At 74.1% G+C, this 57372-nt stretch carries 51 protein-coding genes (1 of these 51 only partly in view); 28 read left to right on the forward strand and 23 right to left on the reverse strand.

The annotated features are described in order from the left end of the window. Together M8330_RS07915 and M8330_RS07920 are read left to right on the forward strand one after the other, a co-directional pair. A partial coding sequence (locus M8330_RS07915; protein WP_250826894.1) for a PadR family transcriptional regulator occupies positions 1-673 on the forward strand: 673 nt, incomplete at its 5' end. Positions 674-725: 52 nt separating this feature from the next. Next, a complete protein-coding gene (locus M8330_RS07920) occupies positions 726-1337 on the forward strand; it encodes a hypothetical protein (protein ID WP_250826895.1) in 612 nt (203 codons plus the stop codon). Between the two features lie 4 nt (positions 1338-1341). Here M8330_RS07920 and M8330_RS07925 read toward each other — a convergent pair whose 3' ends face one another. Further along, positions 1342-2367: a GNAT family N-acetyltransferase gene (locus tag M8330_RS07925; protein ID WP_250826896.1), complete on the reverse strand. Its 1026-nt coding sequence runs from the start codon at positions 2365-2367 to the stop codon at positions 1342-1344. Between the two features lie 257 nt (positions 2368-2624). Between M8330_RS07925 and M8330_RS07930 the strand changes: the two genes are divergently transcribed. Beyond that, positions 2625-4271 carry a DUF1800 domain-containing protein gene (locus M8330_RS07930; protein ID WP_250826897.1) on the forward strand — a complete coding sequence of 549 codons (1647 nt, stop codon included), beginning with the start codon at positions 2625-2627 and terminating at the stop codon, positions 4269-4271. 56 nt (positions 4272-4327) lie between these two features. Next, entirely contained in the window at positions 4328-5722 is a 1395-nt protein-coding gene (locus M8330_RS07935) for a DUF1501 domain-containing protein (RefSeq protein WP_250826898.1), read from the forward strand. Positions 5723-5867: 145 nt separating this feature from the next. On the opposite strand, the gene M8330_RS07940 is transcribed toward M8330_RS07935, so the two are convergent. Next, positions 5868-6470, reverse strand: coding sequence for a YceI family protein (locus M8330_RS07940; protein ID WP_250055745.1), 603 nt, complete (start codon positions 6468-6470; stop codon positions 5868-5870). A 328-nt stretch (positions 6471-6798) separates the two neighbouring features. Then, entirely contained in the window at positions 6799-6924 is a 126-nt protein-coding gene (locus M8330_RS21920; RefSeq protein ID WP_272495299.1) for a hypothetical protein, read from the reverse strand. 313 nt (positions 6925-7237) lie between these two features. On the opposite strand from M8330_RS21920, the gene M8330_RS07945 reads away from it, so the two are divergent. Further along, positions 7238-9079, forward strand: a complete 1842-nt coding sequence (locus M8330_RS07945) for a DEAD/DEAH box helicase (protein ID WP_250055743.1) — start codon at positions 7238-7240, stop codon at positions 9077-9079. Between the two features lie 79 nt (positions 9080-9158). Next, positions 9159-11141, forward strand: coding sequence for a penicillin-binding transpeptidase domain-containing protein (locus M8330_RS07950; protein ID WP_250826899.1), 1983 nt, complete (start codon positions 9159-9161; stop codon positions 11139-11141). A 278-nt stretch (positions 11142-11419) separates the two neighbouring features. Here the strand turns inward: M8330_RS07950 and M8330_RS07955 are convergent, their stop codons facing one another. The 6 genes from M8330_RS07955 to M8330_RS07980 form a co-directional block, all read right to left on the reverse strand. Further along, positions 11420-12925 (reverse strand): flotillin family protein, encoded by a 1506-nt coding sequence (locus M8330_RS07955; RefSeq protein ID WP_250826900.1) that lies wholly within the window; start codon positions 12923-12925, stop codon positions 11420-11422. A gap of 48 nt (positions 12926-12973) precedes the next feature. Beyond that, positions 12974-13513, reverse strand: a complete 540-nt coding sequence (locus tag M8330_RS07960; RefSeq protein ID WP_250826901.1) for an NfeD C-terminal domain-containing protein — start codon at positions 13511-13513, stop codon at positions 12974-12976. A 151-nt stretch (positions 13514-13664) separates the two neighbouring features. After that, positions 13665-14771: a hypothetical protein gene (locus tag M8330_RS07965; protein ID WP_250826902.1), complete on the reverse strand. Its 1107-nt coding sequence runs from the start codon at positions 14769-14771 to the stop codon at positions 13665-13667. 84 nt (positions 14772-14855) lie between these two features. After that, positions 14856-15851, reverse strand: a complete 996-nt coding sequence (locus tag M8330_RS07970; protein WP_250826903.1) for a helix-turn-helix transcriptional regulator — start codon at positions 15849-15851, stop codon at positions 14856-14858. Positions 15852-15980: 129 nt separating this feature from the next. Further along, positions 15981-17549 carry a glycerol-3-phosphate dehydrogenase/oxidase gene (locus M8330_RS07975; RefSeq protein ID WP_250826904.1) on the reverse strand — a complete coding sequence of 523 codons (1569 nt, stop codon included), beginning with the start codon at positions 17547-17549 and terminating at the stop codon, positions 15981-15983. Position 17550: 1 nt separating this feature from the next. After that, positions 17551-18180: a TetR/AcrR family transcriptional regulator gene (locus tag M8330_RS07980; protein WP_250826905.1), complete on the reverse strand. Its 630-nt coding sequence runs from the start codon at positions 18178-18180 to the stop codon at positions 17551-17553. 17 nt (positions 18181-18197) lie between these two features. Here M8330_RS07980 and M8330_RS07985 point away from each other — a divergent pair, with 17 nt between their 5' ends. Then, positions 18198-19799, forward strand: a complete 1602-nt coding sequence (locus M8330_RS07985; protein WP_250826907.1) for an FAD-binding oxidoreductase — start codon at positions 18198-18200, stop codon at positions 19797-19799. A gap of 31 nt (positions 19800-19830) precedes the next feature. Here M8330_RS07985 and M8330_RS07990 read toward each other — a convergent pair whose 3' ends face one another. Next, positions 19831-20529, reverse strand: a complete 699-nt coding sequence (locus M8330_RS07990) for a pirin family protein (protein ID WP_250826908.1) — start codon at positions 20527-20529, stop codon at positions 19831-19833. A gap of 15 nt (positions 20530-20544) precedes the next feature. Between M8330_RS07990 and M8330_RS07995 the strand changes: the two genes are divergently transcribed. Continuing rightward, positions 20545-21909 (forward strand): GH1 family beta-glucosidase, encoded by a 1365-nt coding sequence (locus M8330_RS07995; protein ID WP_250826909.1) that lies wholly within the window; start codon positions 20545-20547, stop codon positions 21907-21909. A 34-nt stretch (positions 21910-21943) separates the two neighbouring features. Here the strand turns inward: M8330_RS07995 and M8330_RS08000 are convergent, their stop codons facing one another. After that, on the reverse strand, positions 21944-23089 hold the full coding sequence (locus tag M8330_RS08000) for a MalY/PatB family protein (RefSeq protein WP_250826910.1): 1146 nt from the start codon (positions 23087-23089) through the stop codon (positions 21944-21946). A 55-nt stretch (positions 23090-23144) separates the two neighbouring features. Then, positions 23145-23585, reverse strand: coding sequence for an HIT family protein (locus M8330_RS08005; protein WP_250826911.1), 441 nt, complete (start codon positions 23583-23585; stop codon positions 23145-23147). 73 nt (positions 23586-23658) lie between these two features. Here M8330_RS08005 and M8330_RS08010 point away from each other — a divergent pair, with 73 nt between their 5' ends. From M8330_RS08010 to M8330_RS08055, 10 genes are all read left to right on the forward strand, one after another. Further along, positions 23659-24162, forward strand: a complete 504-nt coding sequence (locus M8330_RS08010; protein WP_250826912.1) for a DUF4396 domain-containing protein — start codon at positions 23659-23661, stop codon at positions 24160-24162. A gap of 49 nt (positions 24163-24211) precedes the next feature. Next, positions 24212-25114, forward strand: coding sequence for an ABC transporter substrate-binding protein (locus M8330_RS08015; protein WP_250826913.1), 903 nt, complete (start codon positions 24212-24214; stop codon positions 25112-25114). A gap of 138 nt (positions 25115-25252) precedes the next feature. Beyond that, entirely contained in the window at positions 25253-26011 is a 759-nt protein-coding gene (locus M8330_RS08020) for an amino acid ABC transporter permease (RefSeq protein ID WP_250051405.1), read from the forward strand. Next, a complete protein-coding gene (locus M8330_RS08025; protein ID WP_250826914.1) occupies positions 26008-26739 on the forward strand; it encodes an amino acid ABC transporter ATP-binding protein in 732 nt (243 codons plus the stop codon). The genes M8330_RS08020 and M8330_RS08025 overlap by 4 nt, the downstream gene beginning before the upstream one ends. Positions 26740-26822: 83 nt before the next feature. Further along, positions 26823-27995 carry a CaiB/BaiF CoA transferase family protein gene (locus M8330_RS08030; RefSeq protein WP_250826915.1) on the forward strand — a complete coding sequence of 391 codons (1173 nt, stop codon included), beginning with the start codon at positions 26823-26825 and terminating at the stop codon, positions 27993-27995. Positions 27996-28081: 86 nt separating this feature from the next. Next, the gene (locus M8330_RS08035) at positions 28082-29551 is read left to right on the forward strand and encodes a flavin-containing monooxygenase (RefSeq protein ID WP_250826916.1); all 1470 of its coding nucleotides are present in this window, start codon (positions 28082-28084) and stop codon (positions 29549-29551) included. A gap of 100 nt (positions 29552-29651) precedes the next feature. After that, positions 29652-29846, forward strand: coding sequence for a CsbD family protein (locus tag M8330_RS08040; RefSeq protein ID WP_250051399.1), 195 nt, complete (start codon positions 29652-29654; stop codon positions 29844-29846). A 231-nt stretch (positions 29847-30077) separates the two neighbouring features. After that, positions 30078-30773 (forward strand): CPBP family glutamic-type intramembrane protease, encoded by a 696-nt coding sequence (locus tag M8330_RS08045; protein ID WP_250826917.1) that lies wholly within the window; start codon positions 30078-30080, stop codon positions 30771-30773. A gap of 158 nt (positions 30774-30931) precedes the next feature. Then, positions 30932-32416 (forward strand): cytochrome ubiquinol oxidase subunit I, encoded by a 1485-nt coding sequence (locus M8330_RS08050; protein WP_250827031.1) that lies wholly within the window; start codon positions 30932-30934, stop codon positions 32414-32416. Then, positions 32413-33417, forward strand: coding sequence for a cytochrome d ubiquinol oxidase subunit II (locus M8330_RS08055; protein WP_250826918.1), 1005 nt, complete (start codon positions 32413-32415; stop codon positions 33415-33417). Before M8330_RS08050 ends, M8330_RS08055 begins: the two co-directional genes overlap by 4 nt. Positions 33418-33421: 4 nt before the next feature. On the opposite strand, the gene M8330_RS08060 is transcribed toward M8330_RS08055, so the two are convergent. Next, a complete protein-coding gene (locus M8330_RS08060) occupies positions 33422-34324 on the reverse strand; it encodes an NAD(P)H-binding protein (RefSeq protein WP_250051393.1) in 903 nt (300 codons plus the stop codon). Between the two features lie 96 nt (positions 34325-34420). Here M8330_RS08060 and M8330_RS08065 point away from each other — a divergent pair, with 96 nt between their 5' ends. Continuing rightward, positions 34421-35068: an alpha/beta hydrolase gene (locus tag M8330_RS08065; RefSeq protein WP_250826919.1), complete on the forward strand. Its 648-nt coding sequence runs from the start codon at positions 34421-34423 to the stop codon at positions 35066-35068. Between the two features lie 10 nt (positions 35069-35078). Here the strand turns inward: M8330_RS08065 and M8330_RS08070 are convergent, their stop codons facing one another. Genes M8330_RS08070 through M8330_RS08085 form a run of 4 tightly spaced genes read right to left on the reverse strand, consistent with a single transcriptional unit; the run spans position 35079 to position 37152 of the window. Continuing rightward, entirely contained in the window at positions 35079-35669 is a 591-nt protein-coding gene (locus tag M8330_RS08070; RefSeq protein ID WP_250826920.1) for a hypothetical protein, read from the reverse strand. Positions 35670-35709: 40 nt separating this feature from the next. After that, a complete protein-coding gene (locus M8330_RS08075; RefSeq protein WP_250826921.1) occupies positions 35710-36033 on the reverse strand; it encodes a hypothetical protein in 324 nt (107 codons plus the stop codon). Between the two features lie 4 nt (positions 36034-36037). Further along, positions 36038-36394, reverse strand: a complete 357-nt coding sequence (locus tag M8330_RS08080; RefSeq protein WP_250826922.1) for a hypothetical protein — start codon at positions 36392-36394, stop codon at positions 36038-36040. 14 nt (positions 36395-36408) lie between these two features. Further along, the gene (locus tag M8330_RS08085; RefSeq protein WP_250826923.1) at positions 36409-37152 is read right to left on the reverse strand and encodes a helix-turn-helix domain-containing protein; all 744 of its coding nucleotides are present in this window, start codon (positions 37150-37152) and stop codon (positions 36409-36411) included. 120 nt (positions 37153-37272) lie between these two features. Between M8330_RS08085 and M8330_RS08090 the strand changes: the two genes are divergently transcribed. Together M8330_RS08090 and M8330_RS08095 are read left to right on the forward strand one after the other, a co-directional pair. Beyond that, entirely contained in the window at positions 37273-38490 is a 1218-nt protein-coding gene (locus M8330_RS08090; protein WP_250826924.1) for an acetyl-CoA C-acetyltransferase, read from the forward strand. 5 nt (positions 38491-38495) lie between these two features. Then, positions 38496-40706 carry a 3-hydroxyacyl-CoA dehydrogenase NAD-binding domain-containing protein gene (locus M8330_RS08095; protein ID WP_250826925.1) on the forward strand — a complete coding sequence of 737 codons (2211 nt, stop codon included), beginning with the start codon at positions 38496-38498 and terminating at the stop codon, positions 40704-40706. A gap of 15 nt (positions 40707-40721) precedes the next feature. Here M8330_RS08095 and M8330_RS08100 read toward each other — a convergent pair whose 3' ends face one another. Continuing rightward, complete coding sequence (locus tag M8330_RS08100) at positions 40722-41477, reverse strand: SDR family oxidoreductase (RefSeq protein ID WP_250826926.1); 756 nt, start codon at positions 41475-41477, stop codon at positions 40722-40724. 302 nt (positions 41478-41779) lie between these two features. Here M8330_RS08100 and M8330_RS08105 point away from each other — a divergent pair, with 302 nt between their 5' ends. From M8330_RS08105 to M8330_RS08135, 7 genes are all read left to right on the forward strand, one after another. Beyond that, positions 41780-44779 (forward strand): S8 family serine peptidase, encoded by a 3000-nt coding sequence (locus M8330_RS08105; RefSeq protein ID WP_250826927.1) that lies wholly within the window; start codon positions 41780-41782, stop codon positions 44777-44779. A 220-nt stretch (positions 44780-44999) separates the two neighbouring features. Then, positions 45000-45620 carry a PadR family transcriptional regulator gene (locus M8330_RS08110; RefSeq protein WP_250051373.1) on the forward strand — a complete coding sequence of 207 codons (621 nt, stop codon included), beginning with the start codon at positions 45000-45002 and terminating at the stop codon, positions 45618-45620. Next, positions 45617-45790 (forward strand): hypothetical protein, encoded by a 174-nt coding sequence (locus tag M8330_RS08115; RefSeq protein ID WP_250826928.1) that lies wholly within the window; start codon positions 45617-45619, stop codon positions 45788-45790. The genes M8330_RS08110 and M8330_RS08115 overlap by 4 nt, the downstream gene beginning before the upstream one ends. After that, complete coding sequence (locus M8330_RS08120; protein ID WP_250826929.1) at positions 45787-46509, forward strand: ABC transporter ATP-binding protein; 723 nt, start codon at positions 45787-45789, stop codon at positions 46507-46509. Before M8330_RS08115 ends, M8330_RS08120 begins: the two co-directional genes overlap by 4 nt. Next, the gene (locus tag M8330_RS08125; protein ID WP_250826930.1) at positions 46506-49160 is read left to right on the forward strand and encodes an FtsX-like permease family protein; all 2655 of its coding nucleotides are present in this window, start codon (positions 46506-46508) and stop codon (positions 49158-49160) included. Before M8330_RS08120 ends, M8330_RS08125 begins: the two co-directional genes overlap by 4 nt. A gap of 129 nt (positions 49161-49289) precedes the next feature. Then, a complete protein-coding gene (locus tag M8330_RS08130) occupies positions 49290-50240 on the forward strand; it encodes an AEC family transporter (protein WP_250051365.1) in 951 nt (316 codons plus the stop codon). 54 nt (positions 50241-50294) lie between these two features. Beyond that, on the forward strand, positions 50295-51455 hold the full coding sequence (locus M8330_RS08135; RefSeq protein ID WP_250826931.1) for a YihY/virulence factor BrkB family protein: 1161 nt from the start codon (positions 50295-50297) through the stop codon (positions 51453-51455). Between the two features lie 9 nt (positions 51456-51464). On the opposite strand, the gene M8330_RS08140 is transcribed toward M8330_RS08135, so the two are convergent. The 5 genes in view from M8330_RS08140 to M8330_RS08160 are tightly spaced (at most 1 nt apart) and all read right to left on the reverse strand, a layout consistent with a single transcriptional unit that may run on beyond the window. Then, entirely contained in the window at positions 51465-52298 is an 834-nt protein-coding gene (locus M8330_RS08140; protein ID WP_250826932.1) for a DUF1295 domain-containing protein, read from the reverse strand. 1 nt (position 52299) lies between these two features. Then, complete coding sequence (locus M8330_RS08145) at positions 52300-53625, reverse strand: class I SAM-dependent methyltransferase (protein ID WP_250826933.1); 1326 nt, start codon at positions 53623-53625, stop codon at positions 52300-52302. Next, the gene (locus M8330_RS08150) at positions 53622-54998 is read right to left on the reverse strand and encodes a class I SAM-dependent methyltransferase (protein WP_250826934.1); all 1377 of its coding nucleotides are present in this window, start codon (positions 54996-54998) and stop codon (positions 53622-53624) included. Before M8330_RS08150 ends, M8330_RS08145 begins: the two co-directional genes overlap by 4 nt. Next, complete coding sequence (locus tag M8330_RS08155) at positions 54995-57097, reverse strand: DUF1365 family protein (RefSeq protein ID WP_250826935.1); 2103 nt, start codon at positions 57095-57097, stop codon at positions 54995-54997. Before M8330_RS08155 ends, M8330_RS08150 begins: the two co-directional genes overlap by 4 nt. Further along, positions 57097-57372, reverse strand: partial view of an anti-sigma factor gene (locus tag M8330_RS08160; protein WP_250826936.1) — the 3' end only. It continues 477 nt past the right edge of the window; the window shows 276 of its 753 coding nt (coding positions 478-753); its start codon lies beyond the right edge, outside the window; its stop codon occupies positions 57097-57099. The genes M8330_RS08155 and M8330_RS08160 overlap by 1 nt, the downstream gene beginning before the upstream one ends.

Consider the following 57372-nt stretch of genomic DNA (forward strand, 5'->3'; position numbering starts at 1 on the left):
CGGCCCCGGGGGCCGGCACGGCCACCACGGCCCGCACCAGGGCCCCGGCCGCCCGCTGCCGCCGTGGGTGGCGCTGCTCGGCCTCGGCGGCCCCGGCGGACGCGGCGGTCTGCCCGGTCGCGAGGGCCGCCCGCCCGTGCGCCGCGGGGACGTGCGCATCGCGCTGCTCGCCGTGCTGGTCGAGGCCGCCTCTGCGGAGCAGGAGCTGAACGGCTACCAGGCCATCCAGCGCATCGGCGAGCGCACCGACGGCGCCTGGCGCCCCAGCCCCGGCTCGGTCTACCCGACCGTCGCCCAGCTCGAGGACGAGGGGTTGGTGGTCACCGTGACCGCCGGCAACCGTCGCCGGCTCGAGCTGACGTACGCCGGCCGCGCCTGGGCCGACGAGCACGCCGAGGAGCTCGCCCAGGTCTGGGCGCCGTTCGACGCCGAGGCCGACGCGGGCGAGGACGCCTACCCCGAGCTGCGGGCCGAGGTCGGGCAGCTGCTCGCCGCGGTCTGGCAGGTCGCCGTCGTCGGCTCCGCCGCCCAGCGCGAGGCCGCGGCCGGGGTGCTGGCCGACGTCCGCCGCCGCCTCTACGGCATCCTCGCTGAGCCCGGGCCCCAGGAGGATGCCCCGGCTGCTCCCGACGCCGAGACCGAGTCCGAGTCCGAGGAGGGCTCGCAGGAGTGAGGGGCGCCCGCGCCCGACCCGCCTCCCTGGCACGGATGCCTACGCTGGCGCGGTGAGCACCACGACCGGCCCCCGCGTGCAGCGCTTCTCCGGCGCGATCGCGGGGGTCGGCTCCACGTCGGGGGTCCGCGTCGTCGTGGGCGCCTGGCACACCTCACCGCTCGGCGCGTTCGCCGACGCGATGGTGGCCACGGCCGGCGGACGCCGGCTGCTGCTGGCCCCGAGCCGCGCGGTCGCGGAGTTCGTCGCGAGCACCTACACCTTCGACGAGGTGCGGGTGGAGCCGTTCGCCGCCGACGGGTGGCGGGTCCGCTCCGACAGCCTCGAGCTCACGCTGGACGTCGGCGGGCGCACCGCCCTCGGCACGGCGCTGCGCCTGGTGCCCCGCGGACTGGCCGGCAGCCCGGCGTTCAGCACCCTCACCGACCCGGTGGCCCGCCTGCTGCTGCGCGGCGTGCGTACCCGCGGCAGCGCCGGGCACGGGAGGCGCGAGTACTACGGGGCGCTCGACCACCACGCCGTCGTCCGCGCCCGTGGGAGCCTGGACGGGGTGGACCTGGGCGACCTCGCACCGGTCGACCCCGAGCCCGGCTTCGGCTTCTCCTCGACGCCGGTGCGGCCCTCGGTCACCCGCGTGGTCTCCACGGTGGTGCTGCCGGCCTGAGCGCTCAGTCGAGCGCGGCCGCCCGGTTCACCCACGACGAGGTGACCCGCATGCCGACCTTCTCGTAGAGCCCCAGTGCGCCCGTGCGGGAGTCGGTGGACAGCGTGCACAGGCTCGCGCCGCGACGGCGTCCCTCGGCGAAGACGTCCACGAGCAGCGCCTGCGCGAGACCTCGACCCCGCTGGTCGGCCCGGGTCGCCAGCCGGGCCACGTAGGCCTCGGTGCGCTCCCTGCCGCCCTGCTCGGTGGTCATCATCTGCACCAGCGCCAGCGCGACGACCTCACCCGCCTCGTCCACCACCACCCGCAGCTGCCACGGCTCGAAGCCGGGGCGCTCGACGGTGAGCGCCGCCCAGTCCTCGTAGCCGTCGCGGGGGCGGTCGGACCACTCCAGGAACGCGTCCTCGTTCAGCGTCCAGCAGGCCCGGTGCTCCTCCGGTGCGGCCGCACGCGCCGTGTAGCCCGCAGGCAGTGGCCGCTCGGGCACGTCGACGCCCTCGGGCAGCGCGAGCACCCAGCTGTGCCAGCGCACGGCCCAGCCGAGGTCGGCGAGGAGCCGGTCGCCGGCGGAGCCCTCGAGCACGGGCGAGCCGACGCTGCGCTCGCCCCGGGCACGGGCCAGCGCGAGCACCCAGTGGTCCAGAGCGGTGCCGAGACCGCGGTCACGGTGGTCGGGGTGGACGGCGACCTCCGCCCGGTCGCGGTGCACCTCGGCGACGGCCACGAGGACGCCGGGCTGCTGGGCAGTCGCGGAGCCCGCCCCGGAGCCCGCCCCGGAGCCCGTACCGGAGTTCGAGGCGGCGTCGTCCGGCACCGTCTCCACGCCCACCGCGCTGGTGGCCAGGTCGAAGGACGGACGTTGCCAGTCGCCCACCACGTCCGCCTCCTCGACCATCACCTCGCCGGTGTCCGCGACGTCCTGGGCTGCGACGACGGCGGTCACGGCCGCCGCGTCGGCGAGGACGAGCCGGCGCGCGCGGTAGCCCGCGGGCAGCGTCGGGAGGGGCACGGTGGCGGCGTCGTCGGGCACCCGAGGAGTGTCGGGCACGGCCCCCGGACGGCGCCACGGGTTTGCGCCCGGGCAGCGCGAGCGAGCGGCGCGAGCGGGCCCGGTGCAGGGCCGCTCGGGTGGGCACGTGGGCGTCCCCGGGAGTGTCCCGGAGGCGTGGGACGAGGGTCCCGAGCGCATGAGGGAGATGTGAAGGTCCGACGTTCGTCGGGCTGCGTTCCTCAATCGGTTGCGCCGGACGCCGACGTTCCGGGTGACCCCAGACCAGGAGAACTCCCGTGACCAGCTCCGCCAGCAGCGTCCACGGTGCCACCGGTGCCCAGGACGCACCCGCCCCGCTCCACCTCCGCCCCGCCCCGACCGGCCTCGGCCGCCGACGTGCCCTGCGCGCCCTCGGCGGCGGCACCCTCGTCGCGGGCGCCGCGGCCACCGGTGTCGCCACCAGCCCGGCCGCCGCGGCCGCGTCCCGCACGCGCCGCCCCCGCCGCTGGAACGCGACCCCCGTCGCGAGCCGTGCCGACCGGCACCTCCTCAACCGCTTCACCTACGGCATCACCCCCGACCTCGTGGAGGAGGTGACCCGCCTCGGCGGGCCCGCCTGGTTCGAGGCCCAGGTCGCCGCCGCGACCGCCGACCCCGGTGCTGCCGACCGGCTGGTGGCCGGCTGGTGGCCCGACCTCTCGCTGACCGGCGTCGAGGTGCTGGCCCGGCACACGGCCGGCACCCGCAGCCTCTGGCTGCTGATGGACGACTACGCCCAGCGCGCGCTCGCCCGCCGCATCGTCTCGCCCCACCAGGTGCTCGAGGTGATGACCGAGTTCTGGGAGAACCACCTGCACGTGCCGGTGGCCGCCGACAACATGGGCGTGCTGCGCGTCGAGTACGGCGACCGCGTCCGGGCCCACGCGCTGGGCCGGTTCGAGGACCTGCTGCGCGCGACCACCACGCACCCCGCGATGCTCGCCTACCTCAACAACAACAGCTCCACGCGGTGGCACCCGAACGAGAACCTCGGCCGCGAGCTCCTCGAGCTGCACACCGTCGGCGTGGGGAACCACACCGAGGACGACATCAAGGACGCGGCCCGCGTGCTGACCGGCTGGACCTTCACCTGGGGCGAGTTCGAGACCCGCTTCCGGGCCGACTGGCACGCCACCGGTGCCGTCGACGTGTGCGGGTTCGCGCACGCCAACACCGACGCCACCGGCAAGGACGCCGTGGGCGCGATGCTCACCTACCTGGCGCACCACCCGGCCACCGCCCGCCGGATCGCCACCAAGCTCGTCATGACCTTCGTGGACGCCGAGTCGGTGCCCGAGGCGCTGGTCGACCGGCTGGCCCAGGCCTACCTCGAGCACGACACCGCGATCGTGCCGGTGCTGCGGGTGCTGCTCGCCTCGCCGGAGTTCGCGCGGGCGGTCGACCGTCGGCTGCGCGACGCGGACGACGACGTGGTGGCCACCTACCGCGTGCTGGGCGTGCGCCTGACCCGACCGCGCAACGAGGCCTCCGCGGCCCGCCAGCTGCGCTCCCAGGCGGCCTCCCTCGGCCTGAGCCCCTTCGCCTGGCCGCGCCCCGACGGCCAGCCCCTGGGCAACCGCGCCTGGGCGTCCCCGACCCGGGCGCTGGCCTCGATGACGGTGCACTGGCAGATGGCCAGCCGCACCTGGCCGGTCGTCGACGTCGTCCACCCGACGATGACGCAGCTGGTGCCCGAGGGGCGCCTGCGCTTCGACCAGCTCGTCGACCACCTCAGCCGCCGGCTGCTGGGCCGCACCGCCTCCCGCAGCCTCCTCAAGGCGGCCACGGCCGCCACCCGGATCGGGCCCGGCGTCCGCGTCGACTCCCGCGACCGCAGACTCGCCGCCGGCTGGGCCCAGCTCGTCGCCGCCGTGCTCGACAGCCCGGAGTTCTACTACCACTGAGCCGCCACGCCCGGGTCCAGGACGGACCCGGGTCATCCCCTCCAGGACGGAACCCCATGACCTCCCCGCACCCCACCCACCGCCCCCTGCACGCGGTCCCCCCGCTCGACGCCGACCCCGCCGCGTCCCACGCCCCCGACGCCCCCGACACCCCCGACACCGGGGACGTGGCCCCGCACCCCGGCTGCACCGAGGGCCGCCTCCTCACCGACCGCCGCTCGCTGCTGCGCGGCGCGGTGCTCGGCGGCACCTCCGTCATGGTCGGCGGCGCGTCGATCACCTACGCCGGCGGCGCCGCGGCAGCCGGCCCGGTGACGCCGCAGCCGCGCCCGGCCTCGTCCGTCATCGTCGTGGTGTCGCTGCGCGGCGCCGCCGACGGCCTCTCGATGGTCGTGCCGCACGCCGACGCCGCCTACTACGCCGGTCGGCCGACCACGGCCGTGCCGCGTGCCGCCCTGCTGGCCGCGGACGCCCAGTTCGGGCTGCACCCGGCGATGTCGCCGCTGATGCCGCTGTGGCAGAGCGGCCGGCTGGCCGCCATCCACGCCACCGGCCTGCCGGTGGCCAACCGCTCGCACTTCGCGGCCATGGAGGAGCTCGAGGACGCCGCCCCGGGCTCCGCCGAGCGCTCCGGCTGGCTCAACCGCCTCGTCGGCGCCAACGGCGACCAGGCCACCGTCGAGGCGCTCGCGGTGGGCTCGGGCATCCCGACCCTGCTGGCGGGGCCGAGCACGGTGATGAGCTTCGGCGAGCTGGACCGCGCCGAGCTGGCCGGCGGGGACGCCCGCGACCGCCGCTCGCCGCGCCGCCGGGCGCTGAACGCGCTCTGGGGGAAGGGGGGCTCGGAGATGGGCGCGGGCGTGCGCACCGCGCTCACCTCGCTCGTCGACCTGGCACCCGCCCAGCAGGTCCGGACCGGCCGCCGTCGGGGCTACACCGGCGGGGTCGGCGAGGCGTTGGCCGACGTCGCGCGCGTGCTCAAGGCGGACATCGGCGTCGCCGCCGTCACCGTGGACACCGGCTCGTGGGACATGCACGTCGGCATGGGCACGGTCGCGAGCGGCTGGATGGTCGACAACGTCACCGAGCTGGCCTCCAGCGTGGGCGCGTTCTTCGCCGACCTCGGCCCGGTGGCCGAGAAGGTCACGCTGGTGACCGTCACCGAGTTCGGCCGGCGCGTGCAGGAGAACGGCAGCCGCGGCACCGACCACGGCTGGGGCAGCGTGATGCTGGTCGCCGGGGCGGGCGTCAAGGGCGGCTACTACGGCCGCTGGCCGGGCCTGGAGAACAGCCTGGACGCCGACGTCCCCGTGACCACGGACTACCGCGACGTGCTGGCCGAGGTGGTCAGCGCCCGCACCGGTGCCTCCACGGCCGCCGTGTTTCCGGGCCACCAGTGGACCCGCACCGGGTTCATGACCTCGGCCGGCGCGGCGCGCTCGGCTGCCTGAGCGGTCTCGAGGGCCCTCTCGGAACGGCACGAGGCCGGCACCACCCCCACGGTGGTGCCGGCCTCGTGGTCCGTCCGAGGCGCTCGCGCGCTCGTCCCGACCGCTGTCAGTCAGAGGGGACGGCGCGCAGCGCGCCCGGGCGGGATCAGGCGGACTTGATCGCCGAGATGTCGAACTCGAGCTTGATCTTGTCGGAGACGAGGACGCCGCCGGTCTCGAGCGCGGCGTTCCACTCCAGGCCCCAGTCCTTGCGGTTGATGGTGGTCGCGCCCTCGAAGCCGATGCGGGTGTTGCCGAACGGGTCGGTGGCCGAGCCGGTGAACTCAAACTCGATGGTGACCGGCTTGGAGACGCCCTTGATGGTCAGGTCGCCGGTGATCGTCCAGTCGTCGCCGTCCTTGGACACGGCGGTGGAGACGAAGGTGACCTCGGGGTAGGTCTCGACGTCGAAGAAGTCGCCGGAGTAGAGGTGACCGTTGCGGTCGGCGGAGCCGGTGTCCAGCGAGCCGGCCTTCATGGAGACCTTCACCGAGGACGCGGCGGGGTTGGCGGTGTCGACCTTGGCCGAGCCCTCCCAGTCCTGGAACTGGCCGCGGACGGTGGTGACCATCGCGTGGCGGGCGGAGAAGCCCAGGCGGCTGTGGCTCGCGTCGATCGCGTAGTCGCCCGAGATGTCGGAGAGGGTCTGGGTGGGGGCGTCGAAGGCGGAGGCGGGGGCCTCGGTCTTGGTGCGGCCGAAGAGCGGCATGGTGGATCTCCTTGATCTGATCGGGTGGTTCGGCGAGATCTCGCCGGGCGGGACGACCGCCCGGCGGGAGGTCGTGCAAACTTCAACCACCCTAACCGGACCGCGGTCCAGATCCATTCCCCCTCGCCGGAGAAATATCTGGACCACCCGCGTGGCAGCACCCTCGGCACCGGCGCTGGCACGAGCCCTGACCTGGGAGTTAAGGTGCTCGACACCGCGCACGCACGTGCCGGAAAAATGCACTCGAGCCGCCCTCATTGGCCGAGGGCGGCTCGAGCTGCAGGGGCCTGACGGGTGGCCGTCAGGTCGTGGAGGGCCGTGAGGCCTGTCAGGCTGCCTGGGTCACGACGACGCCGTCGCGCTCCCAGTGCGACTCCAGGTGGCTGGAGCCATCGGACTCGACGACGTTCTCCCACACCAGGTGGATGCCGTCGGTCAGCAGAGTGTCAGTCATGATCGACACCTCCCGTTCACTTTCTGTTCACCGAAGATAGCAGGGTGATTCACCCTTCGCACGTCATTGCCCGGGTCGGACGCGTGTCGCGGCGTCGCCGTCGACCTGACGAAGCCGGCGCCGCAGCCCGCTGACGTGCAGCGATGTCCTCATCGGCGCCCGTGGAGGCGTCCTGAGAAAAGGTGAACGGAAGGTGAACGACCGCGTCGCCCGTCGTTCACCTGGAGCGTGTCGAGACGGTGGGAGCGGGTGCCTCGACGGGGGCGGGCGCGACGATGGCTCCCGCGGGCGGGTGAGCCCCTACCCTTGTCAGGTGAGTGATGAGATTTCCCCGGCCGCCGACGACGTGCAGGCCACCCAGCCCGAGGAGGCGGTCGAGGAGACCGCGCCGGGCTTCGCCGACCTCGGTCTCTCCGAGCCGGTGCTCGACGCGCTGCGGGCCGTCGGGTACGAGTCCCCCTCCGCCATCCAGGCGGAGACCATACCCACGCTGCTGGCCGGCCGTGACGTCATGGGCCTCGCCCAGACCGGCACGGGCAAGACCGCGGCGTTCGCGCTGCCGATCCTGTCCCGCCTGGACCTGAAGCAGTCCTCCCCGCAGGCGCTCGTGCTCGCGCCCACCCGCGAGCTGGCGCTCCAGGTGTGCGAGGCGTTCGAGAAGTACGCCGCCAAGACCCCCGGCGTCCGCGTGCTGCCGGTCTACGGCGGCCAGGGCTACGGCGTGCAGCTCTCCGCGCTGCGCCGCGGCGTGCACATCGTGGTCGGCACCCCCGGCCGCATCATCGACCACCTCGACAAGGGCACGCTCGACCTCTCCGAGCTGCGCTTCCTCGTCCTCGACGAGGCCGACGAGATGCTGACGATGGGCTTCTCCGAGGACGTCGAGACGATCCTCGCCGAGACGCCGATGACGAAGCAGGTCGCCCTGTTCTCGGCCACCATGCCGAACACGATCCGTCGGCTGAGCCAGCAGTACCTCAACGACCCCGTGGAGATCCACGTCAAGGGTCGCACCGCCACGGCCAGCAACATCACCCAGCGCTACCTGGTGGTGCGCTACCAGCAGAAGATCGACGCGCTGACCCGCATCCTCGAGGTCGAGAACTTCGAGGCGATGATCGTCTTCGTCCGCACCAAGCAGGAGACCGAGACGGTCGCCGAGAAGCTGCGTGCCCGTGGCTTCGCCGCCGCGGCGATCAACGGTGACGTGCCGCAGAACGTGCGCGAGCGCACCGTCGGCCAGCTCAAGGACGGCACCCTGGACGTCCTGGTGGCCACCGACGTCGCCGCCCGCGGTCTCGACGTCGAGCGGATCAGCCACGTGCTGAACTACGACATCCCCACCGACACCGAGTCCTACGTGCACCGCATCGGCCGGACGGGGCGTGCCGGCCGCTCCGGGGACGCGATCTCCTTCGTCACCCCGCGCGAGCGCTACCTGCTCAAGCACCTGGAGAAGGCCACGCGCCAGCCGCTGGCCGCCATGGAGTTGCCGAGCATCGAGGACGTGAACTCCACGCGCCTCACGCGCTTCGACGACGCCATCACCGAGGCGCTGGAGCAGAGCGAGCGGATCACCGCGTTCCGCGACATCGTCGACCACTACGTCCGGCACCACGACGTACCCGAGGCCGACGTGGCGGCTGCGCTTGCCGTCGTGGCGCAGGGCGACACCCCGCTGCTGCTCGACCCCTCCCGCGACGCCATCGAGACCCCGCCCCCGGGCCGTGAGCGCCCCGAGCGCGGCGGTCGTGACGAGCGCTCCGGCAACGCCGGGCACGACCGTCGCCGCGGCGGCGGCGAGGGCCTGGCCCAGTACCGGATCGAGGTGGGCAAGCGGCACCGCGTCGAGCCCCGTCAGATCGTCGGCGCGCTGGCCAACGAGGGCGGCCTCAACCGTCGCGATTTCGGCAAGATCCAGATCCGCCCCGACTTCTCCCTCGTGGAGCTGCCGGCGGACCTCCCGGCCTCGGTCTACCAGGCCCTGGAGAACACCCGGATCTCCGGCAAGCTGATCGAGATCAAGCCCGACAAGGGCCCGCGCTTCAGCGGCGGCGGCCCCCGCTCCGGTGGCGGTCGCCCCCGGCGTGACGACGACCGTGGCGGCCGCGGCGACTTCAAGGACCGCAAGCCGCGGCACAAGAACCGGGACTGACCCGGACGCTCCAGCAGCTCCAGCACGGCCCCGGCGGGTTGGCGCCGGGGCCGTCGGTGCGTCCTGGGACCATGGGCGCATGTCTCGGCACCCCTCGTCCCCCCGCGCCCGCACCGCCGGGCTCGCCGCTCTCGCGGTCCTGGCCGTCGGCCCGCTCTCCGCGTGCTCGGTGCTGGGGCTGGGCGGTGACCCCGAGCCGGCGGACCCCGCGAGCACGGCCGAGGCCCTCGCCACCCAGCTGAGCGCGGGCTCGCTCCAGGGCGCCGTCGTCGGCGCGACGCCGCGTGCGGTCAACGCCGAGCTGGGCGAGATCGTGGCCGGTCTCGGAGACCTGCAGCCCACCGTCACCGTGACCTCCGCGGAGATCACCTCCGACGGGACGCAGGAGGGCGAGGAGCCGCGCGCGAGCGTCACCCTGCGCTGGTCGTGGCCGTTCACGGCCGGTGCCTGGGAGTACGAGACGACCGCCGACCTCGAGGTCTCCGGGCAGGCCCGCGACGAGGACGGGGACGGCACCGACGACCGGTCCTGGACGCTGGTGTGGCAGCCCTCCGTCGTCGAGCCCTCCCTGGCCGAGGGCGAGACGCTGGACGCCACCACGCTCACGCCCGACCGCGGCGACGTGGTCGGTGCCGGGGGACGCACCCTCGTCACCGCGCGCCCGGTGGTCACCTTCGGCATCGACAAGTCGCAGGTGGGCCTCCAGCGGGCCCTGGCCTCGGCCCGGACGCTGGCCGGCCTGACCGACGTGGACGCGGCCTCCTTCGTCTCTCGCGTGCGCCAGGCGGGTGACCAGGCCTACGTCGAGGCGATCACCTACCGCCTGGCCGACGTGCCGGCCCGGCTCGGGGTGAGCTACGAGGACGTGCCCGGCGTCCTGGCCGTCCGCTCCACCCAGGACCTGGCCCCGACCCGCGGCTTCGCCGCCGAGATCCTGGGCTCGGTGGGGGACGTGACGGCGGAGATGGTCGCCGAGGACCCCGAGACCTACGCCGTGGGCGACGTCGCCGGCGTCTCCGGCCTCCAGGCCCGCTACGACGACACGCTGCGCGGCACGCCCGGCCTCGTGGTCGAGGCCGAGCCCGCCGACGACGGGGACGGCGAGGCCCGCGAGCTGTTCCGGGTGGCCCCCACCGACGGGAAGCCCCTCCGGCTGAGCCTCGACCTCGGGCTCCAGGAGTCCGCGGAGGCCCTGCTGGCCGACGTCGGCCCCGCCAGCGCCCTGGTGGCGATCCGCCCCAGCACGGGCGCGATCCTGGCCGCCGCCAACGGGCCCGGCACCGGCGGCGTCAACGTCGCCACCTACGGGCAGGCCGCCCCGGGCTCGACCTTCAAGATCGTCAGCAGCCTGGCGCTGCTGCGCGCCGGCCTGACCCCGAGCACGCAGGTGGCCTGCACGCCCACCGCCACCGTCGACGGCCGCGCGTTCGAGAACTACGACGACTACCCGGCCTCCGGCCTGGGCCGGGTCACGCTCGCCACCGCCGTGGCCAACTCCTGCAACACCGCCTTCATCTCCTCCTACGACGACCTGGACGACGGCGACCTGGCCGCGGCCGCCGCCTCGCTGGGCCTCGGTGTCGACCACGAGGTCGGCTTCCCCGCCTACTTCGGCCAGGTGCCGGAGCCCGAGAGCGAGACCGAGGCGGCCGCCGACATGATCGGTCAGGGCCGGGTGCTGGCCAGCCCGATGACGATGGCCGCGGTCATCGGCTCGGTGGCGGCCGGCGAGACCGTCGTCCCGTGGCTGGTCCGCGGCGAGCAGGACGAGGCGCCCGCCGACGCCGCGCCGCTCACCGGGGCCGAGGCCCGGCAGCTGACGTCGCTGCTGCGCGGCGTCGTCACCGACGGTTCCGGCCGCGGCCTGCTCGACGTGCCCGGTGCGCCGGTCATCGCCAAGACCGGCACGGCCGAGTTCGACGACGACGGCACGACCCGCACCCACGCCTGGATGGTCGCCGCCCAGGGCGACCTCGCGGTGGCGGTCTACGTGGATCTCGGCGACTCGGGCTCCGGCACGGCCGGGCCGATCATCGAGGGGTTCCTCCGCGCCGCACGCTGAGCGGGCCGGCGGGGCCGTGGCGACCGGGGACGGAGGGTGCCCGTCGCGGGGCGGGGACAACGCCCCGCGACGGGACGGAGCCCCTTGCCGCATGGGGTCAGCAAGGGGCTCCGCAGTCGATCGAAGTGCTCCCTCCGAGGTCGACGCGCGCATCATGGCACTCACGACCAGCCTGGGACCACGTTTCACCGTGCCTCCCCGGGTTGAGGTAACCCGTTCGGGCAGAGGGCTGGACCAGCCCACCCGACGCCCCGAGCAGGGGCGTCAGGAGGGCCTGGTCAGGAGCCGTTGGGCAGGCTGGTCTCGGCGCCCTCCGGGGTGGCCTTGGCGACGGCGCCCTTGACCATCGACTCCAGGTCGATCCCGGTGGCGGACTTCAGCATCTCCATCGTGTGGGCGATGTTCGTGGTCACCTGCTGCGGCAGGGCACCGGCGCCCTCGGTGGAGAGGACGGTGAGCTCGGTGATCGACGCCATGGGGGCCGCGACCTCCTTGGCGAGCTGGGGCAGCATCTCGATCAGCATCTGCAGCACGGCGGCGTCGTTGTAGTCGGCGAACGCCTGCGCGCGCTTGTCCATGGCCTCGGCCTCGGCCTGACCGACCGCGGCGATCGCGGCGGCCTGGGCCTCGCCCTCGGCGCGGGTGGCGTCGGCCTCGGCGGTACGACGGGCGCGCTCGGCGGCACCGCGGCGCTCACCCTCGATCGCCTCGGCCTCGGCGAGCGCGGCACGGCGGGACTTCTCGGCCTCACCGGTGAGGCGGGCCTCCTCGGCCTGCGCCTCGGCGGCCCGGATGGTGGAGGCCTTGCGCGCCTCGGCGGCCGCGATCTCGGCCGACCGCTTGGCCTCGGCCTCCTGCTCGACGCGGTAGCGCTCCGCGTCGGCGGGCTTGCGGACCTCGGTCTCGAGCTGGCGCTCGGTCAGCGCCGCCTGGCGCACGGCCACCTTCTCCTGCTCCGTGAGGATCGCCTGGTCACGGTCGGCCTGCGCGAGCGGGCCGGAGGCGGCGGCCTGGGCGGCCGCGGCGTCGGTCTCGGCCTTGATCTCGGCCTGCTTCAGGGCGAGGACGCGCTGCGAGACCGCGATCTCCTGCTCGGCCGCGATCTGCGCCTGCTCGGCGGCCTGGCGCGCGTTGGCCTCGGCGATGCGGGCCTCCTGGGCGACGCGGGCGGCCTCGGGGCGGCCCAGGTCGGCCAGGTAGGAGCCGTCGTCGGTGACGTCCTGGATCTGGAAGGTGTCGAGGATGAGGCCCTGGCCGGTCAGGGAGTTCTCCGACTCGTCCGCCACGCGCTGGGCGAAGGCGGCACGGTCGCGGATGATCTGCTCCACCGTCAGGCCGCCGACGATCGAGCGCAGCGCACCCGCGAGGACCTCCTGGGTGAACGGCTCGACGTCCTCCTGCTGGGAGAGGAAGCGCTGGGCCGCCAGCCGGATCTGGTCGGCGTTGCCACCCACCTTCACGATGGCGACGCCCTCGACGTTGAGCTTGATGCCCTGGCCCGAGACCGCGCCGCGGATCTGCACGGAGATGCGGCGGCTGGAGAGGTCCAGCGTGCCCAGCTTCTGCACGAACGGGATGACGAACGTGCCGCCGCCGAGGATGACCTTCTGGCCCGAGAGGTCCGTGGTCAGCTCGCCCGTCTCCGGGTTGACCACCGCCCTGCCCTTGCGGCCCGTGACGATGAACGCCTCGTTCGGCCCGGCGACCTTGTACCGGCTGGTGACCAGCAGGATCAGGAGGACGAGGACGACCACGAGGCCGCCGATGGGCAGGAGCAGTTCCATGGGGTTCCTTCCGGGAACGGTGGGGGTGGAGCCGGGAGCGGTGGGCGGTCAGCCCAGCTCGCGCCACAGGGGCGCGACGGTGACCGCGGTGGGGGAGACGGAGCCGGTGACCTGGATGCGCTCGCCGGCCTCCAGCGGGAGCGGGTGGTCGCCGTCGAGCCGGGCGTTCACCCGCAGCGCACGGGTGCCGACCAGCACGCGGACGGTGCCGTAGCCGTCGACCGGGACGGCGGTGAGGACGACGCCCTCGTAGCCGACCGCGGTGGTGGTGCTGGGCGGCTCCGTGGCGTCGTCGTGGCGCAGGAGCCGGGTCAGCCAGACCGCCAGGGCGCCGAAGACCAGGCCGCCGCCCACGCCGACGGCGGTGCTGACCAGGGTCGGTGCGCCCAGCGCCTCGGCGATGGCGCCGGAGAACCCGAGCGCGGAGACGAAGGAGCCGAGCACGGCCGTGGAGAACACGTCGCTGCCCAGACCGTCGAAGAGGCCGTCGAGGAGACCCTCGACCGGCCCGTCCAGCACGTCGCCCAGCACCAGGGAGAGGGCGAGCACCAGGACGCCGGCCACGCCGAGGACGAGGAAGACGGTCATCGCGGGGCAGCCTCCAGGGGTTCGGTCACGGTCGAGACGCCGAGCACTTCGTTACGTTCGCCGCACTTCTTTACTTCGACAGGGTCATCCTGCCCCATCGCCGCACCGTGTGCCGGGCGGGTCGCGCCGGACCTGTGGAGGACGGTCGTGCTCAGCCGGTACCGGCGACCTCGGCAGCCCGTTGGGCCAGCCACCGGTCCCAGGCCTCGGCGCCGGGCAGGGAGGCGGCGCGGCGGGTGATCGGCTCCTGCCCGGCCACCCACCACCCCAGCCGCCGCACGGCCAGCGGGTGGTCGGTCAGGGCGGTCGTGGAGGCCTCCTGCGCGTCCTCGAGCGAGACCTGCACGGTGCCCGCCCCGGTGCGCTGCCCCGCGTCGGAGAGGGTGCGCAGCGCGGAGCCCAGCCAGCGGCGCAGGGGCCGTGACGAGGGCGTCCAGCGGCTGACGCCCTCGGGCGACGCGGACGCGGTGGCCACGCGCAGCAGCACGTGGTCGACGTCCGCGCCGCCCGAGCCCGTGGCACCGACCTGGAGGCTCCAGGCCACCGGGAGCGTGTCGCCGCCCCGCGGCAGCCCGGCGCTGAGCCGTCGCACGAGGTCGCGGTCCCGGTCGTCGGGGGCGCCGGTCACCACCAGGCGGCGGCGCGGGTCGGCGAGGTCCAGGCGGACGTGGCCCGCCAGCGTGCCGGGCAGGGTCACCGCATCCTGCGCGAGCGCGGCCAGGGCCTGCGTCAGCGAGTCGCTGCGGGCCGTGAGGGTGTCGGTCGAGGCGAGGGAGAGCACGACCGACCCGTCCAGGGCGTCGCTCCAGGACCGCCACACGTCCACGGCGTCGGCGACCTCGGTGGCCACGTCGGCGCCGGCACCGGGGCCGAGGAGTCGGTCGCCGTCGATCTCGATCCACCCGCAGGACTCGGGCGTGCAGTGCTCGCTGTCGAGGAGGCGTAGCCGGAAGGGCGTGTAGTCGGCGGAGTCGACGGCGTCGACGGTGCGCTGCACGACGGCCACCACCGAGGCGGTGTCCAGGTCGTCGGCCAGCTGGACGTCGATGCGGGCCTGCTCCCCGTCGTCCGGGTCGGGCACGGCGACCTCGACCACGCCGGGGGCCTGCCGCACGCGCCCCTCGAGCGCCTGGGGGGTGCCGCCCACCAGCCCACAGGCGGCCAGCCCCGGGCCCAGCAGCCCGGCCGCGGCGACCAGCGCGAGGACGCGCGCCGGCCACGGGCGGCGCGCACGTGCGCGGGGGGTCGCAGCGGTCACGCCCGCCATGGTCGCACCGGCACCCGGGCGCCGGGGCCCGAACGCGGGGACGGGCCGGGGCTGGGAACGGGCGCGGTGCCCGGCTCAGGAGCCGAGCGCGGCGGCCAGCTCCCGACGGCTGGAGATGGACAGCTTGCGGTAGACCCGGGACAGGTGCCACTCGACGGCCTTGACCGTCACGTGCAGCTCCGCGGCGACCTGGCGGTTCGTCAGGCCCTGGATGGCCAGCGCCGCGACCCGGCGCTCGCCGGGGGTCAGGTCGGCCACGGCCTCGCCACCGGTGGTGGCCGGTTGCTCGCCCACGATCGCGAGCAGCTTGTGCACACGGGCCAGCAGCGGGCCGAGGCCCTGGCGGCCGGCGAACGACTCGGCCCCGCGCAGCAGCAGCACCGCGGTGTCGCGGTCGCCAGCGAGCAGCCGCAGACCCGCCAGGTCGGTGTCGATCTGGGCGGTCAGGCGCCCGGCCTCGATGCCGAGCAGCGTCTGCCGGGCCGCCTCGAGCAGGTCGGCGCGGTCGGTGGCGGAGGTGACGTTGGCCAGCGTCCGCAGGGCGTGGGCGTGGGCGTGCTGGGAGCCGGAGGCGAACGCCAGCCGCACGTGGGTGCGGGCGTGCTCCTCGGCCTCGTGCCGCCGGGAGAGGTGCACGAGCGCGAGGGCCAGGCCGGTGCGCCACGGCAACCAGGCCGGGTCGGCCGACGGCAGCAGGTCGTGGACGGTGGTGAAGTGCCCCGCCGCGTCCTCGTAGCGCCCCTGGGCCAGGCCGAGCTGACCCTGGGTGAGGGCGAGCACGGCGTGGGTCTGGGCGTCGGAGCCGGCGGCCTCGGCGCGCGCACGCTCGACGACGCGGGCCGCCTGGTCGAGCTCGCCGCGGGCCATGCGCACGTCGCACTCGGCGTGCCGCAGGTGGGCGCGGTCGAGGTCGCTCAGTGCATCAGCGTCCACCGAGGTGAGGGCTGCCAGGGCCAGGCCGATCCGCCCGGCGCGCAGCTGCGCGGTCGCCCGTCCGACCTCGAGGGAGACGGGGACGCCCGCGCCGACCGCCAGGGGGACCTCGAGGAGGGGCGGGGGAGTCAGGGGCATGAGCAGAGCCTAGGGAGGATCGAGGGCCTAGGAGGGGACTTCAGGCAATTCTTGGACGCGCGTCGCGGCGGGCCGTACCGGTCCGTAAGGCAGGGCTCGACGGGGGTCCGGCGTGCACGCCCGTACCGTTCAGACGGGCGCTGCGCCGGCCAGCGCGAGCGCCCGCTCGGCCAGGGGTCGCACCTGGTCGGCGTCGGTCGCCACGAGACCGACCCGGGTGCGGCGGTCCAGCAGGTCCTCGACCTCCGCGGCCCCCTCGTGGGTCACGCCGAAGACCAGCTCGGCGAGGGTCACGGGCGCGGTGGGCGAGGCCGGCGCGAGCAGCGTGGCGTCGTCCAGGCCGGTGACGGAGCGCGCGGTGGCGAGCACCAGCGAGGCGTCCGTGCCGAAGCGGCGGACGAGGCGGGGCGGTGCGTCCAGCGCCGCCAGCACGGGCCGCGGCGCAGCGCCGGCCAGCGGCAGGTCGCGGGTGCGGCAGGCGCCGGCGGCGAGGCCGGTCGCCTCGAGGCCGGCGTCGAGGGCGTCCTCGGCCATGCGGCGGTAGGTGGTGAGCTTGCCGCCGACCACGGTGACCACGGCACCGGCACCGGCACGACTCCCGGCGCCCCGCACGCGGACGGCGTGCCGTCGCGAGAGGTCCGCGGTGCCGCTGCCGCCCGCGCCGGCCAGCAGCGGGCGCAGCCCCGCGAACGCGCCGAGGAGGTCGGCGGGGCCCGGCGGGTGGGCGAGCGCCCCGCCGAGCACGTCGAGGAGGAAGGCGACCTCGCCGGGCGTCGGCTCGGGCACGTCGGGCACCGGCCCGGGGGCCGGCTCGTCGGTGAGGCCGACGTAGGTGGTGCCGTCCGGCTGGGGCAGCAGCAGCACGAAGCGGGCCCGCTCGCCGGGCACGGGCACCGAGAGCGCTGTCGACAGCCCCCCGAGCGCGGCCGTGCGCACCACCAGGTGGGTGCCGCGGCTGGGCGTGAGCCGGAGGGAGGGGTCCAGGTCGCCGGCCCACACCCCGGTGGCGTTGACGACCAGGCGGGCGCGGACCTCCCGCTGCTCCCCGGTGCGGGTGTCGAGCAGGTCGGCACCGCCGGGGCGGGTGGCCACGACGCGGACCCGGGTGCGCACGTGCGCGCCGTGCTGGGCCGCCGTCCGGGCGAGGGTGATCACGAGCCGGGCGTCGTCCTCGAGGCGGCCGTCCCAGCCGAGCAGGCCGCCGCGCAGGCCGGTGGGCCGCAGGGCGGGCGCCAGGGCGAGAGCCTCGGCGGCGCCGACGCGGCGGGAGCGGGGCAGCTCGCCCGCGCCCGCGCCGGCCGCGTGCCGCAGCAGGTCGCCCGCGGCCAGGCCGGTGCGCACGACGGCGGCGGCGCGGTGGCCGGTGGCCTCGGCGAGGGGCACCAGCATCGGCAGCGGGTGGGTCAGGTGCGGTGCGGTGCGGCTCATCAGCAGCCCCCGCTCGACCGCGGACTCGCGCGCCACCCCGACCTGGCCGTGGGCCAGGTAGCGCAGGCCACCGTGCACCAGCTTGCTGCTCCACCGCGAGGTGCCGTGGGCGAGGTCGTGGGCGTCGACGGCCAGGACCCGCAGGCCCCGCGCGGCGGCGTCGAGCGCGACGCCGGCGCCGGTGGCGCCCAGCCCGACCACGAGGACGTCGACCTGGGTCGGCGCGTCGGCCAGCCCGGCGCGCACGCGCGGCGTGGTGCCGGGGGTCATCTCAGGCGCCGTCCGTGGGCGCGAGCGAGGCCCGCAGCTGGTGGGCGAGCTCGGCCTCGAGGGCCGCCTCGTCCACCGCGTCGTCCACCATCGTCTGGCGGGAGAGGACGTGGCCGTGCAGCGTGAGCAGCAGCGCGCGGGCGAGGAGCACCGGGTCACCGGCACGGGCGGCGCCGGCCTCCTGGCAGCGGGCGACGGCGCCGGCCACGACCTGGGCCATCTGCTCCTGGCTGCGCCCGCGGCGGTTGAGCAGGTAGGGCAGGAGCAGCTCGGGGTCGAGCTCGACGATGCGGGCGAACAGCTCGTTCTCGCGCAGGGCCCGCACGGCGGCCAGCAGGTCGTCCACGAGCAGGTCGACGGGCCGGTCCGGGCTCGCCTCGTCGGGGCGGCTCGCCAGCACGTCGGCCATCACTCGCGACCACTCGCGGGTCATCAGGTCGCCCAGCAGGGTCGGCATGTCCGCCCACGTGCGGTAGATCGTCATCCGGCTGACCGCGGCCCGTCGGGAGACCTCGGTGAGGGTGGTGCGCCGCCAGCCGAGGTCGAGGAGGCAGGCGCGCGCCGCGTCCAGGTAGACGTCCTGGCGGGAGGAGTCGCCCTCGCTGTCAGCGGTGTTACGAAGTGACGGCATATGTCACACTGTAACGCATGGACGTCTCCCGCACAGCCCCGCCGACCGAGATGGACCCGCAGCGCTGGGGCCCCACCGACCGCGCCGAGCCCCTGGCGCCCGCCGCCCGCGGCCTCGTCGAGCTCGCCTTCGGGCTGGCCGAGACGCCGCCCGCGCCGCTCGGCACGCCCCCGGCCGACGGTCTGCCCGCCGCCGTCCGCACCGCACTGGTCGACCTCCTCGGCCCCGCGCACGTGGACGACGGCGACGCGCTGCGTCGGCTGCGCACCGCCGGCAAGTCGACCCCGGACCTGCTGCGCGCCCGCGCCGGGGACGTGGCGGACGCACCCGACCTCGTGGTGCGCCCGGCCGACCACGACCAGGTGCAGGCGGTGCTCGACCTGGCGGTGGCCCACCGGGTCGCGGTGGTGCCGTTCGGCGGGGGCACCGGGGTCGTCGGCGGCGTCGCGGGCGGCCGCACCGCCCGGGAGGCCGGCCTCGCGGGGGCCCTCAGCCTCGACCTGGTGCGGCTCGACTCCCTGCTCGCGCTGGACGAGGTGTCCCTGACCGCGACCCTCGGCGCCGGGCTGCGGGGGCCGGCCGCCGAGGCGCTGCTGGCCGAGCACGGGCTGGTGCTGGGGCACTACCCGCAGTCCTTCGAGCACGCCAGCATCGGCGGGTTCGCCGCGACCCGCTCGTCCGGGCAGGCCTCGGCCGGCTACGGACGCTTCGACGCGATGGTGGTCGGCCTGCGCGCCGCCACGCCCCGCGGGCAGTGGCGCCTCGGCGTGGCCCCGGCCTCGGCCGCCGGCCCCGACCTGCGTCAGGTGCTGCTGGGCTCCGAGGGCGCGTTCGGCGTGGTCACCGAGGTGACGGTGCGGGTGCGCCGGGCGCCCTCGAGCGCGCGGTTCGGCGGCTGGCGCCTGCCGGACTTCGCCGCCGCCACGACGGCCGTGCGCACGCTGGCGCAGGAGGGCCTGCTGCCCACGGTGCTGCGGATCTCGGACGAGACCGAGACGGCGCTCAACCTGGCCGACCCCTCCGCCGTCGGCGAGGCCGCCTCCGCCGGGTGCCTCGTGGTGGTCGGCGTCGAGGGCTCCGCGCGGCACGTGGCACGACGCTGGGAGGAGGTGGCCGAGGTGCTCGCGGCCCACGGCGGCACCGACCTGGGCGCCGGCCCGGGCGAGGCGTGGCGCGACGGGCGCTTCCACGGGCCCTACCTGCGCGACGCGCTGCTCGACGTCGGCGTGCTGGTCGAGACGTTGGAGACGGCGACCTTCTGGTCCGGCGTCGACGGGCTCAAGGCGGCCGTCACCGACGCCGTCTCCGCCTCGCTCGGCGACGGCACGCTCGTGCTGTGCCACGTCAGCCACGTCTACGAGACCGGCTGCTCGCTCTACTTCACCGTCGCCGCTCCCGGCGGGCAGGACCGTGCCGCCCGGTGGGGTGCCGCCAAGGCGGCCGCGTGCGAGGCGATCGTGGCCGCGGGCGGCACGATCACCCACCACCACGCCGTGGGCCGCGACCACCGCCCCTGGCTGCACCACGAGGTCGGGGACGTCGGGGTCGGCGTGCTGCGCGCGCTCAAGGCGGAGCTGGACCCCACGGGCGTGCTCAACCCCGGGGTGCTCGTGCCCTGACCTGCCGCACGCCCCGCCCGGGGCCGCTGCCTCAGCGCGCGGGCAGCGTCCAGACGAGCAGCTCGGTGGCCACGGCCGCGGTGACCGTGCGGGCCTCGGTCTCGCCGTCCAGCAGGAACGCGTCGCCCGCCTCCAGCGGCTCGGCCAGGCTCGAGCGGACCAGCGCCCCGCGCGCCACGAAGCAGTGGACGAGTGGTGCGACCGGCAGGGTCACCGACCCACCGGCGGGCAGCCGGGCGACCAGCAGCCGCGCGTCGCCGGACCGGGGCCGGGCGCCGGTGTCGACCAGGTCGCCCGAGGCCAGGGCCTCCGGGTCCACCGGGATCGACTCGAACGAGGCGGGCGCGTCGACGGCGTCGTCGTCCGGGGTGAGCCAGACCTGCACGAACCGCGTCGCGCCCACGCCCTGCGCGGCCACCTCGGCGTGGTCGACGCCCGCGCCGGCGTGCTGCACGGCCACGGTGCCGGGCGTGGTGGTGGCGGTGTGCCCCAGGGAGTCGGTGTGCTCGAGCGCGCCGGTCAGGACCCAGGTGACGATCTCCAGTCCCGCGTGGTGGTGCTCGCTGAAACCGGACCCGGGCCGCAGGTGGTGGTCGTCGTGGCAGGTGATCCGCCCGAACGAGACCCGTTCCGGGTCGTAGTGCTGCCCGAACGAGAACGAGTGGCGCGTGTGCCGCCCCGGCTCGCGGGTGGTGAATCGGCTCGTTCCCCGGCGGATCTCGACGCTCATGGACATCATGGTCTCGTGCCGCCGTCGCAGGATGCCCCCCGCCTGCCCCCGCTGCCGCCGGGGTTCCGGCTCGGCGTGGCCACCGCCGCCTACCAGGTGGAGGGTGCCCCCGAGGCGGAAGGTCGTGGACCCTCCGTGTGGGACACGTTCGCCGCGCGGCCCGGGGCCGTGGCCGGCGGGCTGGCCGCGGGCGACCTGGGCGCCGACCACTACCGCCGGTTCCGCGAGGACGTCTCCCTGCTGGCCGACCTCGGGGTGGACGCCTACCGCTACTCCATCCCGTGGTCGCGCGTGCAGCCCAGCGGCCGCGGCGCGCCCAACGCCGCCGGCCTCGACCACTACGAGCGGCTGGTCGACACGCTGCTGAAGGCCGGGATCGACCCCGTCGTCACGCTGTTCCACGGCGACCTGCCGCAGGGCCTCGAGGACGACGGCGGGTGGCTCAACCGCGAGACGATCTCGCGCTTCGGCGACTACGCCGCCCTCGTCGGCGAGCGGCTCGCCGACCGGGTCAGCGCCTGGGTGCCGGTGGACGAGCCCAACGTCGTGGCCTTCCTCGGCTACGGCACCGGCTCGCACGCGCCGGGCCGTCGGCTCATGTTCCACGCCATCCCCGTGGCCCACCACCTGCTGATCGGGCACGGCGTCGCCACGTCCGCCCTGCGGGCCGCCGGGGCCGAGCGCGTCGGCTGCGCGAACCACCACGCGCCCATGTGGCCCGCCAGCGACGACGAGGCGGACGTCGGCGCGACCAAGCTGTTCGACTCGTTGTGGAACGGCTTCTTCATCGAGCCGATGCTGCTGGGGCGCTACCCGCGCGACCTGGAGATCCTGCTCGACGACGTGATCGAGCCGGGCGACCTGGCGCTCATCCGCCAGCCGCTCGACTTCTACGGGATCAGCTACTACGCCCCCATGCGGATCGCCGCGGCCCCCGAGGAGGCCGAGACCCCGTTCATGCCGGTGCCGCTGCTCGGCTACCCGACCACCGACCTCGGCTGGCCGGTCGTGCCCGACGCGCTGCGCGAGTGGCTCATCACCTTCCGTGCCCGCTACCGGGCCGCGCTGCCGCCGCTGTGCATCACGGCCGCCGGTGCCGCCTACGCCGACACTCCCGACGAGCAGGGCGTGGTGGACGACGACGCCCGGATCGCCTACCTGGACGGCCACCTCCGCGCCGTCTCCGCTGCCGTCCAGCGAGGCGTCGACGTGCAGGGCATGTTCGTCTGGTCGCTGCTGGACGGTTTCGACGGTGCCCAGGGCTACCAGGCGCCGTTCGGCCTCGTCCGCGTCGAGCCGGGCTGCAAGAAGCGCGTGCCCAAGGCGTCCTTCGACTGGTTCCACGACGTCATCGCCTCGCGGACGCGGTCGATCGGCTGACCCCTCCGCCAGCACAGGCCCCGACCGGAGGTGGCTACCGCAGGACGCCGGCGGCGAGGCCCTCCACGACGAGACCGAGCCGGCGGGCGTCGGTGGCGAGGTTGACTCGGACGTGGCCGGCCAGGCCAGGGTGGTAGTCGCTGCCCTCGGCCACGCGGACGTGGTGGGCGCGGGCCGCCTCGGCGGGGCGCTCCACCCCGTACGCCCGTAGGTCGACCCAGGCCAGGTAGGTGGCCTCGACCGGCCGCACCCGGGCCTGCGGCAGCCGCTCGTCGAGCATCTTCTCCAGCAGGTCGCGCTGCTCGGCGATCCGCTCGCGCAGCGCCTCGAGCCAGTCGTCGCAGTCGTTCCACGCGACGGTGCCGGCGATCATCCCGAGCACCGACGCGCCACCGTTCTGGGCGTGCGGCACGCCGCGGACCGCAGCCAGGTCGCCGTCGTCCAGCGTGATCACCTGTGCCGCGTGCAGGCCGGCGGTGGAGAACGTCTTGGAGTGGCTCGTGACCAGCACCGCGGAGTCGTCGACGCTCAGGTAGGGCACGAACGCGGGGGAGCCCGGCAGCACCAGGGGCGCGTGGATCTCGTCGACGACCACGCGCACGCCGTGGGCGCGGGTGAGGTCGCGCAGCGCCTCCAGCTCGTGGCGGCGGTGCACGCGCCCGGTCGGGTTGTGCGGGTGGCAGAGGATCAGCGTCCGCGCCCCGCTCTCCACGATCGCTCGCTCGAGGGCCGCCAGGTCGAGGGCGGCGTCGTCGGCGTCCGGGTCGGCCTCGACCATCACCAGCTCGTGGCCGGTGACCTCGACGACCTCGCGGAACGGCGGGTAGTGCGGGGTCGGCACCAGCACCGGCCCCGGCTCGGCCAGGGTCTCCAGGACGAGGCGGAGCCCCGCGACCACGTCGCCGACGACCGTGGAGCGGCCCACCGGCAGCGTCCAGCCCCAGTGCCGCTGTGCGAACGCGACGAACGCGGCGTCGAGCTCGGCGGCCTGCAGGGTGTCGTGCCAGGGGGCGTAGCCGAGCATCCCGTCGGCGACCGCTGCGCCGACGGCGTCCAGGATCGGGAGCGCCACCTGGTAGTCGGTCTCCGCGACCCAGGCGGGCACGGTGCCCTCCTCGGTGGAGCCCCACTTGGTGGGCAGGGCGCGACGGAGCTGGGCGTCGGTGAGGTCGACGATCACGGGGACCAGTCTGGTCCGGTCCGACGAGCGGCCGGTGCGGGGGGTCGGTCGCCGCTCAGGGGGCGGTGAGCCGCGCGGCGACGGAGGCGAGGACGGCGGGGTCGCCGGGCGACGGGGTCCAGGGGAGGCGGAGCCGGTCGCGGGCCTCGTCACCGGCGTAGCGGGGGATCACGTGCCAGTGCAGGTGGAAGACCGTCTGCCAGGCGGCCTCGCCCCACGCGGTCAGCACGTTCACGCCGTCCGCGCCCAGGCGCTCGCGCATCCGGGCGCCGAGGGCCTGCGCCGCCCGCGCGGTCGCCGCGACGTCCTCGGGGTCGGCCGCACCGAGGTCCGCGGCGTGCGCCTTGGGGACCACCAGGGCGTGGCCGTCGCTGGCGGGGTTGATGTCGAGGAACGCGAGCGTGCGCTCGTCCTCGGCCACGACGGTCGCGGGGACCTCCCCGGCGACGATGCGGCAGAACAGACACGTCGCGTCGCGGTTCACCTCGCCTGGCACGGGCCCCAGCGTAGGCGGTCCTCACCCTCCCGGACCAGGTGCACGAGTACCCCCGAGGGGTAGCAGTAGAGGCATGGACACCTCCTGGAAGATGGCCGCGACCGCCACCCGCCACTGCCTCACCGGCTGCGCCGCCGGCGAGATCGTCGGCATGATCCTCGCCGCCGCCTTCGCCTGGCAGAACCTGACCAGCGTCGCGGTCTCGTTCGTGCTGGCGTTCGTGTTCGGCTACTCGCTGACCTTCTGGGGCGTGAAGAAGGCCGGCTTCTCCACCTCGACCGCGGTCAAGGCGGCGCTGGCCTCCGACACCGTCTCGATCCTGGTGATGGAGCTCGTCGACAACGGCTTCATCGCGCTCATCCCCGGCGCGCTCGCCGCCACGCTCACGCAGTGGCTGTTCTGGTGGACGCTGGCGCTCTCGCTGGCCATCGCGTTCCTCGTGGCGGTGCCGGTGAACAAGTGGCTGATGGACCGCGGGCTCGGCCACGCCAAGGTGCACGAGCTGCACGGGCACAGCGGTGGGCACGGCGGCGGTCACGAGGGTCACGAGATGCACCACACTGCCCAGGGCCACTGACCGGACGGGCGTCACCCGGGTGTCACACGTCGGCCCTACGATCCGACTCATGCGCCGTCGCCTCGCCCTGCCTGCCCTTGCTGCCGCGTCCGTGCTGGTGCTCAGCGCCTGCGCGCCGACCGAGGAGTCGGTCTCGGCCTCCGACGACGGCTCGACGACGGCCGACGCGACGGCCAGCAGCAGCGAGTCGGCCGACCCGGCCGCCTGCGTCACCGACGACATGCTGACGACGGCCGGCACGCTGACGGTGGGCACCGACTCGCCGACCTACTCGCCGTGGTTCAAGGGCAACGACCCGACCAACGGCAAGGGGTACGAGTCGGCCGTGGCCTACGAGGTCGCCGACCGCCTCGGGTTCAGCCAGGACGAGGTCACCTGGACCGTCGTGCCCTTCAACACCTCCTACGCGCCCGGCGCGAAGGACTTCGACTTCGACATCAACCAGATCTCGATCACGCCGCAGCGCGCGAAGGTCGTCGACTTCTCCGACGGCTACTACTCCGCTGCCCAGGCGGTCATCGCGCTGGACGGCTCGGCCGCCGCGGACGCCACCAGCCTGGACGACCTCAAGAGCCTGAACCTCGGCGCGCAGACCGGCACCACCAGCCTCACCGCGATCACCGACGTGATCCAGCCCGACTCCGACCCGTCCGTCTTCCAGACCACGAACGCCGCCGTGCAGGCGCTGCAGAACGGTCAGGTCGACGCGATCCTCGCCGACCTGCCCACCGCCTTCTACATCTCGGCCGTGCAGCTGGACGGCGGCACCATCGTCGGCCAGTTCCAGCCCGAGACCGGCGAGACCGAGGAGTTCGGCATGCTCTTCGCGAAGGGCTCCAGCCTCGTGACCTGCGTGGACGAGGCGCTCGCCGCGATGGAGGACGACGGCACGCTGGCCGCGATCGAGAAGAAGTGGCTCTCCGACTCCGTGTCCGTCCCCGAGCTGGACTGATCGGGGTCGGCACCGGGCGTGGGTCCCTCAGCAGCGCGGGCAGCGGCGCCCGCGGACTGGTCCCCGAGCGAGCGTGAGCTCGAGCGGCGGGCCCTCCGTCGACGGCAGCGGCGTCGCTCCACCCTGATCGCCACGGTCATGACCGTGGTGGTGCTCGGCCTCCTCCTCGTGGGGCTGGTCAGCTCGCCCGGCTGGGAGCGGGTCAAGGAGTACTTCTTCTCGCCCGAGGCCGCCCGCGAGTCGTGGCGGGCGGTGCTCGAGGCGATGTGGCTCAACGTCCGCCTCTTCGTCGTCTGCGAGATCGGCATCCTCGTGCTGGGCCTGCTCATCGCGGTCGCCCGCACGACCCGCTCGGCCTGGCTGGCGCCCGTGCGCGTGGTGGCGGTCGTCTACACCGACGTCGTCCGCGGCATCCCGACGATCCTGCTGATCACGATGTTCGGCTTCGGCATCCCGGCGCTGCAGCTGCAGGGCATCACCAACGACCGGGTCGTGTGGGCCGGCGTCGCGCTCGTGGTCTCCTACTCGGCCTACGTCTCGGAGGTCTTCCGCGCGGGGCTGGAGTCGGTGCACCCCTCGCAGGTGGCCAGCGCCCGCGCGCTCGGGCTCTCCGAGGGGCGCATCCTGCGGCACGTGGTGGTGCCCCAGGCGGTGCGCCGCATCGTCCCGCCACTGCTCAACGACTTCGTGTCCCTGCAGAAGGACACCGCGCTCGTCTCCGTGCTGGGCGTCCTGGACGGCGTCTTCTGGGCCACCAACTACGCCAACTTCAACTTCAACTACACGCCGATGGTGGTCGTGGCGCTCTACTTCGTCGTGCTCACGGTGCCGCTGGCCCGGCTCACCGACCACCTGCAGAAGCGGCTGGTCGAGCGGGAGAGGGCGGGTGCCCGATGAGCGCGCTGCTGTCGGTGCGCGACCTGCGCAAGTCCTACGGCGACCGGGTCGTGCTCGAGGGCATCGACCTCGACGTCGAGCCCGGCGAGGTGGTGTGCCTGATCGGCGCCTCGGGGTCGGGCAAGTCGACGCTGCTGCGGTGCCTGAACCTGCTCGAGCAGACCGACGACGGCACCATCACGTTCGAGGGCAGCGAGATCACCGACCCCCGCACCGACGAGCGAGCCGTGCGCCGGCGGATGGGCATGGTCTTCCAGGCCTACAACCTGTTCCCGCACCTCACGGTGCTGCAGAACTGCGTGCTCGCCCCGCGGTTCGCCCACCGTCGCTCCCGCCGCGAGGCGGAGGCGCGGGCCCGTGACCTGCTCGGACGCTTCGGTCTCGGTGACTTCGCGGACGTCCACCCCGACCGGCTCAGCGGTGGCCAGCAGCAGCGCGCCGCCGTCGTCCGCGCCCTGTGCACGAGCCCGTCGCTGCTCCTGCTCGACGAGGTGACCGCCGCCCTGGACCCCGAGCTCGTCGGTGAGGTGCTCGGCATCCTGCGCGAGCTCGCCGCCGAGGGCACCACGATGGTGCTGGCCACGCACGAGATGTCGTTCGCGCGGGACGTCGCCACCCGCGTCGTCTTCCTCGACGCCGGCCGCGTCTGCGAGGAGGGCCCGCCCTCCCAGGTGCTCGGCGCGCCGCTGCAGGAGCGGACCCGCGCCTTCCTCGCCCGCGTCCTCTGACCAGCGCACTCCCCGCGGGACGTCATGCGGAGCGGACGCAGTCCCCCTCAGATGCATGACGTGCCGGGTGCAGGATGGGGCGCATGCCTCAGCAGCAGAACCCCGGTGACCAGGCAGGACGAGGCGGGCCGCTGGCCGGCGTGAAGGTGGTCGAGCTGGCGGGCATCGGACCCGGTCCGCACGCCTGCATGATCCTGGCGGACCTGGGCGCGGACGTGATCCGGCTCGACCGGCCGCAGGGCCAGATGTTCACCGGCGGCGCGCACGACCTGCTCGACCGCGGCCGCCCCAGCGTCGCGCTCGACCTCACCCACCCCGAGGCGGCCGACCTGGTGCTCAGCCTGGTGCGCGACGCCGACGTGCTCGTCGAGGGGATGCGGCCCGGGGTCACCGAGCGTCGCGGCGTCGGGCCGGCGGAGTGCCTCGCGGTGAACCCGGCGCTGGTCTACGGGCGGATGACCGGCTGGGGGCAGGACGGTCCGCTCGCCCAGGCCGCCGGCCACGACCTGACCTACACCGCGCTCACCGGCGCGCTGCACGGCGCGGGGCAGGACCCGGCGCGTCCGCACTTCCCCCGCAACCTGCTCGGCGACTTCGGCGGCGGCTCGACGTACCTGGTCATCGGCGTGCTCGCCGCGCTCACGCACGCCCGCGCGACCGGCCGCGGCCAGGTGGTCGACGCCGCGATCGTCGACGGCCTCGCCCACCTCGACGCGATGACCCACGCGCTGGCCAACGGTGGCCTCGACACCCAGCCCCGCGGCCGCAACCTGCTCGACGGCGGCGCCCCGTTCTACGACCTCTACGAGACCGCGGACGGCGGCCACGTCGCCGTCGGTGCCCTCGAGCCGCCGTTCTTCGCGGCCCTGATCGAGGTGCTGGACGTCGCAGCGGACTGCCCCGGCCAGCTCGACCTGGCCCGCTGGCCGGAGATGCGCGCCCTGTTCGCCGAGACGATCCGCGGCCGCACCCGGGAGGAGTGGACGGCCGCCGCCGAGGGCACGGACGCCTGCCTCGTCCCCGTGCTGACCCGGGAGGAGGCGCCGCTCCACCCGCACCTGGCCGCGCGCGGCACCTTCCTGCCCGGCGAGCACGGCCCCCAGCCCGCCCCGGCACCCCGGTTCTCCGAGACGCCGGCGAGCCTCGGCACCCCTCCGCCGGCCGTGGTCGGTCAGGACACCCGCGCCGCGCTGGCCGCCTGGGGGGTCGCGGACGTCGACGGCCTGATCGCGCGCGGGGTCGTCCACCAGGCCTGAGGTCTCGATCACCGGGAGGCGTGCCAGCACAGATCTCCACTAATGAATATCTGTCAATAACGGCGGATCCGCGTTACCGTCGCCACATGACCTCCCAGGACACCAGCCCGGCGCAGCCGGTGGAGGACGTCGACGTCCTCGTCATCGGCGCGGGGCTCTCCGGCATCGGCGCCGCCTGCCAGATCGTCACCCGCCACCCCGGCAAGTCCGTCGCGGTGCTCGAGGCCCGCGCCACGAGCGGCGGCACGTGGGACCTGTTCCGCTACCCCGGCATCCGGTCGGACTCGGACATGTTCACCTTCGGCTTCCGGTGGCGGCCGTGGCCCAGCGACACCGCGCTGGCCGACGGGCACCTGATCCTCGACTACCTGCGGGCGGTCGCGGAGGAGTACGACGTGGAGCGGCTCATCCGCTACGACCACCGCGTCACCAGCGCCGCGTGGAGCAGCGACGAGCAGCGCTGGACGGTCACCTACACCCACGACGGGGTCGAGAAGCAGGTCCGGTGCAGCCTGCTGTGGGGCTGCTCCGGCTACTACGACTACGACCAGGGCCACGCCCCGGTGTTCCCCGGGGCCGAGTACTTCGAGGGGCAGGTCGTGCACCCGCAGTTCTGGCCCGAGGACCTCGACCACGCCGGCAAGAAGGTCGTGGTGATCGGCTCCGGGGCCACCGCCGTGACGCTCGTGCCGGCCATGGCGCCGACCGCCGAGCACGTGACGATGCTCCAGCGCTCGCCCACCTACATCCTCTCCCGGCCCGGCCGCGACGGCTGGGGCAAGGCCCTGGCCCGGCTGCCCGAGAAGCTCCGGTTCCCGCTGGTGCGGTGGAAGAACATCCTGGTGCAGGTGGGCAGCTACCAGCTGTTCCAGCGCCGGCCGGAGTGGGGCAAGAACCTCATCCGCACCGCCACGGCGCGGCAGCTGGAGGGCACGGGCCTCGACGTGGACACCCACTTCAAGCCCGACTACAACCCGTGGGACCAGCGGCTCTGCTTCGTCCCCGACTCCGACCTGTTCAAGGCGCTGCGCAGTGGCAAGGCCGACGTGGTCACCGACCACATCGACACCTTCGACGCCACCGGCATCCGGCTGACCAGCGGCAAGCACCTGGACGCCGACATCATCGTCACGGCCACCGGCCTGCGGCTCAAGGCGTTCGGCGGCATCTCGATGACCGTCGACGGCGCCGAGGTCAAGGCCCACGAGACGATGGCCTACAAGGCGCTGATGCTCTCCGGCGTCCCGAACTTCGTCTACACGATCGGCTACACGAACGCGTCCTGGACCCTCAAGGCCGACCTGGTCAGCGACTACGTCTGCCGGATGCTCGAGCACCTCGACACCCACGGGCTGAGCAGCTTCGTGGCCGAGCGCGACCCCAGCGTGGGGGAGCGGCCGTTCATGGACTTCCAGTCCGGCTACGTGCTCCGCGCCCTCGACCACCTGCCCCGACAGGGCGACCGGGCGCCGTGGATGCTCAAGCAGAACTACCTCACCGACCTGCGCACCATCCGGCACGACGAGCTGGACGACGGGGTCCTGGCGTTCCGCTGACGCCGCCCGTGCCCGAGGGGGTGAGAGGCCCCGGGTGCCGGATGGGTATCCGAGGAGGGTGCGGCCCCGACGGCGGGGCCCTCTCATCCGAGGAGGAATCATGGCGATCAGCGACAAGCTGTCGAACAAGTCCGAGGAGCTCGGCGGCAAGGGCAAGGAGACGGTCGGCGAGGCCACCGGCAACGAGCAGCTCCAGGCCGAGGGCAAGGCCGACCAGAGCTCGGCCGGCCTGAAGCAGGCCGGCGAGAAGCTCAAGGACGCGGCCAAGGACGTCAAGGGCGCCGTCTCGAAGTGACGTGCCACGTCTGAGCACCACGTCTGAGCACCACCTCTGAGCACCGCGCCTGAGCGCGCGTGACATCTCGGTCCCAGGACCGGGCCCGACGAGGGCCGCCCCGCACCGGGGCGGCCCTCGCCGCGTCCCGGGGTGCCTCCGTCCCCGGGCGGGTGACCCGACCCCGGCAGCGGTCGCGGGAGCATCGGAGGCGCCAACCGCCGCGACCGAGGTCAGGAGCCCGGAGGACCCGTGAGCCAGATCGTCCGCCGCAGCCTGTGGGACAAGGTCCCGCGCGACCACTGGGACAGCCCCCAGGTGCTGCGCCGACGCCAGGTCGTCGTGGCCGTGGTGGTCGTCGCCGGTGCGGTCGCCCTCGGCTTCCTGCTGCGCACCGACCCGGGCTCGGTCGCCTTCTACCTGCTCACCCTCGTGCTCGCGGCGATCTGGACGACCGGGGCGTTCGTCTCGGGTCGCATCCACCTGGGGCGGATCGCCTTCCGCGACCGGCTGGTGCGCCCCGTCCTCTCGCCGTTCCTGGTGGGGGCGGTGATGGTCGGGGTGTTCGTGGCCGGCGGGTACCTGGTGCAGGCCATCGACGTGCTGGCGCCGCTGGTCGACGAGATCCGCTCGGTGCTCGACTACTCGACGCAGGGCTCGCTGCCGATCCTGGTGGTGGTCACCGCGATCAACGGGATCGCCGAGGAGCTGTTCTTCCGCGGCGCCGCCTACGCGGCCACGCCGCGCCGCCCCGTCCTCGTGACGACGGTGGCCTACCTGGTGGCGACGCTGGCCAGCGGCAACGTGATGCTCGCCTTCGCCGCGGTGCTGCTGGGCGTCGTGGTCGGGCTCGAGCGGCGGGCCTCCGGTGGGGTGCTGGCGCCGATCATCACGCACCTGACGTGGTCGCTGTCCATGCTGCTCGTGCTGCCGCTGGTGTTCGCCTGACGATTGTCGGGTAAAGCCGCAGGTCGCGCCGGGTCCGACGGTGCCCGAGGCGCGTGCAAGAGAGGTCAAATGTACCCCTCACCTGGGCCGACGGGACCTTGTGAAAGTTCTCACGAGCGCTTCTGAAGACACTGTGGGGCACGTACCTTGGCAGCGTGATGCCCCTTCTCGACACCGTCGTCGGGTCGCTCGACGTGCACGCGAGCCTGACCGCCCTGACCTCCCTGACCGCCGACGCGAGCAGCACCGCAGACCCGGCGGGCCTGCTGCCGGCCCGCCAGCAGATGGCGCTGTCGCTGGGCTGGCACATCATCCTGGCGTGCTTCGGCGTCGCCTTCCCGACGATCATCCTGGCGATGCACTGGCGCGGTGTGTACCGCGAGGACGCCGACGCGATGCGTCTCGCCCGTCGCTGGTCGAAGGTCTCGGCGGTCCTCTTCGCGATCGGTGCGGTCTCCGGCACCGTGCTCAGCTTCGAGATGGGCCTGCTCTGGCCCGGCCTCATGGGCACGTTCGGCGACGTCCTCGGCCTGCCGTTCGCGTTCGAGGGCCTCGCGTTCTTCCTCGAGGCGATCTTCATCGGCCTCTACCTCTACGGGTGGGACCGGATGAAGCCCAAGGTGCACCTGCTGATGCTGGTGCCGATGGCCATCACGGGCGTGGTCGGCACGTTCTGCGTGCTCGCGGTGAACGCGTGGATGAACGAGCCCACCGGCTTCGACATCGTGGACGGTGAGGTCACCAACATCCAGCCCTGGGCCGCGTTCTTCAACGACCGCGTCTGGCTCCAGTTCGGCCACATGTGGGTCGCCACGTTCATGGTCGCGGGCTTCTGCATCGCCGCGGTCTACGCCGTGGGGATGCTCAAGGGCCGTCGCGACCGGCACCACCGTCTCGGCTTCATCGTGCCGTTCGTCTTCGCCTCGGTGGCCGCGATCTCCCAGCCCGTCGTGGGCCACTTCCTCGGCGCGGAGCTGGCCGAGATCCAGCCGAGCAAGCTCGCCGCGATGGAGCTGGCCACCACGTCCGAGAGCCCCTCGCCGATGACGCTGGGCGGGTACGTCAACAGCGACGGCGAGAAGGTCGGCGCCATCGAGATCCCCTACCTGGGCTCGATCATCGCGATGGAGTCGCTCTCGGAGCCGGTGCCCTCCCTGGACGAGTTCGCGGAGGAGGACCTGCCGCCGGTCAACCTCACCCACTGGTCGTTCCAGATCATGATCGGTCTGGGCATGCTGCTGATGGGCCTCGCCCTGATCTTCTGGTTCGCGCGCTGGCGGAAGTGGGACCTGCTCGACGCCGACCGGGCCACGAGCCGGTGGTTCCTGCGGATCATGGCCTTCTCCGGCATCGCGGCGATCGCCGCCATGGAGACGGGCTGGATCACCACCGAGGTGGGCCGCCAGCCCTGGATCGTCTACGGCGTCATGCGCACCCCCGAGGCAGCCGGCGACAACTCCGGGCTGTGGTGGCTCTACTGGATCACCGTCGTCGTCTACACGCTGATGACGATCGGCGCGATCGTCGTCCTGCGCTCGATGGCCAAGCGGTGGCGCCGAGGGGACGAGTCGCTGCCCAGCCCGTACGGGCCGGAGCTGGAGACCGGCTCGGCGACGGACGCGGCGCAGGAGCCCGCCCGATGAGCCTCGAGGTGGTCGTGGCGGCCGCGCTCTTCGCGGGCGTCCTGTTCTACGCCGTGCTCGGCGGGGCCGACTTCGGCTCGGGGTTCTACGACCTCACCGCGGGCGGCTCCCGGTCGGGTGCGCGCATCCGCCGCCAGGTCGACCACTCGATCGGGCCGGTCTGGGAGGCCAACCACGTCTGGCTGATCTACGTGCTCGTCGTCTGGTGGACGGCGTTCCCCAGCGCCTACGAGCCGGTGATGCGGACGCTGATCGTGCCGCTGTTCCTGGCGGTCGGCGGCATCGTCCTGCGGGGCTCCGCGTTCGCGTTCCGCAAGTACGCCGAGTCGCTGGCCCTGGCCCGCTTCTTCGGCGTGGTCTTCGCGGTCTCCTCGGTCATCACGCCGTTCTTCCTGGGCGCGGTGGCCGGTGCGATCGCCTCGGGCCGGGTCCCCGCCGAGGGACGCGGCGACCTCTGGGCCTCCTGGCTGAACCCGACCTCGGTCATCGGCGGGCTGGTGGCGATCGGCACCTGCGCCTTCCTGGCCGGCGTCTTCCTCGTCGCCGACGCCACCCGCGGCCCGGACGCCGACCTCGCCGCCTCGCTGCGCCGCCGCGTCCTCGCGGTGGGCATCGGCACCGGTGCGATCGTGCTGGCCGGCCTCATCCCGCTGCACGACGACGCCCCGACCCTCTGGTACGGGCTCACGCACCGCGCGCTGCCGCTGGTGATCGCCTCGGCGGTGCTCGGCGCCGCGACCCTGGTGCTGCTGTGGGTGCGCCGCCCGGGGATCGCCCGCTTCACCGCCGTGGGCGCCGTCGCGGCGGTCGTCTCGGGCTGGGGCATGGGCCAGTACCCGTGGTTCCTGGTGGACGAGATCACCATCACCGACGCCGCGGGGGCGACCGCGACCCTCGAGGCGCTGCTCGTGGCCGTGGGCCTGGCGGCGGCCCTGGTGGGCCCCTCGCTCGGCTACCTGCTCCACACCGCCCAGAAGTGGTCCGCGGAGGACGCGCACTGACCTCTCAGGCCGAGGCGGGTGCGCTCTCCTCGGCCAGGGCGAGGCGCACCATCTCCACGTAGCTCATCGGCTCGAACGGCACGACGTCACGGATGCTGGTGTCGGTGACCAGCACCTCGGTGCCCATCGACTCGATGAGGTTGCCCGCGGTGGTGGCGTCGACGCCGGTGACCAGGCGGATCCACCACTCGCTCAGCATCGGCGTGCCGACCGGCACCTCGAGGATGGGCGGCTTGCGCCCGAGCAGCACCTTGCCGGCCTCCTGGAGCATGCCGGTGTAGGAGAGCTGGTCGGCGCCACCGATCTCGAAGACGCGGTCGAGGGCCTGGTCGTTGCCGGTGACGCCGACGACGTAGCGGACGACGTCGTCCACCGCGATGGGCTGCGTGCGGGTGGCCGCCCACCGGGGCACGACCATGGCGGGCAGGTGCTTGACCAGCTGCCGGGTCATCTCCCAGGAGACCCCGCCGGCGCCGACGACGATCGCGGCGCGCAGCACCGTGACCGGCACGCCCGAGGAGCCGAGCAGGTGCTCGACCTCGCGGCGCGAGCGCAGGTGCGGGGAGAGGGACTCGCCGTCGGCGCCCAGGCCGCCGAGGTAGACGATCTGGTCGACGCCGGCGGCCGCCGCGGCCAGGCCGAAGTCACGGGCCGCCGCCGCGTCCTTCTTCTCGAAGTCGGTGTCGTCGAGGCTGTGGACCAGGTAGATCGCCACGTCCACGCCCTCCATCGGCTCGGCGAGCGAGCCGGCGTCGAAGACGTCACCGAAGACGGGGGTGCCCTCACCGGTGTAGGTGTCGGGGTGGCGGGTCATGGCCTTGACCGTGTGACCGGCCTCGGTCAGGCAGGGCACGAGCCGACCACCGACGAAGCCGCTGGCGCCGGTCACGAGCACGGTGAGACCCATGGGTCGACGGTAGGCAGGTGGACGCCGGGGGCTGCTCACCCGCGCCGGGGGTAGGCTGTGGTTGAAGATTCAGCAACTGACTCGTCAGGAGTTCTCGTGAGTGCCGCCCCCGTCACCACCCTGCCCGTGGCCGTCTCCACCGCCGAGGACGACGCCGCGCGCCCGCTCGTGGTGCTCCTGCACGGTCGCGGCGCCGACGAGCGCTCGATCATCGGCCTGGCCCGGCACCTGCCGGCCGGCGCGTCCTACGTGGCGCTGCGCGCGCCGCTGGGCGCCGAGCAGTCGGGGTACGCGTGGTTCGCCAACCACGGGATCGGACGCCCGGACGCCGACTCCCTCGCCGGCACGATGGCCTGGTTCGACGCGTGGCTGGGCTCGGTGGCCGACGCCGGGCGCCCTGTCGTGCTGGTCGGCTTCTCCGGCGGTGCGGCGTTCGCCGGCGGGCTGCTCCTGACCCGCCCCGAGCGCTGGGCCGGCGTGGCCGTCCTCGCGGGCACCCTGCCGTTCGAGCCCGCCGGCATGGACCTCACCACCGGCCGGCTCGCCGGGTCCCGCGTGCTCGTCGCCCAGGGCAGCGCGGACCACGTCATCCCCCGCGACCTGCTGGACCGCACCCGCACCTGGCTCGCCGAGGAGTCCGGCGCCGACGTCACCGTGCACACGGACGACGGCGGGCACGGCCTGACCGCGCAGGGCGTGACTGCGCTCGCAGGGTGGCTGGAGGGCGTGCTCGCCCCCCGCTGATCGAGACCACTCAGCCGCACTTGTCGACAGCGGCCACGGATGCGGTGACGTGCAGCTGCGCGTGGCCCGCGTACTCGTGGGCGTCCTCGAGGCTGTCGGTGGAGAGCGTGAGCTGCGCCCACCCGACGACGCGCTGGGCGTGGCTGGGCAGCTCGGGGAACCGGTTGTCGTCCGGCGCCCAGACCTCGATCCGCTCGGTCAGGTCGGCCCAGCGGGCACCGGGATCGGCCCACGAGCCGCCGAGCAGGTCGACGCCGGCGCACTCCTCCAAGGGCAGGCCCAGGCCCTGCTCGCCCTGCTCGCCCGGCAGCAGCCCCTCGTCCACGGCCCCGGCGAGGCTGCCGTCACCGTCGGTGTCGCCGTAGAGGTGCACCCCCGGCCCCGTGACCAGGTTGGAGACCTCCTCGGCCGCGGCCCGTGCCTGCGCGAGGTCGTCGGCGGCGGCCCAGACCTCCAGCGCCGACTGGACGGCGCCCAGCCGGTCCCGGGCGGCAGCGACGTCCGCCGGGTCGCCCGGGTCGCCCTGCTCGGAGCAGGCCGTCGTCAGGAGCAGCGCGGTGGCCAGGAGCCCGGCACGCACGAGCCGGGGAGGGACGCGCACAGGACGGATGGACACGGGGACGGGCGGCACGGCAACCGCTCTAGGAGCCCGCGGGCCCGTCGCCCGGCTCGCCCGCGCACCGGCACCGGGTCTCGGCCAGCAGGGTGCGGGTGCGCTCCTCGGCCGCGCGGACGCCGACCAGGACGGCCGCGGCCGTGGTGCCCCCGACCAGGATCGGGAGGACGAGCAGCGTCCAGCCGGCGAACCCACCCCCACCGCCGAGCACCGACAGCATCCAGAGCGCCATGTCGGCGAAGGTCGCCCAGAACAGCACCCACGCCAGCAGGCGCAGGGACGCGACGGACAGCCCGGGCGGCACCGGAGGGGCGGCCGAGGCGCGCGAGGAGGCTCGCAGGTCCGTCATGACGTCATTCCACCACGGGCGGCGACGGGAGGTCCCCGGTCGCGGCGGGCGAGCCCGTGGTCGCGTCGCGCCCGCGCACCAGGTCGCGCAGGTGCGTCGCGTACTCGAACTGGAGCGCCTGGGAGCGCTCCTCGGAGGCACGCACCGCCGTGAGCACGACGGCCATGGCGGTGCCGACGACCAGGAGCAGCAGGACGAACCCGGTGGCGGTAGCCCAGCCGTCGTTCCCGTCGCTGATCGCGGCGAGCAGGGCCACCGCGTCCAGGATCGTGGCGCTGGCCAGCGACCAGGCCAGCGAGCGCAGGTGGCGGGCGGAGAGAGCGGGGGCGAGCAGCGCGGAGCGGTCGGGCAGGGCGTCCATGACGCCTGAGTCCATCACACGCCGCCGTCGGGCGCACCGGTGCGGCGGGCGACCTCCTCGCGGCGGGTGGCGTCCATCGCGGCCTCGTAGGCGGCGACGAGGCCGTCCACGGTCACGGGCTTCATCGCCGTGACCAGGGCCTGGAGCCGCTCCGAGCCTGCGTCGGTGTCGCGGTAGGCGGGCCAGACTTGTTCGCGGAAGACGGCGTCCAGCTCGGCGGCCAGCGCCTCGCCCGCGCGCCGGCACGCGTCGCCGGCCGCCCGCGCGGCGGCCAGGGGGAAGTCGAGCGCGAGGAGGTCGAGGGCGGTGGTGAGGCGCCCCGCGGCGAGCCGGTAGCCGCCGGTCGGGTCGACGCGGACGACACCGAGGGCGTCGAGGAGCGCCAGCGCCGCCTCGTCCAGGGTGCGGCCGGCGCGCTGCTCAAGCGCCGCGAGGTCGGCGACGTGCTCGTCGTCGGGGTGCCACGGGGTGAGCATCGTGCGCCGCACGGCGAGCTGGTCGGCACCGGCGTCCTCGGGCAGCGTCGCCAGGTACCGCTCGATCGCGGCCAGGGTGAAGCCGTGGCCCTGGAGCTCGCGGACCAGCTCGAGCCGCGCGACGTGCACGGGCGTGTAGTAGCCGGACCGGCCGCGGCGCACGGGCGGCGGCAGCAGCCCGCGGGAGGTGTAGAAGCGGACGTTGCGCACGCTCACCCCGGTGCGCTCGGTGAGGTCGGCGAGGCCGATGAGCCCCTCCTCGTCCACAGCCTGCTCGCCCATGCCCCTCCTCCCCAGGTCGTGCCCTCGCTCTTGACCACCGTGACAGTACCGGTGTCATGATCGTGAGTGGCGCCCGTCACGCGCGCTGCTCCCCATCCGGCCCCTGCAGAGAGGCAGCCCATGCCCGAGGCGTTCATCTACGACCACCTGCGCACCCCACGCGGTCGCGGCAAGGCGAGCGGCAGCCTGGCCGAGGTCACGCCGGTCTCCCTGGCCACCGGCCTGCTCGCGAGCCTGCGCGAGCGCAACCCTGGGCTGGACGCCGGCATCGAGGCCGTGGACGACGTCGTGCTCGGTGTCGTCACGCCGATCGGGGAGCAGGGCGGCGACCTGGCCAAGACGGCCGCGCTGGCCGCCGGCTACCCCGAGACCACGGCGGGCGTGCAGCTCAACCGGTTCTGCGCGTCGGGGCTGGAGGCGGTCAACCAGGCCGCCGCGCGGGTGCGCTCGGGCTGGGAGGACGTGATCGTGGCGGGCGGGGTGGAGCACATGTCCTCCACGCCGATCGGCGCGGACGGCGGCCCCTGGGCGGCCGACCCGCAGACCGCGCTGGCCACCGGCTTCGTGCCACAGGGCATCGGCGCCGACCTCATCGCGACGCTCGGCGGCTGGACCCGCGCCGACGTCGACGCGTTCGCCGCGGAGTCCCACGCCCGCGCGGCCAAGGCCTGGGCGGACGGCCGCTTCGCCTCGTCCGTGGTGCCGGTGACCGACCGCAACGGGCTGACGATCCTCGACACCGACGAGACGATCCGGCCCGGCACCTCGCCCGAGAGCCTGGCGGGGCTCAAGCCCTCCTTCGCCGCGCTCGGGCGCGACTTCGGCTTCGACTCCGTGGCCCTGGAGAAGTACCACCGGGTCGAGCGCATCGACCACGTGCACCACGCGGGCAACTCCTCCGGCATCGTGGACGGGGCGGCGCTGGTGCTCCTCGGCTCCGAGGGTGCCGGCGAGCGGCTGGGGCTGCGGCCCCGGGCCCGCGTCGTGTCGGCGGCCGTGTCGGGGGCGGACCCGACGATCATGCTCACCGGCCCCGCCCCGGCCGCGCGCAAGGCGCTGGCCAAGGCCGGTCTCGAGGTCGGCGACATCGACCTGTTCGAGATCAACGAGGCGTTCGCGGCGGTCGCCCTGCGGTTCATGCGCGACCTCGGCATCAGCCCCGAGGTCACCAACGTCAACGGTGGGGCCATCGCGATGGGCCACCCGCTGGGGGCGACCGGGGCAATGATCCTCGGCACCCTCGTGGACGAGCTGGAGCGGCGCGACCTGCGCCGCGGGCTGGCCACGCTGTGCGTGGGCGGCGGCATGGGCATCGCGACGATCGTGGAGAGGGTGTGAGCCGGATGAGCGGCACGACCGTGGACACCTCGGTGACCTACGAGCTCGGGAGCGACGGCGTCGCCACGCTCCTCCTGGACGACCCGCAGGCGCGGGTGAACACCATGAACGACCGGTTCGGCCCCGCGTTCGCGGCAGCCGTGGAGGCCCTGCTCGCCGACCTGGAGCAGCGGCCCGACGACGTGCGCGGCGTCGTGCTGGCCAGCGGCAAGTCGACCTTCTTCGCCGGCGGCGACCTGCTCTCGATGCAGCGCACCGGCCCCGACGAGGCCGCCGCGACGTTCCTCATGGTCGAGGGCCTCAAGGCCACCATGCGACGGCTGGAGACCTGCGGGCGTCCCGTGGTCGCCGCGATCAACGGCGCCGCGCTGGGCGGTGGCCTCGAGCTCGCGCTGGCCTGCCACCACCGGGTCGTCGCCGACGACCCGCGGATCAGGCTCGGCCTGCCCGAGGCGACGCTCGGGCTCCTGCCCGGTGGCGGCGGCGTCACCCGCGTCACCCGGATGCTCGGCCTCCAGAGCGCCCTCATGGACGTGCTGCTGCGCGGCCCGCAGATGAGCCCCGAGAAGGCGCTCGGCCAGGGCCTCGTCGACGAGGTGGTGCCCGCCGAGGGCCTGCTCGAGCACGCGCGGGCGTGGGTGCTCGCGCACCCCGAGGCGCACGTGCAGCCGTGGGACGCGCCGGGCTACCGGATGCCCGGCGGGGCCCCGTCCTCGCGACAGATGGCCCAGGCCCTGCCCGCCTTCCCGGCCCTGCTGCGCCAGCAGACGAAGGGGCACGTGCCGCCGGCGCAGGCCGCGATCCTCTCGGCCGCCGTCGAGGGGGCCGGTCGCGACTTCGCCGCCGCCTCGCGCATCGAGTCGCGCTACTTCACCTCGCTGGTGACCTCGCAGACCTCGACGAACATGATCCAGGCGTTCTTCGTGGACATGCAGGCCGTCAACGGCCCGGCCCACCGGCCCGCCGGCGTCGAGCCGTTCCGACCGACCCGCGTGGCGGTGCTCGGCGCCGGGATGATGGGCGCCGGCATCGCCTACTCCTGCGCCCGTGCGGGCCTGGACGTGGTGCTCAAGGACGTCTCCCTCGAGGCCGCCAAGCGCGGCCGTGGCTACACCGAGACGCTGAACGCCCGCGCGGTGGAGAAGGGGCGGACGACGCCCGAGAAGGCCGCGGCCGTGCTGGCCCGGATCACCCCCACCGCCGACGCGGCCGACCTCGCGGGCTGCGACCTGGTGATCGAGGCGGTCTTCGAGGACCCGGCGCTCAAGGCGACCGTCTTCGCCGAGGTGCTGCCGCACCTCGCGCCCGACGCGCTGCTGTGCTCGAACACCTCGACGCTGCCGATCACCGACCTGGCCGCGGCGGTCGCGGACGCGACGGGCCTCGACCTGGCGGACCGCTTCCTCGGGCTGCACTTCTTCAGCCCCGTGGACAAGATGCCGCTGGTCGAGATCATCCGCGGCCGCGCCACCGGAGACAGCGCGCTGGCGCACGCCCACGACGTCGTCCGGGCCATCGCGAAGACGCCGATCATCGTCCACGACTCCCGCGGCTTCTACACCTCGCGCGTCATCGGCGTGCGGATCAACGAGGGCCTGGCGATGCTCGCTGAAGGGGTGCACCCGGTCTCGCTCGAGCGGGCCGCCACGCAGGCCGGCTACCCGGTCGGTCCGCTCCAGCTCAGCGACGAGCTGAACATGGAGCTGATGGCGCGCATCGCCGACGCCACCGAGGCCGCCGACCCCGAGGCCGCCCACCCCGGCACGGCCGTCGTCCGCCGGATGATCGAGCTGGGTCGTCCCTCGCGGCTGAAGGGCGCGGGCTTCTACGACTACGAGGGTGGACGACGGCAGGGCCTGTGGGCCGGCCTGGCCACCGCGTTCCCGTCGACGCCGGAGGGGGACGCCGTGCCGCTGCGCGACGTCGCCGACCGGATGCTCGTGGCCGAGGCGCTCGAGACCGCCCGCTGCTTCGAGGAGGGCGTGCTGGAGTCGTCCGCGGCCGCCAACATCGGGTCGATCCTCGGCATCGGCTTCCCGCCCACCACGGGCGGCGCCGCCCAGCTGATGCATGGCTACGAGTCGCCCACCGGCGAGGTCGGCCTGGCGGCGTTCGTGGCCCGGGCGGACGAGCTGGCCGCGGCCTACGGGCCGAGGTTCACCGTGCCGGCGTCGCTGCGGACGCTGGCGGAGAAGGGGGAGCGGCTGCCCGCCTGAGCCCGGCTCCGGGCCTCAGCCCAGGCGTCTGGCCAGGGCCGGCGGGGCGATCGCGAGGACGCGGCCGAGGACCTCCCACGGCCAGCGCGGCACGAAGGCGCGCCCGACCTCCTTCTCGATTGCCTCGACCATGGCGGCGACCCCGGTCTCGGTGTCGACCATGAGCGGGGTGCGGCCGGACTTGGCGCCGGTCATCTCGGAGGCGATGTAGCCGGGGTGCAGCACGGTGACCCGCACGCGGCCCTTCAGCTCGCCGGCGTCCACCTCGGCGCGCACGCCCTCGGCGAGCCGGGCGACCGCGGCCTTCGAGGCCGCGTAGGCGGTCATGTGCGTGGGCATGGCCCGCACGCTCATCACCGAGGAGACCACGACGAGGTGGCCGTGGCCCTGCTCGCGGAAGACGGCCATGGCCGCCTCCATCGTGGCCAGGGCGCCGAGGACGTTGGTGGTGAGCGTCTCGATGTTGGCGTCGGGGCGCCCGGAGCCGATCGGACGGCCCTTGCCGGCGCCGGCGTTGACCACGACGCGCTCCAGCCCGCCGAGCTCGGCGCGCAGCTGCTGCACCACGCGGGGCACGGCCCCCAGGTCGCTGACGTCGAGGGGCGCCGAGCACACCCGGACCCCGGGGCTGACCGCACCGATCTCGGCCGTGAGGTCGTCGAGCCGGTCGGTCCGCCGCGCCGTGAGCGCGAGGTCGTGGCCGGCCGCCGCGAGCTGTCGCGCCATCTCGGCACCCAGGCCGGACGATGCACCCGTGATCAGGGTCCTCATCCGGCGAAGTATGCCCAACGGGCCGTGGCTTGTCGCGGGTCCGCGGCGATTCGCAAGAATTTCAGGGCCACCAGTGTTTCGGCACCGCAACATTTCGTACCTGAGAGTTCTCAGAGTCTTGACTTAATGCTCCCGCGGGAGTGAGGTGCAGACCACCTCCGTGTCATCTGCTGGCATCGGGCGCCGGCACGCGGGGGATCTCGGGTTAAGAGGGAGAACCTGTGTCGAACACGCACGCCGGTCGTGCTGCGCGTACACGCGCACTCGGCCTGCTCTCCGTCAGCGCACTGACCCTCGGCCTCATGGCCGGGACGTCACCCGCGACGGCAAGCAACGCATCCAAGGACAAGATCACCCCGATCGAGAAGGTCAAGCCGGCGAGCTTCGAGGACGGCGACTACATCGTCCTGCTCAAGCAGCCTGCGGCCGCCTCGTACACCGGTGGCACCAACGGCTTCGCCGCGACCCGGTCGGCCTCGGGCGAGTTCAACGCCCGCAGCACCGCGGCCACGCAGTACCGCGGCTACCTGCGGACGCAGCACCGCTCGCTGGCCCGCTCGGTCGGGGCGAAGATCGCCTCGCAGTACACGATCGCCTCGAACGGCTTCAGCGCCACGCTGACCGGGACCCAGGCATCGCAGCTGTCCAAGGACAGCTCGGTGATGGCCGTGGTCCCGAACGACAAGCGAGAGCTGCTCGACTACGACTCCGACAACACCGCCAAGTTCCTGGACATGGTCGGCCGCAAGGGCGCCTGGAACCAGAACGGCGGCAAGAGCGACGCCGGCGACGGCGTCGTGGTCGGCGTGATCGACACCGGCATCTGGCCCGAGAGCGAGTCCTTCCAGGGTGCCGCGCTCACCGCCGCGGCCAGCGGCTCGTGGGGCGCCCACATCGACCCGCTGGGCAACACGACCATGCGCAAGGCCGACGGCGGGACCTTCAACGGTCGCTGCGAGACCGGTGAGGACTTCGAGCTCAGCGACTGCTCGACCAAGATCATCGGTGCGCGCTACTACCCCGACACCTTCCAGGCCTACGTCGACGCCGGGTACATCGTCCCGAACGAGGCCGAGTTCAGTTCGCCCCGTGACGGTGGCGGCCACGGCTCGCACACCGCCTCCACCGCCGCCGGCGACTCCGTCAAGGGCGTCTCGGTCGAGGGCGTGGACTTCGGCGAGGTCGTCGGCATGGCGCCGGCGGCCTCCATCGCCGCCTACAAGGTCTGCTGGGAGGCGACGACCCCGGGCGGCGCCGACGCGAGCGGCTGCTACGGCGACGCCCTGCTGAGTGCGATCGACGACGCCGTCCGCGACGGCGTGGACGTCATCAACTACTCCATCGGTGGCGCGCCGACCGACACCCTCGACCCGGTCGAGGTCGCCTTCGCGGGTGCCGCGGACGCCGGCGTCTTCGTCGCCGCCTCCGCGGGCAACTCCGGCCCGACCGCCTCGTCGGTGGACCACCACAGCCCGTGGCTGACCACGGTCGCGGCCTCCACCTACCGCAACTTCGACGGCACCGTGGTGCTGGGTGACGGCACCGAGCTCCTCGGCGTCTCCTCCTCCACCACCGGGGTGTCCGGCAGCCTGGTCGCGTCCACCGACGTGGGCCTGGACGGTCAGAGCGAGCAGGCCGTGGCCGAGTGCTGGGACGGGTCCCTGGACCCCGAGAAGGTCGCCGCTGACGACATCGTCGTCTGCGACCGCGGCACCGTCGCCCGCGTGGAGAAGTCCGCCACCGTGCTGGCTGCCGGCGGCGCCGGCATGCTGCTGATGAACACCAGCGCCAACAGCCTCGACGCCGACTTCCACTCGGTGCCCACCGTGCACCTCCAGGACACGGACTACAACGCGGTCTACGACTACCTGGCCGACGCCGGCGACGGCGCCACCGCCGAGATCATCCCCGGCAACCAGACCGACCTGGAGAGCCCGGCCGTGCCGGTCATCAGCGGCTTCTCCTCGCGCGGTCCGGCCCTGGCCAACAACATGGACATCCTCAAGCCGGACATCGCGGCGCCGGGCTCCAACGTCCTCGCCGCCGTCGCGCCGCCGTCGAACTCCGACCGCGACTACGACCTGTACTCCGGCACCTCCATGTCGAGCCCGCACATCGCCGGCCTCGGCGCGTTCATCATGGGCGAGCACCCGAACTGGAGCCCGATGGCGGTCAAGTCCGCCATGATGACCACGGCGCAGAACACCAAGAACGACGACGGCAGCGCCAACCGCGACGTCTTCGCCCAGGGCTCCGGTGAGGTCACGCCGACCTCGATGTTCTCGCCCGGCCTGTTCGTCACCTCCACGCCGCGCCAGTGGTACGGCCTGCTCACCGCCAACGGCTACGACACCGGCGTCCGCGCCATCGACGCCAAGCGCGTGAACCTGCCCTCCATGGCTGACTCCACGGTGCTGCAGAGCACCACGTTCGTCCGCTGGATCTCCGCCCAGACGGCCGGCACGTGGAAGGTGAAGTCCGCGATCAAGGGCTTCGACGTGGACGTGAACCGCAGCGTGTTCAAGACCAAGCGCGGCCAGAAGCGCAAGCTCGTGCTGACGTTCACCCCGAACGCCGACGCCACCTACGGTGAGTGGGCCCAGGGCTACGTCAACGTGGTCGGTCGCACCAAGCTCGGTCGCAAGGTCGTGCGTATGCCCGTCGCGCTGAAGCCGCTCGAGGTCGACGCCCCCGCCTCGGTCGAGGGCACCGGCACCGACGGCTCCGTCGACGTGACCGTCACCGGTGGCGTCAACGACGAGATCCCGCTGACCATGGAGGGTCTGGCCGGCGCCGACACCGTCTCCGGTGCGGTCGCGCCGAACGACTACGACGGCTACTGCGTCCCGGTCGCCGAGGGCAGCTCGCTGATCCGCTTCGACCTCGACGCGCTCGACGACACCGCGGACCTCGACCTGTCGGTCTACGCCGCCCCCGAGGCGGACTGCTCCACCGGGTACGGCTCGCTCGTCGGCTCCTCGGCCACGGCCTCCGCGGACGAGTCCGTCACGGTCGAGGCCCCGGACTCGCCGGCCTACGTCGTCTTCATCGACGGCTACTCCGCCGGTGACCTCGGCTCGCCGATGGACTACGACCTGAACGTCTACGACGTGAACCCCGCCTCCTCCGAGGGCGCGGTCACCTTCACGCCGAGCACGCTCAGCCTGTCTCCGCGCGAGGAGACCACCTTCACCACCGAGTGGAGCGGTCTCGACGCCGACTCGCAGTACCTCGGCTTCATCCGGTACGGCGACACCGGCGTCAGCACCATGCTGACCGTCACCACCCCCGCGGTCCCGTGACCCGACGGGTCCGCGTCGGTTGACCGGCGCGGACCCGCCCACGGGCAGCACCAGCTGCACCAGCTCCACCCGCACGGCCACCCCACTCCTCCGGGGTGGCCGTGCGGTCGTCCGGAAGGTGCCCGCGAGCGAGGCGGCACAGCGCTGGATACCGGGTATGCATACGTGGTAGGTATGTACTCGGTAGGCCGCAGGGTGCGGCTGCCGCCGGGAGGTGCCTATGTCCGTGAAGCTCGCGCTGCTCGCGCTCCTCGAGACCGAGCCGATGTACGGCTACCAGCTGCGCGTCGAGTTCGAGGGCCGCACCGGCTCCACCTGGCCGCTCAACGTCGGGCAGGTCTACACGACGCTCACCCGGCTCGAGCGCGACGGCCTCGTCGAGCCCGCCGCCGGCGACGAGCAGCAGGACGCCGGCGGCCAGGACGAGGACGGCCGGTCCCAGCAGCGCTACCGCCTCACCGACGCAGGCCGCGACGAGGTCGCCGCGTGGTTCACCACCCCGGTCTCGCGCACCCAGCCCGCGCGCGACGAGCTGGCCATCAAGGTCGCGCTCGCCGTGACCGTGCCGGGCGTGGACGTCGGCACCCTCATCCAGCGGCAGCGCACCGCGTCCATGGCGGCCCTGCAGGACTACACCCGCCTCAAGCGTCGGGCCGGTGAGTCCGACGGGGACCTGGCCTGGTCCCTCGTCCTCGACTCCCTCGTGTTCGCCGCCGAGGCCGAGATCCGCTGGCTGGACCACTGCGAGGCCCGGGTCCGCCGCGCCGCGCGCGAGCGCGCCACCACCCGGCCCGCCGCCGCGGAGCAGCAGACGGCGCGGAGCCAGGAGGCCGGGCGATGACCGCCTTCCTGGGCAGCGAGACCGCCCGCCGGATGACCCGGGTCGAGGACGCCTGGCTGGCCAGCAGCGCCGAGCGGCTCGCAGAGCGGCTGGCAGAGCGCCGCCGGCAGCGACGCAACCACGGGACCCCCGCCGACGAGGGCCGCGCCACCGAGGGGGAGTCGCGATGAGCCCCGTGCTGCGGCTCGACACCGTCACCCGCGTCCACGGCTCCGGCGAGACCGAGGTCCAGGCGCTGCGCGGCATCTCCTTCTCCGCCCACGCCGGTGAGCTGGTCGCCGTCATGGGGCCCTCGGGCTCCGGCAAGTCGACGCTGCTCACCATCGCCGGCGGGCTCGACAGCCCGACCGCGGGCACGGTCACGGTCGAGGGCACGGACCTCGGGAGCCTGGGTCAGGCGGGGCGCGCCCGCATGCGCCGCACGTCCATCGGCTACGTCTTCCAGGGCTTCAACCTCGTGCCGGCACTCACCGCCGCCGAGAACGTGGCGCTGCCGCGCGAGCTGGACGGCGAGTCGGCCCGCCGGGCCCGCGCGGCCGCGCTCGCCGCGCTGGAGGAGGTGGGCATCGCCGACCTTGCCGACCGCTTCCCCGACGACATGTCGGGCGGCCAGCAGCAGCGGGTGGCCATCGCCCGCGCCGTCGTGGGCAGCCGCCGGCTGATCCTCGCCGACGAGCCCACCGGCGCGCTCGACTCCGAGACCGGCGAGGAGGTGCTGCGGCTGCTGCGCGCCCGCTGCGACGCCGGCGCCGCCGGCGTCCTGGTGACGCACGAGGCCCGGCACGCGGCCTGGGCCGACCGCGTGGTCTTCCTGCGGGACGGCGTCGTGGTCGACGAGTCCGGCAGCGCCCCCGTCGAGCGCCTGCTGGACGAGGAGCCCGCGCTGTGAGCGGACCGCTGGCCGGCACTCGCGCCGACTGGCGGCTGGCCCTGCGGATCGGCTGGCGCGACGCGTGGCGGCACAGGGCCCGCAGCGTGCTCGTGCTCGTCATGGTCGCGCTGCCGGTGGCGGCGGTGACCCTGGCCGACACCTTCTTCGCCACCCAGGACGTCTCCGGCGGCGAGGTGCTCGAGCGGCGCCTCGGCACCGCGGACGCAGAAGTGAGCGTCGAGCGCAGCGTCGACCGGGCCTGGCAGCTCCCCGACCCCGACGACGGCTACTCCAGCCGCGGCAGCGGCCGCGACGGCGGGCCCACGCTCGAGGACGTCCTGTCCGTGCTCGGTCCCGCCGCCGCCGGTGGCGGGGAGCGGCCCGCGACGCAGGTCTCCGACGGCTCCCTGCGCGTGCGCACCGAGGACGGCCTGGCGTACGTGTGGACGCTCGCGGCCGACTGGTCCGACCACCTCACCGACGGACTGGCCACGCTCGAGTCGGGTCGGCTGCCGGCGTCCGGCGAGGCCGTGATCTCCCCGGGGATGGCCGAGGCCTACGGCTTCGCGGTGGGGGACACCCTCACCCTGGCCCGTGGCGAGGAGCTGACGGTGGTCGGCCTCGGGCAGCGCGCCGACTCCACGCCCGGCGCCGAGAACCTGCTCGTGGGCCCCGATGCCGGCCTGCGCGGGTACGGCTCCACCAGCTACCTGGTCGGTGGCGGCACGGTCACCTGGCGCGACGTGGTGGCTCTCAACAGGATCGGCGCCGTGGTCGCCTCGCGCGCGGTGCTCACCGACCCGCCCCCGGACTCCGCGCTCGAGCCCGCCGCCCGGATGGGCAGCGACGTCGTCTCCGGCCCGGTGATCACGATCGCCGCGCTCGTCGTGGTGATGATCCTGCTCGAGGTGGTGCTGCTCGCCGGCCCCGCCTTCGCGGTCGGCGCGCGTCGCCAGGCGCGCACGCTGGCCCTGCTGGCCGCGGCCGGCGGCACCCCGCGCCAGGCGCGCCGGGTGGTGCTGGGCACGGCGGTCGTGCTCGGCTCCGTGGCCGCCGTCCTGGGGCTCGTGCTCGGCCTCCTGCTCACCCTCGCCGCCCTGCCGGTCCTCCAGCACTTCTCCGACCAGCGGTTCGGCCCCTTCGACGTGGAGCCGCTGCACCTGCTCCCGGTGGCCGCGTTCGGCCTGCTCAGCGCCGTGCTCGCGGCGGTGGTGCCGGCCTGGTCGGCCTCGCGCACCGACACCGTCGCGGTGCTCTCGGGCCGTCGTGGCGACGTCCGCACCGGCCGCAGCGCGCCCGTTCTCGGCGCGGTCCTGCTGGTCGCGGGCGTGGGGGCGGCGTGGCTCGGGGCGTCGCGCGGCACGAGCGGGGGCGAGGTGCCGATCGCGTTCTCCGCCGTCCTCACCGTGCTGGGCACGGTGTTCCTCGTCCCGCTGGTGGTCGGCCTCGTGGCCCGCGTGGCCCGCGGCCTGCCCCTGCCCCTGCGCTTCGCCGTGCGGGACGCGGCGCGCCACCGCACCCGCACCGCCCCGGCGGTCGCCGCGGTGGCCGCCACGGTGGCGGGCGTCGTCACGCTCGGCATCGCCGTCACCTCCGACGAGGCGGAGAACGAGGCCGGCTACACCCCGCAGCTCGCCCTGGGCGCCCTCGCGATCACCGACGACGGCCCGAGCACCGACTGGGCGGCCCTCACCCGCGCCGTGGGGGAGGCGGCGCCCGCCGCCGAGGTGACGCCGGTCCAGGCGCTGTGGAGCAGCGGCCGCACGACCGTCGACCTCGAGGTCCGTGTCCCCGGGCAGGGGCTCGTGCTGAGCGGCTACTCCTCCAGCTTCGGCGGGGTCGTCGTCGCCGACTCGGTGCCCGCCGGCCTGGTGGACCTCGACGACGAGGAGCGTGCTGCCGCCGACGAGGCCCTCGCGGCCGGTGGGGTCCTCGCGTTCGCGGACCCGGGGGCGACGACCGCGCCCGAGGCCTGGCTGCGGGCCCTGGCCTACGAGCGCCGCAGCACCGAGCGCCTGGGCAGCGCCGAGGTGCCGGCGGCCTGGACCACGCCCGTCGGCGAGTACGCCCCGTTCCAGGCGGTCCTCTCCCCGCAGGCCGCGGCCTCGCTCGGCGTGGAGCCGACGACCACCGGGCTCCTCGTCACCGGCGACCTCGGCTCCGTGGCCGACCGCATCGAGGAGGTCGTCGGCGGCGTCGACGAGCAGGCCGTGGTGACCTACGAGCAGGGCTACCAGCTGCCCCGCGAGACGGTGATCCTCCAGCTCGTGCTCGCCGGCCTCGGGATGATCCTGATGCTCGGCGGCACGCTCACCGCCACGTTCCTCGCGCTCGCGGACGCCCGACCCGACCTGGCCACCCTGGCGGCCGTCGGCGCCGAGCCACGGACGAGGCGGGCGGTTGCGGCCGGGTACGCCCTGATGATCGGGCTGGTGGGCGCGGTGCTCGGGGCGGTGGTGGGGTTCGTGCCGGGCTGGGCGATCACCTTCCCGCTGACCGGGCCGTACGAGCTCGCGACCTTCGGGCAGGCGCCCGAGGGCCCCTCGCACTACTTCGACGTGCCGTGGCTGCTGGTGGGTGGCGTGGTGGTCGGGCTCCCGCTGCTGGTCTCCGCCGTGGTCTGGGTCAGCGCGCGCTCGCGCCTGCCGCTGGTGGCGCGCACGGACTAGGCCCCGGTGCGGCCGGGGCGGCGTGGGCGGTCTCACCGCCCGCTGCTCGGGACCGGCCCGCCGGGGTTGCCGAGGTCAACCTAGGGTCGGGGGTCATGGACCACCCCTCGACGACCACGTGAGCCGCCCGTGACCGGCGTCCTCGACGGCTTCGGCACCATCGCCGTCCTGATCGCGCTGGGGTGGCTGCTGGCCCACCTGGGGGTGCTCGACCAGGCCGGCCGCAAGACGCTCAGCCTGCTCGCGTTCTACGTGGCCAGCCCGGCGCTGCTGCTCACGGTGCTCCAGGACGCCGACCTCGCCCGCGTCTTCAGCCTCAACCTGGTGGTGAGCGTGGCCGCCGTGGCCGCGACGGCCGCGGGCACCGGCGTGTGGATCGTGGCTGCGCGGCTGCGCGGTCGCCGCGACCCGGAGCGTCCCGGCCCCGGGCTGGGGGAGGGCGTGGTGGCCACCCTGTGCTCCAGCTACGTCAACGCCGGCAACCTCGGCATCCCGATCGCGGCGTACGTGCTGGGCGACGCGGCGCTGGTCGCGCCGATCCTGCTGGTGCAGGTGCTCGTGCTCCAGCCCACCGCGCTGGCGCTGCTCGACATCGCGGTGGCGGGCCGGAAGGTCTCCTTCGCGCAGGTCGCCTCCCGTCCGCTGAAGAACCCCCTGACCATCGCCTCGGCGGCCGGCGTCGTCATCGCGGTCACCCAGGTGCGGCTGCCCATCGTGCTGGCCGACCCCATCGAGCTGGTGGGCGGCATGGCGGTGCCCGCCATGCTGCTGGCCTACGGCGTCTCGCTGCGGCTGGGGCCGCTACCGGGGCGGGGCGTGCCTGCGGGCGAACTGTGGACCGCGGTCGGCCTCAAGGTGCTGGCACAGCCGGTCGCCGCGTACCTGGTGGGCCGCGCGGTCGGGCTGGACGAGGCGTCCCTGTTCGCCGTCACGGTGCTGTCGGCGCTGCCGACCGCCCAGAACGTCTTCATCATCGCCAGCCGCTACGACCGGGGCGTGCTGCTGGCCCGCGACGCGATCTTCGTGAGCACCATCCTCACGGTGCCCGCCGTGGCGGGCGCGGCCCTGCTCCTGGGCTGATCCCGCCGGGGGCGGGTGCGCCGCGCCGGGGCGACCTGCGGCTACGGTGGCCGCATGAGCCTGGTGGGAGCCGTCGACCGCTTCCAGCGGCGCTTCTCGCCCGTCTCGATCCCGCTGTCCACGATCTACAAGTTCATGGACGACCAGGGCCCCTACCTCTCCGCGATCATCACCTACTACGGGTTCATCGCGATCTTCCCGCTGCTGCTGCTGGCGTCCTCGATCCTGGGCTTCGTCCTCCAGGGCGACTCCGCGCTCCAGGAGACGGTGCTCAACTCCGCGCTGAGCACCTTCCCGATCATCGGCGACCAGCTCGGCACGCCCGAGGGCCTCACCGGCTCCACCGCCGCGGTGGTCGTCGGTACCGTCACCGCCCTCTACGGCTCGCTCGGCCTGGGCCAGGCCATCCAGAACGCGGTGAACATCAGCTGGGCGGTGCCGCGGGACTCCCGGCCCAACCCCTTCCTGCTGCGGCTGCGCAGCCTCCTGCTGCTCGCCACGGCGGGCGTCTCGGTCATCGTCATCTCGGTGCTCTCCGCGATCGGCTCCGAGACCGAGTTCCTCGGGCACAGCACCACCTCGGCGCTGCGCTGGACGATCCGCATCGTCACCGTGCTCGTGATCGGGCTGGTGCTCACGATCCTGTTCCGGCTCGCCTCGGCCCGCTCGGTGCCGCTGCGCCGCTCGGCGCCCGGTGCCTTCGTGGTCGCCGTGCTGTGGCAGGCGCTCCAGACGATCGGCACGCTCTACGTCACCCGGGTGATCGCCGAGACCGAGGGCATGAACGGCACGTTCGCGCTCGTCCTCGGCCTCATGGGCATCATCTACGTCGCCGCCTTCATGGGTGTGCTCGGCATGGAGGTCAACGTCGTGCTCGCCCGCAAGCTGTACCCGCGGGCGCTGCTGACGCCGTTCACCGACAACGTCCGGCTCACCGACGCCGACAAGCGCACGTACGCGTACTACGCCACGATGCAGCGGCACAAGGGCTACGAGAACATCCAGGTCACGTGGGGCCTGCCCCCGATGGACCGCCCCGCCTCGTCCGGCACGACGGACGACGGCCCGCGATCGTCCTCCTCGGGCACCCCCGCCGACGCCCACCCGGCGGACACCCCGCAGCAGCGGCGCCGCGAGACGCGCGCCGCCCCGCCGACCACCCACGTGTCGCTGGACGCCGTCGAGGCCGAGGAGCTCGGCCGCCGGGAGGACTGAGCGGCTGCGTCAGGGGCGGCCGAGGGGCCGCGGGGCGAACATCGGCACGCGGGCGGCGTACTCGTCCCACCCGTCCCGCTGCGACATCTTCTTCTCCAGCAGCTTCGCGCCGGTGACGTTGCGCAGGAAGAACGTCATCGCGACGGGGCACAGCACGGTGACGAGGCCGAGCAGCCAGCCAGATGCGAGCCCGCCGGCGAGCCAGAGGCCCCACCAGACGCAGGCGTCGCCGAAGTAGTTGGGGTGGCGGGTGAGGCCCCAGAGGCCCTCGTCCATCACGGGCGGGCGCTCCTCGCGGGGGCGCGCCTTGTACTCGCGCAGCTGGCGGTCGCCGACGGCCTCGAAGTACAGCCCGACCGCCCAGACGACGACGCCCAGGACGACGACCGGCCACCAGGTCGCGGCCACGACCGCGCCGATCACGACCGGCAGCGAGACGAACCACTGGGCGAAGCCCTGGACGAGGAAGACCCGCCGGACGGCGGTGCCCATCCCCACCTCGGCGAGCGAGCCGCCGAGCATCTCGGCGTAGCGGGGGTCCTCCTTGCCCTGGTGCTCACCGACGGCGCGGGAACGGACGTGCCAGGCCAGCCGGCCGCCCCACACGGCGACCAGCACCATCAGCAGCACGGTGCGCCACGTGGTCAGCGCGTCGGAGACGAGCAGGCCGATGACTCCGGAGACCAGCGCGACCGCCACGAAACCCGCGCCCCAGGCGACGTCCACCACCGCGACCACGCCGAGCTGCGCGGCACGCAGGGCGGCGGCCGTCATCGAGACGGCGACGGTGACGAGCGACGCGAGGAGCGCCAGGATCAGGACGGAGGAGTCGAGGTCGGGCACCTCAGAAGTCTCGGACCAGCGGCAGCGTGTGCGCTCCACCCGGCCGGACCATGGTGATCTGGTCGACGCCCATGCGGCCGTCGCGGAAGGCCATCGAGCCGCCGACGAGGTAGAGGTACCAGACGCGGACGACCTCCTCGCCGACCAGGTCGACGAGGCGTGCGCGGTTCTCGTGGAAGCGCTCCAGCCACCCGGCCACGGTCAGCACGTAGTGCTCGCGCATGGCGTGCACGTCGCGCACCTCGAGGCCCGCCTGCTCCAGGAAGCCGACGGTCTGCCCGACGGGTCGCATGTGCATGTCCGGGGCGATGAAGGACTCGATGAACGGGCCGCCGCCGGGCCACTTGCCGGCCCGCGACATCTGCTGGATCAGCACCCGGCCGCCGGGGCGCACGGAGTCGTGCAGGACCTGCGCGTAGGTGGGGTAGTTGCCCTGGCCGACGTGCTCGCCCATCTCGATGGAGGCGACGGCGTCGTACTCGCGACCGCGCGGCGGGACGGCGTCGCGGTAGTCCTGGAGCCGGATCTCGACCCGGTCCTCGAGGCCGCGCTCGCGGATGCGGGCGTCGATGAACTTCTTCTGCTCGGCCGCGATGGTGACGCCGGTGACCCGGGCACCGAAGTGCTCTGCGGCGTAGAGGGAGAGCGAGCCCCAGCCGCAGCCGACGTCGAGGAACCGGGAGCCCTCGGTGAGCCCCACCTTGCGACAGACCAGGTCGAGCTTGGCGGCCTGTGCCTCGGTGAGCGGCTGGTCGGGGCTGGAGTGGTAGCCGCTGGAGTAGGCCATGTGCGGCTCGAGGATGGCCTCGTAGAACTCGTTCGAGAGGTCGTAGTGGAACGAGATGGACGCCCGGTCGCGCAGCTTGGAGTGCAGCCGGCCGTTGATCTCGGCCTGGGAGGCCGGGTTGGGCAGCGGCTTGCCGAGCACGCCCAGCTCGCGGGCCAGCCGGGCGGCGCTCACCAGGGCGCGCGGATCGGGGCGGCCGGAGGAGAGACCGCGCTCGCGGGCCACGGCGAACGCGTGGGTGAGGGCCTTGTCCAGGTCCCACCGCTCGTCCTCGACGACCTCGAGCTCACCGGTGACGTAGGCCTGGGCCGCGCCCAGCTCGCCCGGGTGCCACAGCAGCCGACGCAGCGCGTCGGGCGAGCGCAGCTCGATCGTCGGCACGGAGCCGTCGGTCGGCCCGGCGTCCGAGCCGTCCCACGCCACGAGGTGGACGGGCAGGTCCCCGCCCACGAACGGACGCAGCACCTGCGAGATCCGGTAGGCGATGCCGTGCTGGCCCGGCACGGGCGGGGCGACGGGCGGCGTGGTCGTGGCGGTCACGCGACGGCCTCCTCGCCCAGCTGGGTGCCCGAGGCGGCCTCGTGGGGCCGGGAGAGCACCAGCTGGTAGTCGTCGATGTAGCCGGAGGCGAAGCCGGCTCGGGAGTACTCCAGGTAGAAGTGCCACATGCGGCAGAAGACCTCGTCGAAGCCGAGGGCGAGCACCTCGTCGCGGCGGTCGAGGAACGCCTCGTCCCACAGCCGCAGCGTCTCGGCGTAGTGCTGGCCGAACTGGAACCGCTCGGTCAGCCGCAGCGAGGTGTGCCGGCGGGTGACGTCGTCGATCGCCTCGACGCTGGGCAGCAGGCCGCCGGGGAAGATGTACTTGTGGATCCAGGTGTAGGTGTTCCTGGTGGCCAGCATCCGGTCGTGGCGCATCGTGATCGCCTGGATGGCGACCTTGCCGCCGGGCGCCAGCCGCGAGTCGATGGTGGAGAAGTACACGGGCCAGTAGTCGGCGCCGACGGCCTCGATCATCTCGACCGAGACGATCGCGTCGTAGGTGCCCTCGACGTCGCGGTAGTCGCACAGGTCGATGGAGACGCGGTCGGCGTACCCGGCGTCCGCCACCCGCTCGCGGGCGAGGGCGAGCTGCTCGCGGGAGAGGGTCACCGAGTGGACGGTGGCACCGCGGCGGGCGGCGCGGATGGCCAGCTCGCCCCAGCCGGTGCCGATCTCCAGCACGCGCGAGCCGGCGCCCACGCCGGCGGCGTCGAGCAGCCGCTCGATCTTGGCGCCCTGTGCGTCGGCCAGGGTGGCGGCGTCCACGGTGCCCGGGGACGCGGCGACCAGCCGCGAGGGAAGCGGGTGGTGCTGGCGGTGCGAGAGGTCGTCGTCCTGGGCGACGACGCCCGTGGGCCACAGGGCGGCGGAGTAGCTGAGCGTGGAGTCCAGGAACAGCCGGAAGAGGTCGTTGGACAGGTCGTAGTGGTGCGCGATGTTGCTGCGAGCGTTCTTCTTGCTCGAGCGCTGCCAGCGCGGGGGCCGCTTCACGACCAGCGCACGGAAGCGCTGGAGCGACTGCGGCACCAGGTCGGTCATCTCGGCCGCCAGCACGGTGAGGAAGCCGCCGAGGTCCTCGGCGTCCCAGGCGCCGGTGAGGTAGGCCTCGCCGAACCCGATGAGCTGGTGGCGGCCGAGGCGGGAGAAGAACTCCTCGGCGTCGTGCACCGTCATGGACGGGCCACCGCGGCCGTAGGTGCGGCCCTCGAGGTGCACGGTGACCTCGAGCCGGCCGACCGCGGCGAGGAAGAGCTTGCGGGCCGCCCCCGCGGCGACGCGGGTGCGGGGGCCGGGCGTGATCGGTCGCAGACCGGGCCAGACGGAGGTGTCGGGGGGCGTGGTCGGGCGGGCGGGGGCGAGGTTCTCGGTCACGCCTGCACTCCTTCCTGTCGGTGCGAGGGCCGCCGCCGGACAGGGAGTCGGCGCAGCCACAACCAGGTGCCGTGGACGCGGATCAGCGCGGCGTCGCGCAGAGCCGCGCCGGTGGCACGGTAGGGGGCTCGGGGGGTGTCGTCGCGGGTGCCCGTGACGGAGGCGGAGAAGACGGTCTCGCCGGTCTCCGCGCTGCCGGGGTGCGTGCCGGGGTAGGTCTCCTCGCTGTGCAGCGAGACGGCCACGGCGAGCCGGTGGCCAGGCACCGGCACGGCCAGCTCGTAGGTGCCCTCGGTGCCGTGGAAGGGCGAGACGTACATGCCCTTCTCGGTGCGGGCACGGCCCTGGGCGTCGGGGTGCACCAGGTAGGCGTGCACGTCGCCGTAGGTGTTGTGCACCTCGACGACGACGGCCTCCACGCGGCTGCGGGAGTCCAGGCACCAGAAGACGCTGATCGGGTTGAAGCAGTAGCCCAGGGTCCGCGGCTGGGCGGCCAGCAGGATGCGGCCGGCCGGGTCGGGCGTGACGTCCTGCGTGGCCAGGAAGCCTGTGACGTTCTCGCGCAGGCTACGTGCGGGGTCGCCCAGGTGGTCGCGGGACTCGAAGGTGCCCTTGAGGAATGCCAGCGGCCGGTGGTCGGGGAGGTCGTCGACGTCCACGAGCCACAGCGAGGACGTGCTGGTGAAGGTGCGCCGGAACGGGCGGCGGCGGGTGTGGCTGACCTGCGTGGAGTAGACCGCCGGGGTGCGCGGCACCTCGACGCTCTCGTCGGTCTCGGTGACCTCGGGCCACTCCAGCCCGAGGCGGGTGACGGCGGCCAGGCCGGAGCGTGCTCCGTCCTCGTGGAAGCCCCAGCCGTGGTAGGCGCCGGCGAACGCCAGGCGGCTGCTCTCGATCTCGGGCAGGCGGCGCTGCGCGGCGACCGACTCGGGCGTGTAGAGCGGGTGCTCGTACTCCATCCGGTCGATCACGCTGGCCGGGTCGACGAGGTGCTCGCCGCCCAGCGTGACCAGGTAGCGGGTGTCGGTGTCGAGGCGCTGGAGGCGGGTGAGGTCGTAGGTGACGACGACGCCCTGCTCCACCCCGTCGGCGCGGGTCTGCGCCTCGGTCGGCCGCAGGAAGTTCCAGGACGCCCGGGCGCCGTCGGCCTGTGGCAGCAGCGAGGAGTCGGTGTGCAGCAGCGCCGTGTTCGGCGAGTACGGCATCGCGGCCAGCACCTCGCGCTGGGCCGCGGTCGGCTCGCCGAGCAGCGACAGCGCCTGGTGCGGGTGGGTGGCCACGACCACGGCGTCGAAGGTCTCGGTGCGGCCGCTGCCGTCGGTGATCGCCACGCCGTCGTCCGTCTCGACGAGGCCGGTGACCTTCGTGTCGAGCCGGACCTCGCCGGCCGACCCGGTCAGCTCGGCGCCGATCCGCTCGACGTAGGTGCGCGAGCCGCCCGTGACGGTGCGCCAGGTGGGGCTGCCGAAGATCGACAGCATCCCGTGGTGGCGCAGGAACGCGAACAGGTAGCGGGCCGGGTAGTCGAGGGAGACCGACGGCTCGCAGGACCACACGGCCGCCACCAGCGGCTCCATGAAGTGCCGCACGAAGAAGGGGGAGAAGCCCGCCTCGTCCAGGAAGGCCCGCAGGGTCTGGTCGCCGTGCGCCTCGCCCTCGTCGCCCGCCTCGAGCAGGGCGTGGGCCCGGCGGTGGAAGCGGGGGATCTCGGTGAGCATCCGCAGGAAGCGCGGGTTGCGCAGGTTCGCGGACGTGGGGAACAGGCCGCTGCGACCCAGCGCTCCGGCCCACTCCACGCCGGCGGCGTCGTCGCGGATCGACATCGACATCTCGGAGGGCTGCGTGCCCACCCCCAGCTCGCGGAAGACCCGCAGCAGCGTCGGGTAGGTGCGCCGGTTGTGGACGATGAAGCCGGTGTCGATGCCGAGCGTCCGCTCGCCCTCGACGACGGTGTGCGTGTCGGCGTGCCCGCCCAGACGCGCGTCGGCCTCGTAGAGGGTGACGTGGGCCGTCCGGGAGGCGACGTGCGCGGCCACCAGGCCGGCGACGCCGGAGCCGATGACGGCGACCCGGCCCGGGGCCTGCGCGGGTCGCGCCATCAGGCGTTCTCGAAGGGGATGATGACGGCGCCCTCGAGGGTGGGCTCGGGGGAGCCGCCCTCGGGCTCGACGCTGATGCCCAGGCCGGTGGCCGTGGCGGCGTCGCCGGAGAGCAGCACCTCGTTGTCGGGGCCGTCGGGCATGAACCCGGCGGCGACCATCTCGCCGTCGTGGTCCAGCCACAGCTCGTAGACGGAGCCGTCGGGGGCCTCGGACATGCCGCTGGTGATGATCACGGCCTGGTTGAGGTCCTTGGAGCGCACGACCACGGCCTT

It is taken from the genome of Nocardioides bruguierae (assembly GCF_023656415.1).
GTDB lineage: Bacteria > Actinomycetota > Actinomycetes > Propionibacteriales > Nocardioidaceae > Nocardioides > Nocardioides bruguierae.

What these genes read in the sequence shown, in the direction of transcription:
- M8330_RS07950 (WP_250826899.1), top strand. Translation starts at nt 9,159, where the DNA reads ATGTCTCGGCACCCCTCGTCCCCCCGCGCCCGCACCGCCGGGCTCGCC.
- M8330_RS08015 (WP_250826913.1), top strand. Translation starts at nt 24,212, where the DNA reads ATGCGCCGTCGCCTCGCCCTGCCTGCCCTTGCTGCCGCGTCCGTGCTG.
- M8330_RS07985 (WP_250826907.1), top strand. Translation starts at nt 18,198, where the DNA reads ATGGACGTCTCCCGCACAGCCCCGCCGACCGAGATGGACCCGCAGCGC.
- M8330_RS08100 (WP_250826926.1), bottom strand. Translation starts at nt 41,477, where the DNA reads ATGAGGACCCTGATCACGGGTGCATCGTCCGGCCTGGGTGCCGAGATG.
- M8330_RS07975 (WP_250826904.1), bottom strand. Translation starts at nt 17,549, where the DNA reads ATGACCCCCGGCACCACGCCGCGCGTGCGCGCCGGGCTGGCCGACGCG.
- M8330_RS08020 (WP_250051405.1), top strand. Translation starts at nt 25,253, where the DNA reads ATGACCGTGGTGGTGCTCGGCCTCCTCCTCGTGGGGCTGGTCAGCTCG.
- M8330_RS07935 (WP_250826898.1), top strand. Translation starts at nt 4,328, where the DNA reads ATGACCTCCCCGCACCCCACCCACCGCCCCCTGCACGCGGTCCCCCCG.
- M8330_RS07940 (WP_250055745.1), bottom strand. Translation starts at nt 6,470, where the DNA reads ATGCCGCTCTTCGGCCGCACCAAGACCGAGGCCCCCGCCTCCGCCTTC.
- M8330_RS08040 (WP_250051399.1), top strand. Translation starts at nt 29,652, where the DNA reads ATGGCGATCAGCGACAAGCTGTCGAACAAGTCCGAGGAGCTCGGCGGC.
- M8330_RS08010 (WP_250826912.1), top strand. Translation starts at nt 23,659, where the DNA reads ATGGACACCTCCTGGAAGATGGCCGCGACCGCCACCCGCCACTGCCTC.
- M8330_RS07990 (WP_250826908.1), bottom strand. Translation starts at nt 20,529, where the DNA reads ATGAGCGTCGAGATCCGCCGGGGAACGAGCCGATTCACCACCCGCGAG.
- M8330_RS08090 (WP_250826924.1), top strand. Translation starts at nt 37,273, where the DNA reads ATGCCCGAGGCGTTCATCTACGACCACCTGCGCACCCCACGCGGTCGC.
- M8330_RS07970 (WP_250826903.1), bottom strand. Translation starts at nt 15,851, where the DNA reads ATGCCCCTGACTCCCCCGCCCCTCCTCGAGGTCCCCCTGGCGGTCGGC.
- M8330_RS08035 (WP_250826916.1), top strand. Translation starts at nt 28,082, where the DNA reads ATGACCTCCCAGGACACCAGCCCGGCGCAGCCGGTGGAGGACGTCGAC.
- M8330_RS08075 (WP_250826921.1), bottom strand. Translation starts at nt 36,033, where the DNA reads ATGACGGACCTGCGAGCCTCCTCGCGCGCCTCGGCCGCCCCTCCGGTG.
- M8330_RS08135 (WP_250826931.1), top strand. Translation starts at nt 50,295, where the DNA reads ATGAGCCTGGTGGGAGCCGTCGACCGCTTCCAGCGGCGCTTCTCGCCC.
- M8330_RS07960 (WP_250826901.1), bottom strand. Translation starts at nt 13,513, where the DNA reads ATGACCGTCTTCCTCGTCCTCGGCGTGGCCGGCGTCCTGGTGCTCGCC.
- M8330_RS08105 (WP_250826927.1), top strand. Translation starts at nt 41,780, where the DNA reads ATGGCCGGGACGTCACCCGCGACGGCAAGCAACGCATCCAAGGACAAG.
- M8330_RS08155 (WP_250826935.1), bottom strand. Translation starts at nt 57,097, where the DNA reads ATGGCGCGACCCGCGCAGGCCCCGGGCCGGGTCGCCGTCATCGGCTCC.
- M8330_RS08055 (WP_250826918.1), top strand. Translation starts at nt 32,413, where the DNA reads ATGAGCCTCGAGGTGGTCGTGGCGGCCGCGCTCTTCGCGGGCGTCCTG.
- M8330_RS08120 (WP_250826929.1), top strand. Translation starts at nt 45,787, where the DNA reads ATGAGCCCCGTGCTGCGGCTCGACACCGTCACCCGCGTCCACGGCTCC.
- M8330_RS08095 (WP_250826925.1), top strand. Translation starts at nt 38,496, where the DNA reads ATGAGCGGCACGACCGTGGACACCTCGGTGACCTACGAGCTCGGGAGC.
- M8330_RS08050 (WP_250827031.1), top strand. Translation starts at nt 30,932, where the DNA reads ATGCCCCTTCTCGACACCGTCGTCGGGTCGCTCGACGTGCACGCGAGC.
- M8330_RS08085 (WP_250826923.1), bottom strand. Translation starts at nt 37,152, where the DNA reads ATGGGCGAGCAGGCTGTGGACGAGGAGGGGCTCATCGGCCTCGCCGAC.
- M8330_RS07955 (WP_250826900.1), bottom strand. Translation starts at nt 12,925, where the DNA reads ATGGAACTGCTCCTGCCCATCGGCGGCCTCGTGGTCGTCCTCGTCCTC.
- M8330_RS08110 (WP_250051373.1), top strand. Translation starts at nt 45,000, where the DNA reads ATGTCCGTGAAGCTCGCGCTGCTCGCGCTCCTCGAGACCGAGCCGATG.
- M8330_RS07980 (WP_250826905.1), bottom strand. Translation starts at nt 18,180, where the DNA reads ATGCCGTCACTTCGTAACACCGCTGACAGCGAGGGCGACTCCTCCCGC.
- M8330_RS08115 (WP_250826928.1), top strand. Translation starts at nt 45,617, where the DNA reads ATGACCGCCTTCCTGGGCAGCGAGACCGCCCGCCGGATGACCCGGGTC.
- M8330_RS08060 (WP_250051393.1), bottom strand. Translation starts at nt 34,324, where the DNA reads ATGGGTCTCACCGTGCTCGTGACCGGCGCCAGCGGCTTCGTCGGTGGT.
- M8330_RS08025 (WP_250826914.1), top strand. Translation starts at nt 26,008, where the DNA reads ATGAGCGCGCTGCTGTCGGTGCGCGACCTGCGCAAGTCCTACGGCGAC.
- M8330_RS21920 (WP_272495299.1), bottom strand. Translation starts at nt 6,924, where the DNA reads ATGACTGACACTCTGCTGACCGACGGCATCCACCTGGTGTGGGAGAAC.
- M8330_RS08030 (WP_250826915.1), top strand. Translation starts at nt 26,823, where the DNA reads ATGCCTCAGCAGCAGAACCCCGGTGACCAGGCAGGACGAGGCGGGCCG.
- M8330_RS08080 (WP_250826922.1), bottom strand. Translation starts at nt 36,394, where the DNA reads ATGGACGCCCTGCCCGACCGCTCCGCGCTGCTCGCCCCCGCTCTCTCC.